We start from the raw sequence: 55,783 nt of genomic DNA on the forward strand, positions 1-55,783 counted from the left end.
CCCCTAACCCACCAACCCACCAACCCCAACCCACCAGCAACAGCAACCCACCAACAACAAGAGCAACCACGACAGCCCCCCCAACACACCACAGGCCGCGGCGCACGAGGGACGCCACGACCCACACCCCCACACCCACCAGCACCAGCCAGGAGCCGCCACACCCACACCGGCAACCACACCAACCAAGAACGCCCCCCCAACCACTGGCCCTCTACTCCTGCGAAAGTAAGAACTGACGCCGATCCCGTCAGAAGTAGTCGATGTCCAAGGCCTCGGCGGCCACAAGCCGTTCAGCCTGGCGCTTGCCCCAAACCGTGCCGCATCGGCGGTCGATCACCGCCCCGGCCCGGTCACAGTCGACGACACCATCGTCACCGTCACGTTCACCGTCCCCTCACCGCCCCACTAAACAGACAACAAAGCAACCGCACCCCAACCGCCAGAAAGCCCGCCCCGGCACGTACTCGACAAAGAGCCACACCCACCACCCAGCACCCAGCACCCAGCACCCAGCACCCAGCCAACGGCCAACGGCCAACGGCCAACGGCCCCAGCCGTCACCAAGTCACAGCAGGGCAAGTTCCTGCCGCGCCCCCTCTGCCCAGCGCAACACGCCATGGGAATCGGTGCTCCGCGCCAGCTCCGCCGCTTCCTCAAGCAGCGCGGTCGCCTCGCCCCGCCCTCCCCACTGGGCAGCGAGATAGGCCAGGCCGATCAGGTTGGCCGCGACTCCCGGCAGGAACCCCAGCTCGCGTCGCAGGCGGGTCGACTCTTCCAAGTGTGTGCGGGCACCGTCCAGGTTGCCGGCCATGTGGTCGGCAATGCCGAGGTGCCGCAGGGCGTAGGACATGGTCAGCCGGTCGTCCACCCGGGTGGCCAGGTCAAGGGCACGCCTGAATGCGGGCAGCGCGGTCTCGGTGTCGCCACGCACCACTTGGTGGAAGATGCCGATCCACAGCATCGCCTCGCCCTGACCCCGCGCCTCACCGAGCTGCTCGTAGAGATCCGCCGCACGCTGGAACAGCTCCAGTTCCCTCGTATCCTCGCTTCGATCCTCAAGGGACAGGAATCGGGCGTGGATCACCCGGCCACGCGCCAGAGCCAGATCGGCCTCGACCGCGTCGAGGCCACGGTCTGCGTCCCCGAGCCCCGCGCTGTCGCCGCCGAAGACGGCGCGTTCGTAAAGGAACTGAGCCCGTTCGATCCGCTCGTCCACAGTCATGCGGTGAGCGTATCGGCCCGCATGCTGCGCGTATCGGCCCCCGGTGTTGAGCGTGTTGGCACCCGATCCCTGTCAGCGAGCGTGCCAGCCCCTGCCGAGGACCCTTACGACCTGCCCTCAGCAGCAGCGGCCGGCCCCGAAGCGAAAAGTACATCGATCAGGTCACTGAGTGACATGACATCAGAACTGTTGCTCCATAGGGTGGTTGTGCCGCACGAACATCATTCTCTCGCCACGGAACCCAAGCGACCTCCAGTTTCCTCGGGAGCCTCCAGTGAGAAGTGCAAAAATCGCGCTGTGCGCTCTGCTCGTCACCGGAGCCGTCGGCCTCTCGCCAGCCACCGCTTCGTCGACCTCGTCGGCGCCATCGACACCCCGGAGCGCGTTCGCCCTGTCCAGCACCGCGTTCGCCAACGGTGGCGTCATCCCCAAGGTCCACGAGTGCACCAGCGGCGGAGGAAACGACCCCGCGAAGAGAAATGAGTCACCGCCCTTGGCCTGGTCGGGCGCACCGACCGCCGCCAAGAGCTACGCGATCGTCATGCGTGACCTCGACAACGCCAACCTCATCCACTGGGTCATCTACGACATCCCGGCGAGCACGGCCTCGCTTCCTCAGAACGTCGACCACCAGTACCGGCCCTCGGTGCCGGCGGGAGCCAGGCAGGTCTACTACCGTGGCAGCGCGAGCCTCTACGGCTATCAGGGGCCATGCTCGCCCTCGACGGTGAACACCTACGAGTTCGTCGTCCACGCGCTCAACCAGTCGTCACTGAGCAACCTGAACTCCAACTCGTCGACCCAGACCGCCGCCAGGGCGATCACCGCGGCGTCGATCGGCTCGGCCAGGATCACCGGCGAGTCATAACGTTGCCGTGCCGACATGCATGTCGACGGGCGTGTCGACACGCGTGCAGACGTGCGTGCCGACATACGTGCCGCCCTGCCGCTCCGCCTCCCCATCGATCGAACGCGGCAGGACGGCGCGCCACACAGCATCGAGCCTGCGCTCCTCCGGCAAGCAAGCCTCCCCCGATCGACTGCCCCCCGCCGCGGTTCACGCTCGTGCAGCGTGCTGATCGTCGAGGAATAGCCGTCGAGAAGTACGCGAGGAATACGCGAGCTATGCACCTCCGCTGCCATCGCACAGCGAATGGCTCATGCTCTGCAGGATCCGGAACGCCTCCGACTGCTCGGCCTCGCTCATACCGGCCAGCATTCCGACCTCGACCGACCGGACCGCCACGGACGCCTCCTCAAGGCTTCGTCGGCCCCGAGGCGTGAGCCGCGTGGGCAGGGTCCTTCCTACGGGCGCCTCCGCCGGTCTGGTCACGTGTCCCTCGCGTTCGAGGGTCTGGAGCAGCACGTTCATCGACTGTCGTGTCACGAACGCGCCGCGCGCGAGCTCGGAGTTCGACAAGCCCGGCCGTTGAGCCAACAACTCCAGGCAGGCATAGCGCGTCACGTTCATCCCGAGCGGCCGCAGCACCTCTTCCATGGCTGCGCGGAGGGCACTCGACGCCTCCTTCAGCAGGTAGCCCAGGGACTTCTCCAGGTCGACGCCGGCACCGCTTTGACTCATGTCAGGAATCTAACATAGGTTGGAGATGTGTCAGAGTCCTGACATCAAGAGGAGGAGCACCACCATGCCCGCAACCGGTCCCGACTTCATCTCGCTGCAAGCGCGTGACCTCGCCGCTTCACAGGCGTTCTACGAGCAGTACCTCGGCCTCGTCCGTTCGCAGGCCGGGCCTCCCCACGCCGTCGTCTTCGAGACGAAGCCGATCGCCTTCGCAGTCCGCGAGATCGTTCCCGGTACCGACCTCGCGTCCGTTGCCCAGCCCGGCATCGGTACCGCTATCTGGCTCCACGCCACGGACGTCCAGGCCATCCACGATGCTCTCGTCGCCGACAGGCACACCATCGTCTCCGCGCCGATCGACGGCCCCTTCGGCCGGACCTTCACCTTCGCCGATCCTGACGGCTACCAGATCACCCTCCACGACCGTGTCTGAGGCAGGCACCCTGGTTTTCGGGGCTACCGGGGCACTGGGTCGCCACTTCCTGGACGCGTTGGGCGCCCGGGACATCAAGCCCGACACGATCACCGCGGCCGGTCGGAATCAGCTGCGCCTCGGGGAACTCGCTTCCGCCGGGTTCCGTACGGCTGCCGTCGATCTGGCGGACTCGGCCGCCGTCGCAGAACTGGTTGCCCGACACTCGGACATCGTACTGATCTCGGGCAGGGACCCGGATCGCCTCGCTCAGCACGAGTCGGTCATCGAGGCTGCTGCGAAGAGCGCGAACGTCCGGCACGTCTACTACACCAGCGGAGTCCGAACAGACGACGACCGGTTCGCGATCAACGCGGATCACAGAGCGACGGAGGAAGCTCTCACCGCTTCCGGTGCGACGTACACGATCCTGCGGAACACCTGGTACATCGAGAACTACATCCAGGCACTGGCAGGTCCTCGCTTCACCGGCGTGCTGGCGGCGGCGACCGGTGACGCCGTCGTCGCGGCTGCCAGCCGGAAGGATCTGGCCGAGGCGCTGGCCGTCGTCGCCACGACAGACGGGCACGACAACGTCACTTACAGCCTCTCGGGCGACACGGACTTCACCTACGCCGACATAGCCGAGGCGATGTCGGTCGTGCTGGAGCGAGAGGTCACTTACCGTCCCGTCGCCCCCGAGGAACTGCAGGCGGCGCTCGTCAGTTCGGGGATGGACAGCGGGCTGGCCCGCTTCCTGGTGAGTCTCGACGAAACCATCGCTGCCGGGGTCTTCGCTCGCGTCGGAGACGATCTTTCCCGACTCCTCGGCAGGCCGACGACCGGTCTCGTCGAGGGACTGACGGCGGAGTGGTCGAGGGACTGACCACGGGGTTGTCGAGGGACTGACCGCGGAGTGACGGACGGGGTCGGCGCAGGCGGATCGGCACCCACAGCTCGCGCCGCCCCCTCCCCCCGATCTCGATCCCGATCCCGATCTCAATTCCCATCCGGCTCGATCTGGCTCGATCCGGCTCGATCCAGATCCGCGGATCTGGATCAACGCTGCCCCGACCGGACACCACTGCTCGGGTAAATGCCTCGACACGGGTGGCTATGATCAGGGACGCTTCGCGCGATGACCAGAATCAATGACACACCACCCGCGTGGGACGAGCGCACCCAGCTCACCACGTTTCTCGACTACACACGCGACACCGCACGCGCCAAGTGCGACGGGCTCTCCGAGGAGAACGCCCGCAAGGCGCTCCTGCCGGGCTCACCCTTGATGACCATGAGCGGCGTGATCAACCATCTCCGCTGGGTCGAGTACTACTGGTTCCAGGTGGTCTTCCTCGGCGAGGAGGACCAGGCTCCCATGACGGATGAGGATCCCGACCGCGAGATGCGGATCGCCGTCGACTTTCCGCTCGCTCAGTTGCTCGACGAGTACACCGAGCAGAGCACCCGCTACCGCGAGCTGGTCGCCGTAAACGACCTGGACAAGCAGGCCCAGCGAGCCATCCGCAGCGGCCTCCACGTCGACCTGCGCTGGATCCTGCACCACCTCATCGAGGAGACAGCCCGCCACAACGGCCACCTGGACATCCTGCGCGAGATGCTCGACGGCACAACCGGCAACTAGATTCAGTCGGCGGCCAACAGGCCCAATCGGCAGCGAGGCCGCTCAGTCACCGGATCCGCTCAGCGGCCGGATCCGCTCAACAGCGAGGCAAATCTCGACTTTCAGGCCACGGCGGCCGCAGGAGCGTGCGTTCCTCTCACCCCGCAGCGACCCTGGGCCGCCCCGGCCACATGTCCTCGTACGCGGCGTCCATGAACTCCACCTGCGCTCCGCGCAGTACAGCCTCATCCGATGCCTCACCCCCAGCCGACTCAGCAAGACACCGCGCATACCGATAGGCCGCACCCCGCAAAGCCTCGCTTCCAGCTGCCAGATCGACCCCCGCCTGGGCAAGCCACAGTTCATGAAGAAGCTCACCAGGCACGCACGCGGCTACAGGCGCAGGCCCTGCCCCGGACACCGAGCCGTCGCCCCGCGAGTCCGGAAAAGCCACCTTCTCCACCCGCAACGCAACCGCCACAAACCCCAGAACCGCTTCCCTGAGCTGCGCCCGGTGCGCCGCCGATGCCTCCACCTCGAACTGCTGGGCACCCGCGCGCGAGACGAAGAGCTGGCCGAACAACGACCCGCCCACACCCAGCACGACGCCCGCCAGCGACAACAACGCCGGCCCCAGCACACCCCAAGATCCCATGGCTCAAGTCTCTCAACACCACTTCCCGGCGCCCGGCGCCCGCCGCCCACAGCCCAGTTGTGTACGCAGGACGCGAAGCGTAATCGGCAACACATGATCGGGCGCCGCCAGGGCGGAGGCCTGACCGTCGTGTGCTCTACGGCGGAATGAGGATCGCAGCCTTCCGCATACGTCGTACGCGGCCCTGTGCCAGAGTGACGGGTGTGGAGCCCTTAAGACGCCAGGACCCCAAGCGCCTGGGAGAATTCACGCTGCTCGCCAGGCTGGGCAGCGGTGGTATGGGGCGGGTGTATCTGGGGCGCTCGCCGGGCGGCATGCAGCTGGCGATCAAGGTGATTCGCGAGGATCTCGCGGAGGAAGCCGACGTCCTGACCCGCTTCCGGCGCGAGGTGGACACGGTGCGGGCGGTACGCAGTCCCTACACCGCTCGTCTCGTCAGCGCTCGCCTCGACTCGCCGCCGTACTGGCTCGCCACGGAGTTCGTACCGGGCCCGACCCTACTCAAGGCGTCACGTGGCGCCGCCCTCGAACCCGCGCTGTGCAGGGGGCTGTTCGCGGCCCTGGCCGAGGCACTGGCCGCAGTGCACGCGCATGGGGTGGTACATCGAGACGTGAAGCCGCACAACGTCATCCTGGCTCCGGGCGGACCGCAGTTGATCGACTTCGGTATCGCCCGTACCGCGGAGCACACCCAGCTCACACGCACCGGCCAGATGCCGGGCACTCCCGGCTATACCGCGCCCGAGGTGTTGCTGGGCAGCGAGGCGGGCCCAGCCGCGGACGTGTTCGCGCTCGGGGCGACGATCGCCGCCGCCGCGACCGGTCGGCCCCCGTACGGTGGCGGGGAGTGGCCGGCCGTCATCTACCGGGTGGTCCACGGCGAGATCGATCTCGATGGTGTGGAGCCCGCTCTCGCGGAACTCATACGGCAGTGCGTTGCCCGGGAACCAGCGCAAAGGCCTGATCCGCCCGAGATCGTCCGGCGGTGCGGGACCACCTACGCGCTTGCGCAGTTCCCGCCGTACCAGCGACTGGGCGAGGCAACGCCGACGCTCGCACCACCGCAGCGCCGCCGCATCCCCTGGGCGGCCACGGCTGCCCTGACCGTCGCCGGGGTCGCCCTCGGCACCCTGGGATGGACGCTGTCGCGCGAAGACGACGGCGCGACCGCGGACGACTCACCGGCCCAGCCCACGTCCAGTACCCCGACCGCGTCCAGTACCCCGACCACGTCGGGCCCCGGCAGCCAGAAGAAGCGGAAAAGCCTGACCATCGGCGTCGTGGGCGACCGGCCGGGCATGGGTACACGCACCCAGGACGGGACCTACCAGGGGTTCGACATCGACGTCGCCCGCTACGTCGCCGGCCGACTCGGCGTCAAGAAGGAGGACATCACGTGGCGTGAGGCGCCCGCGGCCGAGCGCACGAGCCTTCTGCGACGCGGTGAGGTCGATTTCGTCGTCGCCACCTTTGCGATCACCGCGGCGCGCAAAGCAGAGGTCGACTTCACCAAGCCCTACCTCTCGGCCCGCCAGGACCTCCTGCTCCGCACCGCCGCCCCCGCCCCGGACATGACCGCCCTCGATGGCAAGAAGCTGTGCTCGGTCCTCGGTACCACCTCGACGCAGGTCATGAGGGAGAAGGCGCCGGGAGCGTCACTCGTGGAGTATCCGTCGTACGCGAGATGCCTCGACGCTCTGGACGACGGCCAGGTCGACGCCGTCACCGCCGACGACTCCCTCCTCGCCGGATACGCCGCCCAGCGCGGAAAGCCCGGGGACTACCAACTGGCCGGGCTCGAGCTCGGCGGAGACAGCCTGTACGGCGTCGGCGTACCCAAAGGCCAGAAGGAACTCCGCGACGACATCGACACCGCCATCGACCAGATGATCGCGGACGGCTCCTGGGCGAAGTCCGCCACCGCCCATCTGGGAGGCGTCATCAATTACGACGCCCAACCTCCCGCACGGACCACGACGACGTCGACCACCGGCTGACCACCGACCGGGTGAGTCACATACGGACTGGGCGGCAGGCTGCGGGACATCCCGGCACCACTGGCGGAAGCGGGAGTCGGTGGCGGCTGACCGCGGCACGGCGACACCGCGGCACGGCGACACCGCCACACCGCGACACCGCGACACCGCGACAGCCGAACGGCCCTCGGCTGAACCGAGGGCCGCTGACTGCACCGTACGGGATGACATCGTTGTCGGATCGGCGACCCGCACGATCACAGCACTAAACGACGCCGCGGTACGCCCCCAGAGAGCACCGCACGCCAGGGCACGCTCGCGCTGTCGCCTTACGGTCTATAGCTGGCGCCTTACGGTTTACAGCTGTCGCCTTACGACTTGCAGTTGGCGCCTTACGGCTTGTAGACGGCGTCACTGCCGTACAGCTCCCTGGTGAAGGCAGAGATCTCGGCGCTGCGGTCGGCGCCGTTGAGGTTGTACGTCAGGTAGACGCCGTATCCCTCACTGACAGTGCGGCGGGCGAGGGACGCGGTCGTGCTCTGCGAGGTCCGGCCGATCTCGACGGCCGCCGGCGAGAGCTTCGACTTGGGCAGTGCGATGCCGGGGACCTGCCAGGTGCCGTAGTACGGGTTCCAGGCGTAGTCGAACTTGGACGAGATGTTGACGCCGCCGTAGGAGAGGCGCGACGCGGCCGGGCCGATGTTGTAGAGGCTGATGATCTTGTTGGGCATGTTCGCGCGCAGCGCCGTCACCAGGTGGACGAACGAACTGGCGTTGGGCTGGCCGGTTCCGTTGTTGCCGTACTCGGCGTACTCGTCGTCGAAGTCGATGCCGTCGAGGCCGTACTTGGTGACGGTGTCCGACAGTTGCTTCGCGAACGCGGAAGCCGCCTGCTGGTTGGGGAAGTTGGCGAAGCCCGCGCCCTGGTGGTTGCCGAGCACCGAGAGGACGACCTTGATGCCCTTCTGCTGCAAGGGCCGTATCTGTGTGACAGCGTTGTCGAGGACGCGCTGCACGTTCTCGTTGAAGTGCAGATACGCCGCCTTCTTGGACGTGTCGTAGTTGATGTTCGCCGCGAAGATCACGGCGACGTCGAAGACGTTGCCGCCGCCCTTGGCGAGGGTGTACTTGCCGACGTTCAGCATGCTGTTGTTGTTGACCTCGACGTACGCCACCGAGGTCGGTCCCTGCTTCACCGGGGCGTCGGCCGCTGCTGCCGCGCCCGTCGGGGCGGTGGCGCCGAAGGCGAGGGCCGCGACTGCCGAGAGCGCGAGTGCGGCCGTCCGCACTCTGCTCCGCACCAGAGTGAACATCGTTGATCGGTCTCCCATCGCGTGATTCGGCGCCCGACCTGTTCGAAGGCGCCGAGTGAGCGCTCCGAGTTTTCCGTTCTTGTGACCGAACCCCAAGAAGCGCACGCAATCTCTTCACGACTCCTCCGCACGTCACGCCACATTGCGCACACTCGGTCAGGCGGGGGCAGTTGGTGGGCACGTACGCTCGACTCACGAGGACCTGACCGACCGATACGGGGTCGCACCGATCGCCGCGCAGGGCGGGTGCCTGAGCTTGCCGCCGACCTCGAACGCCTTGCCCCCAGCGGGTGGCGCGTCGCGCCCACCGAGACCCAAGCCCGAGACCCGAGACCCCCGCCCCGACCTCCCCCGGCTTGTCATATTCCGATATCGGCATATGATTGTTGCCATGGCACGAGCAGCAACGACGTCCGACGTCTTCAACGCGATCGCCGAGCCGCAACGCCGGCAGATCCTGGTGCTGCTGCGGGCGGGCGAGCGGCCGGTGACCGAGGTGGCCCAGGAGCTGGGGATGACGCAGCCGGGCGCGTCCAAGCACCTGCGGGTGCTCCGGGAGGTCGGTCTCGTCAGGGTCCGGGGGGCGGGGAAGCAGCGCCTGTACGGCCTGGACGCCCGTGGGCTGCGGCCGGTTCATGAGTGGACCGGCGGGTTCGAACAGTTCTGGAACGAGAGCTTCGACCGGCTGGACGCGTACGTGCAGGAACTCAAGCAGGCACAGCAAGAGGAGTAGCCGATGAACGCGACGGAACGAGGAACGATGGCGCAGCGCGCGATGGAACGAGGAACGACGGCACAGCCCGCGACGGAACGAGCAGCGCCGGCGCAGTCCGAGACGGCCGACCGGGAGGTGGTGATCTCCCGAGTCATCGACGCCCCGCAGAAGTTGGTGTTCGAGGCGTTCACCGAGGTGCGGCACCTGTCGCAGTGGTGGGGACCGGAGGGGTTCTCCACCACCACGCGGTCCTTCGAGTTCCGCGTCGGCGGGGTGTGGGACTTCGTCCTGCACGGGCCGGACGGGACCGACTACCAGGAGTGGATCACCTGGACCGAGATCGCGGCGCCGCAGCGCATCGCGCTGCTGCACGGTGAGACCCGCGACGACCCGAACGCCATCGAGTCGGTCCTTGCCTTCGCGCCGGACGGCGCGGCGACCCGGATCGAGATGCGCACGGTGTTCCGCACCAAGGAGCTGCGTGACGAGGCCGTCGAGAAGTACCACGCGGTCGAGGGCGGCCGGCAGACCCTGAACAGCCTCGCTGCGTACGTGACGGACCTCGTACGGAAGGGAGCGAAGGGCTGATGGCCGGGAAGGTGTTCTTCAGCGTGACGATGTCCCTGGACGGTTTCATCGCGCCCGGTCCGCCCGAGAGACTGATGGGGCAGCGATGGATGGAGCTCCAGCAGTGGGTGTTCCCGCTGCGGTTCTTCCGGGAGAACCTGAAGCTGGGCGAGGGCGGTGAGGAGGGCCGCGACAACGACATCGCGCGGGAGACGTTCGAGCGCACCGGGGCGAGCATCATGGGCAAGCGCATGTTCGACGCCGGCGAGAAGATGTGGCCGGAGGAGGCGCCCTTCCACACTCCGGTCCACGTCGTGACGCACACCGAACGCGCCCCGTGGGAGCGGCCCGGCGGTACTACGTTCCACTTCGTCAACGACGGCGTCGAGACCGCGCTCGCGGCGGCCCGTGAGGCCGCCGGTGACCGCGACGTCCGTATCGCGGGCGGCGGCGCGACGATCCTGGAGTACCTGAACGCCGGCCTGGTCGACGAGTTCTCGATCACGCTGTCGCCTGTGCTTCTCGGCTCCGGCATCCGCCTGTTCGACGGTGTGGACGCCTCCAGGGTCGCGTTGGAGCCGATCCGTTCGGAGTCGTCGGCGCGGGTTACACACTTGACCTACGCGGTGTGCCGACGATGACGGGGCGTCGACGGTAGCGGGGCGCCGACGGTCGTCGCGTTCCGGCGATCATCCGGCCAAGTCAAGCCACTCCCCCACGGGCAGCACGCGTCCCCGCCGCCCGGTGTGCGTGCGGAACTCCTTCTCCGGGTCGGCGACCTCGGCATAGCCCGCGATCTTGTCGGGCTGCTCGGGCTCGTAGTGCATCGGTATCGCGTACCGGGCATCGAGGATCTCGGCGGCCGTCGCGGACTGCCGCGGGTCCATGGCGGCGGGTTCCGGGCTCGGCGGTTGCAGGTGCGGCGCGTCGACGACCGCGCCGTTGGCGGGCAGGAACACCGCGTCGACGGGGCTGAACCAGCGGGCGATGAGCCACCAGTAGCCGTGGAACATGGTGTCGCCGCCGTGGAAGATCCGCTGCCCGTCGGCCTCCACCAGCCAGTTCAGTTGCGGGTCCCCCAGCCCGTCGACGGCAGGGAGCGCGGTGACGTGGAACGGTCCGATGTCGCGGGTGGACCAGATGTCCACGACCTCGGCGGCCAGGTGGTGTTCGGCCAGCTCGCGCTCGGCCAGCAGTGTCGTGACGTTGTCGATGTCGTCGCCGTGACCGGGCGCCGGGCGCAGCACCGGCGCTCCGGGCATGAGCGTCTCCGCGAGCGCGGACGCGTCGGTGTGGTCCCGGTGCAGGTGGGTGACCAGGGCGGCAGTCGCCTTGCCGCTCGGTGCGGCCAGTCCCTTGTCGGACTTCCACCCCGTGAACAGGGGTGAGAGGTCTCGTACGAAGTCGATCAACAGCAGACGGCCGTCCGCCTCGATCTCCAGTCCGGCCCAGCCCAGTCGTCGTACCCGCATCCCGTGCTCCTCGGCGTCGATGATCGGTGGTGCCGCCGAACTTAGCGTACGAGCGTTCTCTAAATCAATAGCGAACGCTCGTACGCTATCCTCGCCGTATGTCACCACGACGCTCAGCGGCCGAAGCGCAGGCCACCAAGGGCCGGATCCTGGACCGTGCCGCCGAGATCGCCTCCGAGGAAGGCCTCGACGGCATCACCATCGGCCGGCTCGCCGAGGAGCTCCAGATGAGCAAGTCCGGGGTGCACAAACACTTCGGCACCAAGGAAACGCTGCAGATCTCCACCCTCGACAAGGCGTTCGTGGACTTCTGGCACCGTGTGGTCGAGCCCGCGCTGGCCCGGCCGCCGGGCCTGCGGCGGCTGCGCGTGGTGTGCGCCAACTCCGTGGACTACCTGGAGACGCCACTGCTGCCAGGCGGCTGCCTGATGACCGCGGCGCTGACCGAGTACGACGGACGCCCTGGCCCCGTGCGCGACGCCGTGGCCGAGGTGTGGTCACGCTGGCGCCGGCAGTTGCGGGCGGATCTCGCCGCCGCGGTGGAGAGCGGCGAGCTGCCCGCGGACTTCGACGTCGATCAGGCCCTGTTCGAGATCGTCGCTGCCGGTCTGGCACTCAACGCCGCCATGCAGCTCCAGCACGACCCCACGGCCGCCGGCCGGGCCCGCCGCGCGATCGAACGGGCCATGGACCAGTCGTGACCGAGCGCCGGACCGGGCACCGGCCGGGCGCGTCACGTCTCAGACGCAGCTGACCACGGCGGCGCACAGGTTAGAGACGGCAGCTGATCTCCATTCCGTCCTCCACGGGGAAGGTGACGCTCTGGTAGCCGTTCCGGGGGTCGCGGACGTAGTCGAGGTACGGCGCGAGGTCCGGCAGGTCGACGTCGTCGGCGACGACGAGGGTGCCGGGTGCGAGGCGCGGTTCGAGGAGGCGCAGGACGGGCAGGCACAGGTCCTTCCAGCCGTCGAGGAGGACGAAGCCCGCGGCGCCGGAGACCGTGGCGAGGGTTTCGCGGGCATCCCCTTCGAGGACGGTGATCAGGTCGTCGAGACCCGTCTCGGCGAACGTCCGGCGGGCGGCCGCGGCCTTGGCGGCGCTCAGTTCCGTACTGATCACTTCCCCCGTCCCGTTGTCGCGCACCGCGGCGGCGAGATGGAGCGTGGAGATACCGAAGGACGTGCCGAACTCGACGACCGTGGCGGGGCGGGCGGCCCGGATCAGGTTGTAGAGGAGGCGGCCGCCCTGAGCGGAGATCGGCATGTACACCTCGGCCTTGGCGTCAGCCTGCTCCTGCGGTCCGAGGGGCTCGGCGCCCTCGGGCCGTGCCGCCCGGATCCGGCTGCTGGTCGCGTCGTCCTGCTCGGCACAGCGGAACATCCGGTCGAGGGCGGAGGCGACGCGGGGGTCTTCGAGAGTGCTGGTGGGTGACATGACCCTAGACTAGACGCACCGTTGCGTAGCGTCTAGAGATCCTGGCCTACTCTGACCCCGGGAGGCAGACATGGGACGAGGAAGCACGGCCGCTGCGGCGGCCGGGCCGGAACCGGCGGCACGCCATCACGGCAACAGGCACGGCCGCAGCGAACAGGCCCGGCAGGCAGTGCTGGAGGCTGCCGACGACCTCTTGGTCGAGAAGGGCTTCACCGGCGTCACCATCGAGGGCATCGCCGCTCGTGCGGGTGTCGCCAAGCAGACCGTCTACCGCTGGTGGAAGACCAAGACCGATGTCCTTCTGGACGCCTTCCTCCAAGACGCGGCCGAAGCCCTGACCCCGCCGGACCACGGCGACCTGGGGCAGGACCTGCGCGCTCACCTGCGCCGACTGGCCCTGTTCCTCACCCGGTCCGACGCGGGCGCCGTCTTCAAGGCCCTCATCGGGCACGCCCAGCACGATCCCGCGTTCGCCGCCGCGCTGCGGGCCGGGTACCTCGACGAGCAGCGCCGACGCGACCGGCTCCCGCTGGAACGCGCGGTCGAACGCGGCCGGCTCCCCGCCGGACTCGACATAGCGGCGGAGATCGACCAACTCGTGGGCCCCGTCTACCATCGCGTCCTGGTCACGGCGGAGCCCGTCGACGAGGCGTTCACCGACCGGCTCGTCGAGGCGTTCCTGCGCCGCTTGGGCGTCGCGGACCTCACGGATGTAGCGGACCCGATCGATGCAGCCGACGTAGGCGATGGAGCCGACACAGGCGATGCAGCCGACACAGGAAAGATGGGAAGCAGATGACTCTTGAGGCGGGCCAGCGGGTGGTGCTGGCAGCGGATACCCCGCTGACCGATTCGGCCGAGGTGTCGGGGGCCGTCGTCGGGTTCCTGTCCCTGGCGGCGGGTACCGGCGGGGTCGTCGAGCAGGTGGTCGGCCGTCAGGAGGAGAGCGACGACGTGCGCGAGTACGAGCGGCTCAAGTCGCTGCTCGACACCTTCGGAAGCCAGATGCCCACGGAGAGCAGGAGGCAGCTCGAGGAGAAGGTCGGCTCGCTGGAACCGGCGTGGACCGCCTTCCAGGAACGGGCACCTCGCGTGAGCGTGCGGGTCCGCTTCGACAACGGGTTCATCCTCGACGGTGCGCACGAGGACGTCTTCGTCCCTGCCTGACGAGGGCAGTGGTGCGACGACGGGTGGAGGGGATGTGGCGTCGTGAGGAGGGCGTCTGCGGGCGCCGGTGAGGACCGTGTGGGCGGTTTTTGAGACGCCGACGATAGGTACCCGCTCGTAATATCGAGGCATGCGTGTGATGACCGCCAGCTACGACGTCGCCGTCCTCGAACGCGACGTCGTCCCCGGCCCCTGCGGTGGCGAGATCGCCGGACGCGTCGTCCGGCCTCCGGCCCGGGTACAGCCGCAGACCGGACACGGGGGCGGGAACCATGGATAGAGCGCCTGGACTGAGTGTCCGCCTCAAGCTCACGCTCAGCTACGCGGGTTTCCTCATGCTCGCCGGCACCTTGCTGCTCGCCGCCATCGGGGTGTTCCTGCTGCGCGAGGGCTGGTTGCAAACCAACGAAGAGGGCGCTTGGAGAGCGACTCCGGGCACCACCTTCGTACGCGGTTTCGCACCGCTGGCACTCACAGTCATCGGGTTTCTGTTGGTGTTCGGCCTCCTGGGAGGATGGATCCTCGCGGGCCGCATGCTCGCCCCTCTGGCTCACATCACCAGCGCCACCCGCACGGCCACCACCGGATCGCTCTCGCACCGGATCCGGTTGCCGGGCCGCCAGGACGAGTTTCGTGAACTCGCCGACGCCTTCGACGCGATGCTCGAACGGCTCGAAGCGCACGTCGCCGAGCAGCAGAGATTCGCAGCCAACGCCTCGCACGAGCTGCGCACCCCGCTGGCGATCTCGAAGTCGCTTCTGGACGTGGCCCGCACCGACCCCGCACGCGACACCGGCGAGGTCCTCGGCCGACTCCAGGCCGTCAATACCCGGGCGATCGACCTCACCGAGGCATTGCTCCTGCTCAGCCGAGCCGGCCAGCGGTCCTTCACCCCGGAACAGGTCGACCTGTCCCTCATGGCGGAGGAAGCCACCGAAACGCTGCTGCCCCTCGCGGAGAAGAACGGCGTCATCCTCGAAACCCACGGCGACATCACGCCAACGAGCGGATCACCGGCGCTCCTGCTGCAACTGACCATGAACCTCGTGCACAACGCGATCGTCCACAACCTGCCCCGACACGGCATGGTGTGGGTCACCACCAGCACCCACCCCGGCACCGTGATGCTCACGGTCGAGAACACCGGCGAGAGACTGACGCCACACTTGGTCTCGACGCTCACCGAACCCTTCCAGCGGGGCACCGAGCGCGTCCACGCCGACCAGACGGGCGTCGGGCTCGGCCTGGCCATCGTCACCACCATCACCCGTGCGCACGACGGCACCCTCACCCTCACCCCGCGCGACACCGGCGGCCTGCGCATCACGGTGCAGCTGCCCGCGCGTACCTAACCCGCGTACTCGACCACGGTCCTGGCAGGGGTGCGCAAGCGGGCCTCCGCGGCGGTCAGCCCGCCGTATCGGCGACATATCAAAAACCTCATACGCACCGGCAACAGCCTCTTTCCTTGAATGGAGGCATGACCTACAGCGAACCAGTGGGAATCACCGCTTTCGGATGCGAGCGGGACGAGGCCGCACGGTTCCGGGAGTTGGCACCCCGACGCGGAGTGACGCCGACGATCACAGAATCCGCGGTGTCGGAGGACACCGCTCGCCTCGCATCCGGAAACCGGTGCATCAGCGTCGGACACAAGACCCGGATCACCCCGGCGACACTTCGTGCGCTGAGCCGAGTCGGCGTCTCCTACATTTCCACCAGGAGCATCGGGTACGACCACATCGACGTGGATTACGCGGATCGCGTCGGCATTTCCGTCGGGAACGTCCGCTACTCCCCCGACAGTGTCGCCGACTACACGGTGATGATGCTGCTGATGGCGGTACGCCACGCCAAGTCCACCGTCCGCCGCGCGGATAGCCACGACTACCGGCTGCACGACGTACGAGGGAAAGAGCTGCGCGACCTGACCGTCGGCGTGGTCGGAACGGGGCGTATCGGCACGGCCGTCATGGAGCGGCTGCACGCCTTCGGATGCCGGATATTGGCGTACCGGAGTCGTGCCGACACGTTCGGCCGCCCCGGCGACGAGGACGAGGTGTCGCTCGACGAATTGCTGAGGTCGAGCGATGTCGTCACACTCCACGCGCCGCTCAACGCCGGGACCCACCATCTCCTCGACCGTGAGCGCATCCGGCGGATGAGACCCGGCGCGTTCGTGGTCAACACCGGGCGCGGTGGCCTCATCGACACGACCGCGCTGGTCGCGGCACTGGAGGACGGACACCTGGGCGGTGTCGCCCTCGACGTCGTCGAGGGCGAGGAAGGCGTTTTCTACGCCGACCGACGCAACGCACCCATCGACAGCAAGGCTCTGCTGCGGTTGCAGGAAATGCCGAACGCGCTCATCAGTCCGCACACCGCGTACTACACGGATCGTGCCCTGAGCGACACGGTCGAGAACTCGATCATCAATTGCCTCGAATTCGAAAGCAGGAATCAGCATGTCTAAGACCAAGCTCCAGGTCGGGATCCTCTTCGGAGGCTGCTCGGAGGAGCACCCCATTTCCCTCAAGTCCGCGCAGGAGATCGCGCGGAACCTCGACGCGGACACGTACGAGCCGCATTTCATCGGGATCACGCGCGACGGTGCCTGGAAACTCTGCGAGGGCCCCGCCACGGACTGGGAGCAGCACGCACACCGTCCTGCCGTGCTGTCCCCGGACCGCGGCGTGCGCGGACTGCTCGTCCTCGATGAGGGGAAGTACGAGACGATCAGCCTGGATGTGGTGCTGCCCGTCCTGCACGGCAGGCTCGGCGAGGACGGTGCGATCCAGGGCCTGCTCGAACTGTCCGGAATTCCGTATGTGGGCTGCGACGTGCAGAGTTCCGCGCTGGGCATGGACAAGTCCCTCGCCTATCTCGTGGCCGCGAGCGCCGGTGTCGCCACACCGGAATTCCGGACGGTCGCGGCGGGCGAGGCCATGGACACCCGCCGGCTCACCTATCCCGTCTTCGTGAAGCCGGCCCGCTCGGGCTCGTCCTTCGGGGTCAGCAAGGTGGCGAACGCGGAAGAACTGGCGGCCGCACTGGATGTCGCCCGGCGGTACGACACGAAAGTCCTGGTCGAGGAGGCGGTCGTCGGCAGCGAGGTGGGATGCGCCGTCCTGGGCGCCGGAACGGACCTGACCGTGGGAGAAGTCGACCGTATCGCCCTCTCCCACGGATTCTTCCGGATCCATCAGGAGGACACCCCCGAGGCCGGCTCCGACAATTCGACACCCATCGTCCCCGCCGACATAGCGCCGGAGTCCCGGGCCCGCGTCCAGGAGGCGGCCAAGGCCGTCTACCGCGCCCTGGGTTGCAGCGGACTCGCCCGCGTGGACCTGTTCCTCAAGGACGACGGACAGATCGTCCTCAACGAGATCAACACCTTCCCCGGCATGACCTCCTACAGCCGTTATCCGAGGATGATGGCCGCCGCCGGGATTCCGCTGTCCGAAGTGATCGACCGCCTGGTGACCGGAGCGCTCGCCCGGTCGCTGACTTCGACGGAGCACGCCGATGCGTAACGACTTCGTCTTCGTGGACGAGTACATGCCGGGGGTCCGCTGGGACGCCAAGTACGCCACGTGGGACAACTTCACCGGCAAGCCGGTCGCCGGATATCTGGCCAATCGCATCGTCGGCACCCGCGCCCTGTGTGCGGCCCTGCAGAGCGCACGCGAAGAGGCGGCCTCGTACGGATTCGGCCTGCTTCTCTGGGACGGCTACCGCCCGCAGCGCGCCGTGGACTCCTTCCGGCACTGGTCGCAGCAGCCGGAGGACGGCCGTACCAAGCAACGCCACTATCCCCGCATCGACCGGCCCGACATGTTCGAGCACGGATATGTGGCCGCCAAGTCGGGCCACAGCCGCGGCAGCACCGTAGACCTGACGCTGTATCACCTGGAGAGCGGTGAGCTCGCCGACATGGGCGGCGACCACGATCTGATGGACTCGGTCTCGCACCACGGCGCGGAAGCAATCTCGCGGACCTCGGCGGACAACCGCGGACATCTTCGCCGCATCATGGAGAGCAGCGGATTCAGCTCCTACGCCTGCGAATGGTGGCACTACACGCTCAAGGACGAGCCCTATCCGGACACCTACTTCGACTTTCCCATCACCCAGGTGAGTCTGGGGTGAGGACGGACACGGGCCTGGGGTGAGGACAGACATGGGCCTGGGGTGAGGACGGCGGGGTTCCGGCGGCCGGTCCGGGCCGAACCCGGACCGGCCCGGACCGGCCCTGTCACTCGGCGTCCGGAGCCTCGGCCCGGCACCGGGTCCCGCGCGGCAAGGACAGCCACCCACCGTGGCCCACCGGTATCGCCGACGTATGAAGAACCGCATACGGGCGGGCAACGCGTCGCCGCGTTGACTGAAGCCATGACTCAGAGCCAGCCGCCCCTCACCTCGCTCCCCCGCCAACTCACCTCGCTACCCCGGCACCTCGCCTCGCTCCCCCTCCCGCACCCCCTGTCCCTCGCCGAGATCGCCGCGCTCGTCGGCGGCCGGGTCGCGGGCGACGCCCGTGTAAGTGTGAGTGCGCCGGCCGTTCTCGACAGTCGGCACGGCGAACCGGGCGGTCTTTTCGTCGCCATGGCCGGTGAGCATGTCGACGGCCACGACTACGCCGACCGCACCCGTGCGACCGCCGTGCTCGGCTCACGGGCGACGGCGCTCCCCACCGTGGTCGTCGACGATGTACCGGCCGCTCTCCAGACACTCGCCGCCCACTCCGTGGCCCGGCTGCGCGAGCGGTTGACCGTCCTCGCGGTGACGGGCTCGCAGGGCAAGACCAGCACCAAGGACCTGCTGTCCGCGGTCCTTTCGAGCGCCGGGGCGACCGTGGCCACGCACGGTTCGTACAACAACGAGCTCGGCGTGCCCCTGACCATGCTGCGTGCCGACCCGCGCACCCGCTTCCTCGCCCTCGAAATGGGCGCCCGTCACATCGGCGACATCGCGCACCTCACCGGCCTGGTCGCACCCGACGTCGCGATCGTGCTCAACGTCGGGCAGGCCCACATCGGGGAGTTCGGCTCCCGCGCGGCCATCGCACGGACCAAGGGCGAACTCGTCCAAGGCCTCGCACCCGGCGGCACGGCGATCCTCAACGCCGACGACCCCCGCGTCGTAGCGATGCGCGCGCTGACCGACGGCCCGGTCCTCACCTTCGGTCGCGCCCGACATGCCGACGTGCGTGTCCAGGACCTGGTCCTCGACCGCCTGGGCCGGGCGACCTTCACCCTGCGCGCCACCGGCGCATCGGCCCGCGTCGCGCTGCCCGTGGCAGGCGCCCACCAGGCACTCAACGCGGCAGCCGCCGCCGCGGCGGGGCTCGCGGCCGGCGTTCCGCTGCTCACCTCGGCAGTGGCTCTCAGCACCGCCTCACTGTCCAGGTGGCGCATGGAGCTCCGCACCCTGCCCTGCGGCGCGACCCTGCTCGACGACACCTACAACGCCAACCCCGACTCCACCCGCGCCGCCCTGGACGCCCTCGCAGCCGTCGCGGGCCGCCGCCGTATCGCCGTACTCGGCTCCATGCTGGAGCTCGGCGCCGACAGCGAGGCCGAGCACCGAGCGGTGGGCGCGTACGCGGCCGCGCGCGCCGACCTGGTGGCCGTCATCGGTGAAACCGCCCGCCCCGCCGCCGACGCGGCGGGAGACCGGGCGGTCGCGTTCACCGACAACCGAGCGGCGGTCGCCTGGCTGCGCGGGATCGTCACCGGCGGCGACATCGTCCTCGTCAAGGCGTCGCGCGGCGCCCGCCTCGACGAGGTGGCCGCCGCGCTCGGGTGACCGTGCGGCGCCGGACTCGGCGCCCGCACCGCCGTGTGTGCGGTCAGCGCCCGCACCGACGTGTGTTGCGGTCAGCGCCCGCGCCGCCGCATGTACAGGTCGAAGGCGCGGTAGACCAGCGGCCGCAGCGGCAGGTCCCACTCCCCCACGTACCGCACCGCCCTGCCGCCGGTGCCGACCTTGAACCGGATCAGGCCCACCTGCGGATCGGCGGCGTCGAGTGTCGGCGTGATGCCCCTCAGGTCGTACACGTCGCAGCCCGCCGCCAGGGAGTCGCGGATCATGGCCCACTGGCACGCGTTGGAGCCGCGCACCTCGCGCTTGGCGGTCGAGGAGGCGCCGTACACGTACCAGGCGTGCGTGCCCACCCGCACCAGGATCGTGGCGGCCACCAAATCGCCCTCGTGGCGCGCCAGATAGAGCACGATCCGCCCGGGGTCCTCGGCGCTCAGCTCCGCGAACATTGTCTCGAAGTACGCAGGCGGTCGCGGTGTGAACCCGTCACGGGCGGCGGTGTGCACATAGAGCTCGTGGAACGCAGCGAGGTCCGACGCGGCACCGACCGTCACCTCCACCCCCGCCTTCGCCGCTTTCTTGATGTTGCGCCGCCACTGCTGGTTCATGGCCTTCAGGACGTCGTCCTCGGACCTTCCCGCGAGGGGCACCTCGTACGTGAACTGCGGCTGCCCGGCGCCGAACCCGTCCTCAGGGCTCTGCGGGACCCACCCCGCCGCCCGGAGCCGTCGGCTCACCTCGATACCGACGGGTTCGACGTGACCCCCGGGAAGTCCGGTGAGCCGCCGCACGCCCGGATCGGCCACGCCGTCCTTGACCTGCGCCGCGTCCCAGGTGTGCGTCCGCACCGGCGGGCACAGCCGGATCGCGAACGCGCCGCGGGCCTTCAGATGGGCCGCGAGCGGGTCGAGCCACGCACCGATGTTCCCGGACCATCCGGACCAGTCGATGTCGGGCCCCCACGGCAGATACGCGAGCGTGAACCGCGCAAGCCCCGGCACCGGCCGGTGCAGGACCAGTCCCGCCCCCACCAGCCGCCCTCCGGCGAACCATCCGAGCGACTCACTGCCCCACTCCGTCTTCACCCGCCCCCACGCCGGGGTCTGCGCGAAGTTCACCGACCGCCGCTCCCGTACGAAGGCCAGATGCTCGGCGTCGCTGATCGGCGCGACGGTCGGTGTCGCGGGCAGGGACGTGGGTGCGAGTTCGTGGTAGGACATGGCGCCAGCCAAGTCGGCGCTGTGTTGCCGACGCGTATCCGCTTTTCGATACGTCGGGCATACGCGCCGCCGCGCGCCGCTCGGGTGCGCGGCGGCGCGCGCGCACGAAGCCGTGCCCGTCGGTCTACAGCGAGTCGATGTCGATCGCCTCGGCCAGCGCGCGGTAGCCGGCATCGCTCAGGTGCAGGTGGTCCCCGCTGTCGTACGCCGGGACGAGCCGGTCCGGGTCGGCGGGGTCGGCCAGCGCCCGGTCCAGGTCGACGACCCGGTCGTACGCGCCGGAGGTGCGTATCCACTCGTTGAGCGCGTCCCGCTTGACCTCGCCGCGCTCGCTGAAGTACATGGCGCCCCTGAAGGGGGTGAGGGTCGCGCCGACGACCTTGAGGCCCTTCGCGCGGGCCTGCCGGACGATGTCGCGGTGGGCGGCGACGAGTTGCTCGACGGACACGTCCGGCACCTGGCTGCCCGGGATCTCGCTCAGGCCGACGTCGTTGACGCCCTCCAGCACGACGACGGTGCTCACGCCCGCCTCGGTGAGCACGTCCTTCTTGAAACGGTCGACGCCGCTCTCGCCCGTGCCCACCGTACCGAAGGTGATCATGTTGCCGCTGATCCCGTGGTTGAGGACGCTCCGCGGCCGTCCCTCACGGGCGTACCGCTCCGCCAATTCGTCCGGATAGCGATTGTCGGCGTCGACGGTGGAGGCGAGTCCGTCGGTGATCGAGTCCCCGAACGTCACCACCCCGTCCCTGCGTCCCACCGGGCCGCCCCTCACCTCGACGCCCGCGACGTAGTACCAGGACACGGAGGTGTCGGTGAACGCCTCGCCGCTCTCGTCGGACCGCAGGTCGCCCGCCGCCCGGTAACTCGTGGCCGAGGCCGACATGTGGTAGGTAGCCGGGCCGGTCGGCTCGGCCAGGTACAGCGTGAGGGTCAGCGACTCCAGCGGCTTGACCCGCATCCGCAGGGCGTCGCTGAACACGTCGGCACCGGCCAGGATGGTCACCGCCTTCTCCTCGCCGAAGGTCAGGGCCCGGCTGGTGCCCTTGCGCACCGCCGCGCCCTTGGCCGTCCGCCCGACCGTGGCCCCGGCCACGCGCAACGGGGTGGAGCCGTAGCGGTTGGAGAGCTTGAAGCGGGCGGCCGTGCCCCCGATGCTCACCCGTACGACCTGACGCAACGACTGCTGCTTGAAGCCCTCCCGGGACCAGTTGGGGAAGAGGGTCAGGCTCGGTGGCTGCACGGACGCCGCCCAGGTGCCCCGCCACCCCTTGCTGTCGCGCTCTCTGTCGTGACCGCTTTGCGCTGCGTCGCGCCGCTGTTCGGCGGTGGCCGGTGCCCTGCCGGTGTCCGGCGTCCCGCCGACATTCGCTGCCGTGCCGACATTCGCCGCCGTCCCGACGACGGTTGTCCCGCTTTTGGTGGTCGCCTTCGTGGCCGGTGCGTCGGCGTGGGCGGCCGGTAGCGGTAACAGGGGTGCGGCGAGCAATGCCGCCGCGGCCACGAACATCGTCAACGGGCGGGCCGCCGTCCGGGGCCTCCGGTGCGCCGGGCTGGTCCGCCGCCACCTGGGCAGATCCTTCCCGCTGTGTGGTGCGCCGGGGGCCGCGGGCCCCGTGTCCCGGTTCGGCGACGTGCTGTGTGTCCGGTCGCTCATCGGTCGTCCCTTCGCCTTGTCGTCGGCTGCGCGTTGGTTCGTAGCGGTGGTGTCTCTCGCTCTCTCAGGTGGGCGCTCGTTCTCTCGTCGCCCGGTCCGTGCACGTCGTGCGGCGGGTGCCGTGCTGGTGCGGCTCGCGCCGTGCACCGCCGGACGTGCGACGTGCGACGTGCTGTATGCGACGTGCGACGTGCTGTATGCGACGTGCGACGTGCGACGTGCTGTATGCGACGTGCGACGTGCTGTATGCGACGTGCTGCGTTCGACGTGCTACGCGTGCTGCGTGCTGCGTGTCGGGCCTGATCCCACGCGTCGCACACGCACCAGGTCCCGCACGCGGCCCCATGAGCCGTGTGATCGACTCAGGCTCCTCCCTTCGTTGCCGCCCCGGTCCCCTCATGAACCGAACGCCGCACCGGGAGTGCCCACGTACTACGTCACCACCTTCCGTACCGGCACGTCCATGTGGCCGACGCGGGGGCGAGTCGGTAATCGGCCACTGCGGACGGCGGCAGGTGCTCGCCTCCCCATCGGCGACCGCGTCCGCCGCACCAACTGCTCCGCGTCCGCCGTGCGGTCCCGGATTTCGACCCAGTGCGTACGGGGCGCGTCGTCCGGTGTCTGCGGTGCTGGTTCCGCGCGACCTGCGCCAGGTCCCGCGCGTGGCATGGCGGGACCTGGCTGTCTCGCGCCCCGGGGCTCCGGTTCAGCTCGGGGTCTTGGTGACCGTCTGGAAGGCGCGTCGGGAGAAGACCATGGGGTCGGCACCGGGGCGTTGGACGCGGGCGTCCGTCACCGTGCCGATGACCAAGGTGTGATCGGCCACGGTGACTCGCCGTTGCAGGTGGCAGTCGAGTACGGCGAGGCTCTGGGTGAGGACCGGGGTGCCGGTCACCGGCGACGGCCGCCACGGCGCCTGGAGGAAGGGATCCTCATCGGGGTGCGAGCGGGCGAACAGCAGGGCGAGTTCTGTCTGGTCGGCGGCGAGGATGTTGACGGTGAAGGCCGTGGCGGCCCGCAGAAGTCCGTGCGTGACGGTGTCACGGTGGACGGCGGCGAGAGCCGTGGGTGGGTGCAGCGAGACCGACATGACCGCGTTCGCGGTCATCCCGTGCGGGCCCGCGGGACCGGTCGTGGTCAGGACGGTGACACCGGTCGGGAAGTGACGCATGACGTCGCGGAAGCCCTCCCCCGAGGCGTGCCGCACCGGCGGGGCGATGCCGCACCCGGCGGGCCCTGCGGACCCGGTCACCACGCGGGTGCCTGCGGCTCGGGGCCCGCGAGAGCCGGGAAGTGCGGGGCGACCTCCTCGATGAGTTGGGCGACCGCCTCGGCTGCGGGACGGCGGCCGTGCTGGACGCCCAGGGCGGCGTGGTTGATGCCGCGCTCCTGCCACCGGTGCAGTTGCTCGATCAGTGCCTCGGTGCCGATCCGCAGGACGAAGCCGCCGCGCAGGGACCGCGGCGCGGTGCGCGGGTCCTCGGCCAGGTCGATCCACTCGTTGGTGGCCACCGGCTTGAACCGGCCTCCGGGGATCAGTTCCCGCCAGGCTGCGACCTTGCGTCCCAGTGCGTCGACGCCCGCGACGGAGTTCGGTGAGCCCGGGTAGACCAGCCAGCCGTCCGCCTGTTCGGCGATCCACTCCGGCTTCTGCTGCGAGGAGCCGGTGACCAGGAGCGGGATCCGGCCGGTGGCGGGTTTGGGCAGGACGTCGAGGCCGCCGCTCATGCTGCCGAGCGCGGAGGAGATGTGCGGGCCGGTGCTCTGTGTCAGCTGCCGGAACCAGTGAAAGGCCTCCCGGTAGCGTTCTCCGCGCTCGGAGCGGTCGATGCCGTAGGCGGGGAACTCCGAGCCCCGGTCGCCCGACGCGGCCCCCAGGACCAGGCGCCCGCCGCTGAGCTGGTCGATGGACGCGCTCTGTTTGGCCAGGTCGATGGGGTGGCGCAGGGTGAAGACCGCGCTGCCCGCCGCCAGCGAGAGGCGCCGGGTGTGCGCGGCCAGCCACGCGAGGTAGGTCCAGGGGTCGTAGACCTGGCCGACGTCGCCGAACCCCGGGTCGTACAGCGGGACATCGCGCACCCACAGCGCCGACAACGGCGAGGCGTCGGCGCTCCGGATCACCTCCGCCTGGCCGGCCATGGCCTTCATGTCCCCGCTGTAGGGCCACAACGGCAGGAAGAGGCCGAGCGTCAGCCGCTCGGGGGTGAACATGCGCGCGAACCCAGGGTGGGTCACGTACGCGGACACGTCGTTCATCACACCTCCGCTAGATCGATCGATCTAGCGGAGCCTAGCAGACTGGATCGATCGATCTATTCGGTAATCTGGTGTCATGAATCCCGCAGTTCCCACGAAGCGGACGCCGACCGGACGGGCGGAGCCCGGCGACACGCGTACCCGGCTCGTCATGGCCACGGCCACGCTGCTGCAGCGCCAGGGGTACGAGGGCACCAGCATCAAGCAGATCCTCAAAGAGGCAGCGGCCACCTACGGCTCCCTGTACCACCACTTCCCGCAGGGCAAGGAGGAACTGGCCGCCGAAGCGCTGCGCTTCGGCGCCGCGGAGTTCACCGAACTGCTGCGCCAGGGCCTGTCCAGCTCCGACGACCCCGCCGAGGGCGTCGCCAACTGCGCGCACCTGATGGCCGACTCCCTGCGCGACTCGGACTGGACCGACGGGTGTCCCGTCGCGGCGACCGCACTTGAGATCATCGGCCGTTCCCCGCTCATCCAGCGCACCTCGGACGAAGCACTGCGGGAATGGCGGGGGTTGATCGCGGACACGCTGCACCGGGGTGGCCACTCGGAGGTCCACGCCGCCGCACTGGCCTGCACCGTCCTGTCGGCGCTGGAGGGTGCCGAGCTGCTCAGCCGCGTCTCCAGCGACGACGCTCCGCTGCGCCTCGCGGCGGAGCACCTCGCCGTCCTGACGCGCGCCGGACTGTGACCTGACGCGCGCCGGACTGTGAGGGGCGGGCGGCACCGGCGCCGCGCGTACTTCCCGCGGGTCCACCCGGCGGGCAGGCGATCTCCACCCACGGTTCCACCCCTGGGTCCAGGTGCTCCGAGCGGGGTCGCAGCAGTCTGGAGGGCATGACAGCAACTGAGTGGATCACTGACATCGCCCTCGTCCTGATCGTCCTCCGGCAGGTGCGGGAAGACCGTCTCGACCACAAGACCTTCCTGCTCCCGCTGGGGATCGTGGCCTTCGTGGCGTACTCGTACCTGGACTCCGTTCCCACCGCGGGCAACGACCTCGTCCTGATCGCGGCCCTGATGGCCTTGGGCGCCGCACTGGGCGTCGCAGGGGGCGTCTACACCCGGATCCGTGCCCTCGACGGGCACCTCATGATCAAGGCGGGTGCGGTGTCGGCGATCCTGTGGATCGTGGGCATGGGTGCGCGGATGGGCTTCCAGGTGTGGGTGGAGCACGGTGGCGGCGCGGACGACGTCGCCCGGTTCAGCCTCGCGCACCACATCACGAGCCAGGAGGCGTGGGTCACGGCATTCGTGCTGATGGCTCTCACCGAGGTCGTCACCCGGGTGGCCACGATCCTCGTACGCGGCCGGGCGCTCAGGGCGACCCGCCCCGTGACCGTCCTCGACCGTACGGTGTGACCGTGCAGTATGTTCGGCCCGTGCCCGCAGACCACAGTGCCCCGCCTCCCAGGACAGACACCGGTGTGGGGGCGGGACCGCGTCCCGGTACGGACATCGGCCCGGGGGCGGGACCACGTCCCGGGGCAGACATCACCCCGGGGACAGGGCCGAGTCCTGGGACGGGGGCAGGGCCTCGTCCTGTTCCCGGGCAGGATCCGCGCGTGCAGTGGGTGGTGACTCTCGCGGTCGTCGTCGTGGGAGCCCTGACGATCCGGCCCATGGGTTTCAGCGGCCGGGGATCGGCCGTCGCCGTCCTCTTCGTGATCAACGCGGTGGCGCTGCTGGCCCGGCGTCTGCCCGAGCACAAGGTGTCACCGCGCCTCGCCGTCGTCTGGCTCACGCTCGGCATCGTCGCGGCGGCCGCCCTGATCGGTGTCAGCAGCAGTGGGACCGGCTACCTCTTCGCCTTCTTCCTGGCCGGTCACATCGGATACCGGCTGGAGACCAGACCGGCCCTCGTGCTCGCCGGGAGCTGCAGCCTGCTGTGCGCCGCCGTCCTCTGCTTCCACCTCGGACCGGGGCACGAACAGCTGCCTTGGACGTTCGGACTCACGACCGGCACCCCGGTCCTGATCGGCATCGTCAACCGCACCCAGCGCCGGGCCGTTCGGGCGGCGATCGAGGCGGCCGAGTCGGCCGAGCGCGCCGCGCGGGCCGAGGCCCGCACCGCCGTACTGACCGAGCGCGGCCGGATCGCACGGGACGTGCACGACGTACTGGCGCACTCGCTGGCAGGGATCAACATGCAGTTGGAGCTGGCGGACGCGCTGATCGACACCGGTGACCTGGAGAAGGTCAAGGCAGCTCACGACAGGGCCCACAGCCTGGTCAAGGAAAGCCTGAAGCAGGCGCAGTGGACCGTGCACGCACTGCGCGAGGACGCGCTGCCGCTGCTGGAGAGCCTGACCGCGATGCTCGAATCGTCGGGGCATCGCGGCGTTCTCACCGTCAACGGGACCGTGCGCGAAGAGCCGCCCCAGGTGACCCAGAATCTGCTGCGGATCGCCCAGGAGGCCCTGACCAACGCGGGGCGGCACGCCCCCGGGGGAGTTGTCGCGGCGGAGCTGGCGTTCGCCGCCGCATCGACCACACTGAGGATCCGCAACAGCCCCGCCACCCGTGCGGTGACCGCGGGTGTCGGTAGCGGGATGGGACTGATCGGTATGCGTGAACGCGTCGCCCTCCTCGGCGGAACGGTCAGCGCGGGCCCGGTCACCGAAGGGCCGCACCAGGGCGGCTGGCAAGTGGAGGCAGTGATCCCCCGATGAGTGAAGCAGCCGAGGAGCAGCAGCAGTTGCGGGTGGTCGTCGCCGACGACCAGGCCGCCGTACGGGAACCCCTCGCCGCGGTGCTCGCCCTGGCCGACGACATCGACGTCGTGGCGGCCGCCGCGAACGGTGACGAGGTGCTGGCGGCTGTGGCCGCCGGGCGGGTGGACGTGGTCCTGATGGATCTGCGCATGCCCGTCATGGACGGTATCGAAGCGACTCGCCGACTGGCCGAGCAGCACCCGGAGGTGGCGGTGGTCGTGCTGACCACGTTCGCCGACGACGACTCGATCCTGGGCGCGCTGGGTGCGGGAGCCCGCGGGTATCTGACCAAGAACGCCGGCCGCCAGGACATCACCCGCGCGATCCGGGCCGCGGCCGCGGGCCAGTCCGTCCTCGACCGCGAGGTCCAGGACCGCCTGCTCGCCACCGCCAGGACCAGGGTGCCCGCGCCGGGGCAGCCCCTGCCCGATGACCTCACCCCTCGGGAACGCGAGGTGCTCACACTGATCGGCCAGGGCCTGCCCAACCGGGGCATCGCCGAGAAACTCTTCATCAGCGAGGCCACGGTCAAGACCCACATCAACAACCTGTTCGCAAAGGCGGGCATCCGCGACCGCGCCGACGCCGTCCGCCGCGCGATCGAGGCGGGTCTCGCCTGACCCACCTCATGAGCACCGCTCCCACGAAAGCGCCGGGGCCGCGCGACCAGCCAGATACCTACCGAAGATCTCCTGACTGTCAGGAGTGAAGGTCCACTGCTGCAGGACCCGCCGCAGCTCGGGCTCGGTCAGCCACGTGTGCCAGGCCACTTCACCTGGATCGCAGGCGCCGATCTCAGGGAGCACGGCGTCACACACCCCGAGCCAGTGCGGGCTGAGCCCGGCCCGGTTGAGGAACTTGAACCGAAAGCGCACGGCCGCCCGTACTCCCAACTCCTCGCTGAGCTCGCGGGCAGCCGCCTGCTCATAGGACTCGCCGACTCCCGCAGCGCCCCCGACACCCAGTTCGTAGTGCCCCGGGAAACGGGACAACTGCTCGGCACGCCGATGAACCAGGAAGCGACCTCGACGGTCTCGGCACACCACCACGCCGACCCGGTGCAGCCGGGCCTCTCGAACAGCGTCCCACCGGCTGACTACTCCCAGCACACGATCCTGCGCGTCAACGCATTCCACGAGTTCGTCCACGATGCACACGATCGCAGAACCCACTGACACCCGCCCGAGACGCCCGGAAAGGGGGGAACTGCGCTCACTCCCTCGCGAAGATCCCCAATGCGTCATAGGCAATCCAGGAACCACTGGTCTTGCGCAGCTTCAGGACGTTCTCCCCGGTCTTGAAGAGGCCCGCGGTCATCGGGAACTCGTAATAGGAGGGCTTGAGTGCGGTGCCCGCGCGGGTGGCGTCGCCCTCGACCGAGCCGCGGGTGGCGCCGCCGCGGAACTCGAGGGTGCGCACCGGGCTGTCGTTGAGGGTCATCTCGGCGGTGCCCGCGGCGGTCGCGTGCGAGTCGATGAGCCACAGCGCACAGGCCAGGTCGTCCTTCGGTGCCGTGCGCAGGTCGAAGCGGAGCGTGAAGGTGTGTTCCTTGCGGCCGGCCCAGGAGTCGGCGGGGCCCGGGTGGAGGTAGCACCAGTCGCGGCTCGGCGTGGAGGTGCCGTACCGGAAGTCGACGCCGGTGGGGAAGGCGGTCCGGTAGCCGGCGCTCCGGTCCGGCGACAGGGCGAACTCCAGGCCCTTGTGGTCGAACTCGCCGACCTGAGCCACCGCTCGGCCCGCCGCGACGGAACGGGCGTTGGCGGCGGACACGGGGCGGGTCGGCCGCGTCCGTGCGCCGGAGTCGACGACGGCGACGACGCTGTAGTGGCGGGTCCGCGGCTTCGGGCCGACCCGGTGGGTGAAGTGCGGGTAGAGGGTGCGCCCCAGGAGGGTCGCCGAGCCGCCGGCACGGCCTGCGCGCTCGGAGACGTACACCTCGTAGTGGTCGACGAGCTGCCCGTGCCGCGGCCGGTAGGAGCGCCAGGCCAGCTCGACGACGGCGAGTCCGCCCGTGGCGGTGAGTCCGGAGACGGTGCCGGGCACGTGCTGCCCGTACCCGCGTCCCGGGTGGGCCGCAGGCGCCGCGGACGCGGCCGGGAGAGTCGTGTCGGTCATGATCAGCTCACCTTCTGCATGCCGGTGCGGCCGTGTTCGACCCGGAACCGGTCGAGGGAGATGCCCTTGGCCTGGTTGTCGGCACGGACATAGGGGACGGCGCGGTACTCGGCGGTGATCGCGTCCGCGTCGGCGTAGCCCAGGACGTAGCCGCGACGGCCGTCGTAGAACTTCATCCAGGGGTGCTGCATCCAGTCCTTGGTGTAGTTGTCGGTCGGTGCGCCGTCGCCGTCGGAGGCGATCGAGGTGCCGAGGAACTCGCTGCTCACCACGGCGGATCCGGGATCGGCGAAGTCGGCGAGCAGGTCGCCGGCGATGGAGCGGTGGCAGTCGCCGGTGAAGACGACGGAAGGCGCGACGCCCCGCTCGCCGAGCACGTCGAGCAGGCGCTGCCGCGCCGCCGGGAAGCCGTCCCACTGGTCGACGCGGTTCTCGGTCACCTTGACCAGGCCGACCTGCTGGAGCAGCAGGTTCCACCGGGTGTCGGACGTCCGCAGACCGCGGTACAGCCACCGTTCCTGCCCGGCACCGAGCATCGTGCGGCCGGGCGCGTTCTGCTCCTCGGTGTTCGCGGGCTTGGCGTCGCGGTACTGGCGGCCGTCGAGCACGTGCAGGGTGGCGAGGCCGCCGTAGCGGAGTCGGCGGTGGAGCCGCGCGTCCGGGCCGTGGGCGAGAGCGAGCGGGGGCAGCGGGCAGTTCTCGTAGTACGCGCGGTACGCCACGGCCCGCCGCAGCAGGAAGTCCTCCTCGCTCAGGCCGTAGTAGGACGTCTCGTCGGCGTAGTCGTTCTGCACCTCGTGGTCGTCGGGGGTGAGGATCCAGGGCGCCGCCGCGTGTGCCGCTTGGAGGTCGGGGTCGGTCTTGAACAGGGAGTAGCGCACCCGGTAGTCGGCGAGGGTGTTGGTCTCCAGCTCGTGCCGGGCCCCGGGGAGCGGGGCGTCGCGCCACATGTTGGCCGCGGTGATGCCGTACTCGTAGAGGTAGTCGCCGAGGAAGAACACCACGTCGGGGTCCTTGGCCACCATGTCGCGGTACGCGGAGAAGTGGCCGTGGTACCAGGCCTGACAGGAGGCGGTGGCGAAGGTGAAGGAGGCGCGGGAACGGGAGTGGGGCGTGGTGCGGAACCGGCCAACGGGGCTGGTGTGGCCCTGGGCGCGGAACCGGTAGAAGTACTGGCGTCCCGGCCGCAGGCCGCGCACCTGCGGGTGCACGGAGTGTCCCAGCTCGGGCAGGGCCAGGGCGGCGCCGGAGCGTACGACACGGCGGAAGCGTTCGTCCTCGGCGACCTGCCACTGTACGCCGTAGCTCGCGCGGGGCATGCCGCCGTGCCCGTCCTCGGCCAGGGGGTTCGGCGCCAGCCTGGTCCACAGCACGCAGCCGTCCGCCGCCGGCTCGCCACTGGCCACGCCGAGGCGGAACGGTTCGTCACGCAGCCTCGGTGCACCGGACGTTGCCTCCGCCTGCCCGTCGAGGCCGGCGCCGGCGAGCAGTGCACCGACGCCGACGCCGGCCGCCTGGAGGAAGAGGCGCCGGTCCAGGCCGGAGGACGTGGGGAATGCAGGACTCATGTGTCTCTCCCGGGCGTTGTTCAGATCCGGAGAGATCGTTCGTGGTGCGGGTGGCCGCAGCGCGGCGGGCAGGTGAAGACCTGTCGGACAGTCGTGCACCACGACGCGCTCGGGCGACACGGACGCGGCGGTGTGGCGGTCCGGCAGGACGGTGTCGCTGCCGCGAGAGGTCACCTCCGGCTCGGCCGGTCATGTCCTGTCCATCAGGAAGGACCAGATGTTCACAAGGAGCAGACAGGATGCGCTGGTTGGTTGGGCAGGTAGACGGAGCGTTCCAGCGGGGTGAGGTCCCGGTGGATGAGGCGGCATATCTTGCGGATGGACGTGGCGGTGGTGGGCAGGTCCGGTTTCCACACTCGTACCGTGTTGTCCTCGCTGCTGGTGATCAGGGCGCTCGCGTCGGGGCTGAACGTGAGGCTGATGACGTGGCCGGTGTGGCCGGTGAAGGTGGTACGTGTTCTGCCGGTCTCCACGTCCCACAGCCGCACCGAGGTATCGGCGCCGGAGGTGACGGCCAGGAGCTGTTCCCCCGGGCCGAATGCCAGCGCGGAGCCCACGTCCGAGTGGCGGGCGACGGCCTTGCTGGCCTTGCCGGTGGTCACGTTCCACACTCGTACGGTGTTGTCCATGCTGCTGGTGGCCAGGGTGGCTCCGTCCGGGCTGAACACCATGGATTCCAGTGACGAGGTGTGGCCTCGGAGTGTGGTGCGTGTCTTGCCGGTGGCTGCGCTTCGCAGCCGGACCTCGTAGTCCCTGTCTGCGGTGGCCAGGGTTTTGCCGTCCGGGCTGAACGCGAGAGCCTCCGCCGACTCGCTCACAGTGGTGCGTATCCGGCCCGTGGCGGTGTTCCACAGCCAGGCCTTCTCGTAACCGGCCACCGCCAAGGTTTCCCCGTCCGGGCTGAATGCCGCGGCAGTGAGGTTTTCGGCGGGGAGCACGCGCAGGCTGTCGCCGGTTTTCACGTCCCACAGCCGTACCGTGTGGTCTCCGCCGCCGGTCGCCAGTGTCCGCCCGTCCGGACTGAACGCGATCGCTGTGACCGCGTCGGTATGACCCGTGAGGCTCAGCCGCAGTGTGTTCCGGTTCGTGTTCCTCAGGTGCACAGTGCCGCGCCGGTCGGCGGTGGCCAGGGTCCTTCGGTCGGGGCTCAGTGCCACCGTGAAGGTGTAGCCGGTGCGGTGGGTGCGTGTGGCCGGTGTCGTGCCTGCTGCCACGTCCCACAGTCGTACCGTCTTGTCGTCCCCGCCGGTGGCCAGCGTCCGGCCGTCCGGACTGAACCGCATCACGTTGGTCCTGTCGGTGTGTCCGGCGAGCGTGGCCCGCAGCTTGCCGGTTGGCGCATCCCATAGTTGCACCGCGCCGAAGCCTCCGGCGGCCAGTGTCCGGCCGTCCGGGCTGAACGTGAGCACCTCTGCTCCGCCAGGAAGAGAGCTGCGCGCTTTGCCGGTTGCGGTGTCCCACAACCACATCTTTCCGTCAGTGCCATTGGTCGCCAGGGTGCGCCCATCAGGGCTGAAAGCCATCGCATCGGCAGTCTCGTAGCGGCCGGTCAGCATGGTGCGCAGTTTGCCCGTGCCTACATCCCACAGCCCCACCCCGTTCTCGGTAGCGGCAGCCAGCGTCTTCCCGTCAGGGCTGAAGACGAGTTCGGAGACGTCCTTGGTGCGGCCGGTGAGCGTGATGCGGGGCTTGCCGTGGGCGACGTCCCACAGTCGTACTCCCTCGTCGTCGATTCTGGTGGCGAGTGTGCGCCCGTCCGGGCTGAACGCAAGCTCGTCGAAGCCGGACTGTGTGTGGAGGACATGCCGTACTCGCCCCGTCGCCACCTGTGAAAGTCGTAGCGTGCCGTCGTTGAGGCCCGCGACGGCCAGGGTGCGGGCGTCGGGAGTCAGCGTCATCCTGTACGTCTCGTCGCCGTAGTTGGAGACGACGGTGCGTCTGGTGCCGGTGGCCGTGTCCCACAGGTACGCGTCCCGGTCCTCGGCGGTGGAGACCAGGGTGCGCCCGTCGCGGCTGAACGCCAGGGCACGGAGTCCGCCGGTGTGGCCCACGAGGCGGTGCCGCAGAGGAAGGCCGTAGGCGGAGTAGAGGCTGCCGGCGGCCTCCGGCGTGGGAGCCGTGCGGTGCGCTTGGACGGCCAGCAGCGAGGCGAGGTCGGGATCCTCGTCGAGCAGGGCCGCGGACTGTGCGGCAAGTTGCCGGGACTGGGCGACGCGCTGTGCGTCCAGGGCACGATCGCGTTCCCGGCCGCTGCTGAGGCTCTGCTTCCAGGCGAGGAGTCCGGTGGTCAGGGCCAGGACGAGGAGGACGGACAGGGCCGCGGTGAATCGCCGCAGGCGGCGGGCGGTGCGGGCAGCGGTCAGCTGTTCCTCGTCCCGGGCCGCAGTACTGGCGGTGAGGAAGGCCCTTTCCACCTTGGTGAGTTCCCGTCGGCCGTGAGCGAGGGGGAAGTGTTCCTCCGCGGTGGCCAGCAGGGCGCCGCGGTACAAGGCACCGGAATCGTGTCCGATTTCTTGCCACCTGTGGGCGGCTTCGGTGAGCCGGCGGTGGCAGCGCAGGCGTTCGCGGCTCTGGTCGATCCAGGTGAGCAAGCGGGGCCAGGCGCTGATGAGGGCCTCGTGCGCGAGATCCACGGTGTGCTCGTCGAGGGTGATGAGGCGGGCGCGGGCCAGCCGGTCCAGGACCTCGTGGACGTCGCCGGAGTCCTCGCTCAGGTCGAGTTCGATGCGGTCGGCGGGACGCCGGGTGTCGGGTGCGCCCGCTCCAGGGGTGATGAGGCGGAGCAGCAGCAGTCGGGCGAGTTCGGCCTGGGCCTCGGTGAGCTGGGCATAGAGGGTTTCGGCGCTCTGGGCGATCGCGCCGTGCAGGCCGCCGGCTGCTTCGTACGCTTCCATCGTCAGGGACCGTCCCCGGCGTCGGCGGCAGGTTTCCAGCAGGGCGTGCGAGACCAGTGGCAGGCTGCCGGCCTGCCCGGCCGCGTCCTCGATCAGGCGTGCCGTCAGGGCCCGTTCCACGAGCAGGCCTGCGCCGGCCGCGGGCTTGACGATGGCTTCCCGCAGTTCGTCGCGGGTCATCGGGCCGACGGGCAGGCTCGCCTTGGCCAGCACCGAGGCCAGGTCCTCGTGTTCGAGACAGCGCGCGTAGAAGTCCGCGCGCACTCCCAGCACCACCCGCAGCCGGCTGTCGGCGGCCTGGGCCCGCAGCAGCAGACGGATGAACTGGGCCCGCTGCGCCGCATCCTGGCAGAGGGTGAAGACCTCCTCGAACTGGTCCACCACCAGCCAGGTGTCCCCCTCGCCCGCAGCCGGGTCGCATCGCCCGTGGTGATCCGCGAAGGGGTGCGCCCCGGGAGTGAGAATCCGGATCGCCGCCGGTCGCGCCGCCTCGTCGTCCAGTTGCCGCAGCCGCGGGACGAGTCCGGCGCGCAGAAGCGAGGACTTGCCGCTGCCGGACGGGCCGAGCACCATCGTGATCCGCTGCGCACAGGCCAACTCGACGAGCTCGTCCGTCAGGCGGCCGCGCCCGAAGAAGCGCTCCTGGTCCCCTGGCTCGAAACGCGCCAGCCCACGGTAGGGCGCCACCGAGGGATCGACCGGCTCCGCCGGGAGACGGGCCACCTCGCTCCTGACCTGGTGCCAGCGGCGCTCCCACTCCTCCTGATCCCCGCCGCACGTCGTCGCAAAGGCCAGCGTGACCTCCAGAGAAGGCAACTGCTCACCCGAGGCGGCCCGGGAGAACGCCGTAGCGGAATACGCCGCCTGCTGTGCCATCTCCCGGTACGTCGGGCTGCCTGCCCGCGCGCGCAGGACCCGCAGTGCCAGGGCAAATCGCGCGACGGGGCCGGCTGCCGGATCCAACGGCTTCTCGCGACGCCCCATGCACCCCCCATCCGTCGCAGCACCGAGCAACCCGCCTCACACGGGCACGCGGTATTCCAGCAGAACGGAGGCAACAGTGCGCAGTCCACCGTCGAACGTCAGCCAGCCCGTCATCAGGTCCGTCAGTCCGCCCGACAGCAAGCTCTGGTGCGGTGACCGTCCCGGCGCCCGAGGCCACGAGTACCCCTCCCTCGGCTCGGGGGTCACGACGGCACCATTTCCGATTCGGGGCCTGGGCCGACAGCCTCGCGGGTGATCAGTCACCGAGGAGTTGACCGCCTTCGGCCTCAAGGTGACCGGTCGCATTCCGCGTGACCTGGACGGCCGCTACCTGCGCAACGGCCCGAACGCCCTGGGTCTGGAGGACGTCCGCGCCCATCACTGGGTGCTCGGGGAGGCCTACCCGGGCCAAGTGCGACCGGACGACTTCGCGTGCAACACGCACGTGTGATCCCGTACAAGGGCCGCATCCTGGCGTTGCAGGAAGGCGGGCCGCTGCCGTAGAGGAGGCGGCGGGGCGGCTCAGCCCGCCCCGTACGCGGCGCGGACCAGCGCGTCGAACAGTCCCTGCTGGCCCGCGTCCTCCCCCGCGGTGTCCTCGGGATGCCACTGCACGGCGAGGAACCAACCGCCTGCGTCGGGCGCCTCCACGGCCTCGATCGTGCCGTCGGCGGCGCGCGCGGTGACGACCAGGCCGGTGCCGAGCCGGTCGACGTGTTGATGGTGGTAGCAGGACGCCTCGGTCTTGTCGGCGCCGACGAGGGCCGCGACGGTGGAGCCGGGGCTGAGGCATACCGGGTGTCGGACGTGCCGGTGTTCTCGGCCGGGGCCGCCCATGTCCTGGTGGAGGGTGCCGCCGAGGGCGGTGTTGACCACTTGCAGTCCGCGGCAGATCGCCAGCAGCGGCAGCTTCAGCGCCAGTGCCTGGCGGGCCGCTTCGAGGTCGAAGGCGTCCTGTTCGTCGTCCACGTCGTAGACGGCCTCGTGCGTCTGCCCTGCACCGTAGCGGTGCGGTGCGAGGTCTCCCCCGCCGGGGAGCAGGACGCCGTCGAAGCGGGCGAGGCGCGCGGCGGTCCCCCGCGGGTCGCAGCGGCCCGCGGGGGCGTGCGGGTGGATCGTCACGGGTTCGCCGCCCGCCCGCCAGACCGCTTCGACCAGGGCCCTGGCGTTGACCTCGGCCGCGTGGCGCAGCGCTGACGCGCCGGCGGAGAAGCGCGCCGGGATCGCGATGAGCGGGCGCGCGGAGCGGGTCATGGGTGGGTCCAGACGGTCTCGGGTCGCCGTTGGGTCCAGACGGTCTCCGGTCGCCGTTGGATCCAAGTGGTCTCGGGTCACAGTTGGATCCAGGTGGTCTTGAGTTCCGTGTACTTCTCCAGGGCGTGCGCGGACTTGTCGCGTCCGTTTCCCGACTGCTTCATGCCGCCGAAGGGGACCGTGAGGTCGCCCTCCTCGTAGCAGTTGACCCACACGGTACCGGCCCGCAGGGCGCGCGAGACCTGGTGGGCGGTGGACAGGTCGGAGGTCCACAGTCCGGCGGCGAGTCCGTAGTGGGTGGCGTTGGCGAGGGCCACCGCCTCGTCGAGGTCCTCGAAGGTGAGGACGGACAGAACAGGACCGAAGACCTCCTCGCGGGCGAGTGCCGAACGCGAGTCGACGTGGTCGAAGACGGTGGGCCGCAGGTACACGCCTCCTGTCTCGGCCAGTACGCGCTCTCCCCCGGTGCGCAGCCGCGCACCGTCGTCGACGGCGGTGTGGATGTGGTCGAGCACCCGGTCCAAGTGGTCCTGGCCGACCAGCGCGCCCATCTCGGTCGCCGGGTCGAGGGGGTCGCCGATCCGCAGCGCGCGGGCCCGTTCGACGACCGCTTCGGTGACACGCTCGGCGACGGAGGCGTGCACGAGCAGCCGGGAGGGCGCGGTGCACATCTCGCCCTGGTTGAAGAAGATGCCCCAGGCCGCGGTGGCGGCGGCCTGTTCCAGGTCGGGGGCGTCGGGCAGGATGATGTTCGGGGACTTGCCGCCCAGTTCGAGCCACACGCGCTTGAGGTTGGAGTCGGCGGCGTAGCGCAGGTAGTGGCGGCCCACAGCGGTGGATCCCGTGAAGGCGAGGACGTCGACGTCGGGGTGGAGGCCGAGCGCCCGTCCGGCGACCGAACCGTGACCCGCCACGACGTTGAGGACCCCGGGCGGCAGCCCGGCCTCGTCGGCGATCCGGGCGAGGAGCAGGGCGGACAGCGGCGAGTTCTCCGACGGCTTGAGGACGACCGTGCAGCCGGCGGCGAGCGCGGGGGCGATCTTCCAGCCCGCCAGGGTCAGGGGGAAGTTCCAGGGCACGACGGCTCCCACGACCCCCGCCGGTTCGCGGGTGACGAGGGCGAGGGTGTCGGGCGGGGTGTGCGGGGACTCGTCGGTGAGCTTGTCGGCCAGCTGCCCGTACCAGCGGAAGGTACCGATCAGGGCGCGCAGCTCTATGTCGTGTGCGTCGGTGATCGGTTTGCCCATCTCCAGGCTCACGGTGAGGGCGAGGTCGACCCGCCGCTCCTCGATCAGGTCCGCGAGCCGCAGCAGCGTCCGGCCGCGTTCGGCGGGCGCGAGCCGTGGCCAGGGCCCGTCGTCGAAGGCCCGGCGGGCCGCCGCTACGGCCAGGTCGACCTCCGCCGCCCCGGCGTCGGCGACCTCGGCCAGCGAATGGCCGTTCCGCGGGGAGACGATGGTGAACGCGCCGCCTCCGTCGTGTGCGCGGCCGTCGATGAGGTGCGAGCCGGTGAACCGGAGCGTCTCGGCCCGGCGTATCCAGCCGTCGTGGGTGACATCCACCGTGAATCCTCGTTTCGTTCGTGGTCCGGGCGGGTCTCGGCTGAGCCGGGTCCGGGGCGGACGATGTCGTCGGGTTACGGCCGTCTGCCCGGCCCGGCCCGGCCCGGCCTGAGCGAGGCGCGGGCAGCGGGCAGCGGGCAGCGGGCAGCGGGCAGCGGGCAGCGGGCAGCGGGCAGCGGGCAGCGGGCAGCGGGCAGCGGCTAACGAACGGGCGGGCGGGCGTGACACCCGCCAGGGCTCCACCCGCCAGGGCTCCAGCCGCCGACAACTCAGCCCCGGCAACAAACTCCCAGCAGCTCAGCCCCCGACCGAGCCCCCGCCCTCCCCCTCGACCACCAACCGCTCCAGCAACCCGCGGAGCTCCCACAGCGCCTCCTCGGTCACCTCCTGCTCGCCGAAGACGAGCTGGTGCAGCACCAGGCCCTCCAGTGCCGCGAAGACAAGGCGGGACAGCCCCCGGTCGACAGGCCGGGACAGGATGCGGGACAGGTCCCGCCGCGCGGTCTCGAAGTACTCGTCGTACAGGGCACGCAGATGGGGCATCAGTTCCGGCCTGCGCCGGGACTCCAGGAGCAGTTCGTACTGGAACGCCTGGAGGTCCGGTCCGGCCGCCACCATGTTCCCCAGGCCGACGGCGAAGTCCTCCGTGCGCTCGGCGCCGGTGTCGAGGGCGCTGACGTCGAGCGAGGAGCGGAAGGCGTGGTCCACGGCCTCCTCGATGAGGGCGTCGCGGGAGCCGAAGTGGTGCACGACGAGCCCGTGGGTGACGCCGGCCTCCTCGGCGACGGCCCGGTAGGTGAGACCGCGCAGTCCGCCCCGGGCCACCACGCGTACGGCGGCGTCGAGGAGGGCGGTGCGCCCCGACCCGTAGTTCGTCACGGGCTTGCGGGTGCCGCGGGCGGCGACGGGCTCGGCGGGGTCGGTCATGCCGTGGAGCCTACCTGCGGCACTTCGGTCAGCGCTTCGGCGGCCTGATGCCACGGAACTCCCAGTCGCCGCCGAGCGCGGTGGACAGCACCTCCTCCGACTCGGTCGGCTGGGCGCCGACGTCGGTGCGGATGGCGGTGGGTCCGGTGACGATGTGGTTGGTGAGCCTGCCGAGGCCCTCGACCTCGACCTCGACGACGTCGCCCGGGGCGACGGGACGGGAGTTGGCCGGGGTGCCGGACAGCAGGACGTCACCGGGGTGCAGGGTGATGGTGCGGGCGATGTCGGCGACGAGGTAGTGCATGTCCCAGGTCATCTCGTCGGTGGAACCGTCCTGGACGACCTCGCCGTTGACGTGGGTCCGCAGCCGCTTGCCGCGGAAGTCCCAGTCGGTGACCAGGCCGGGGCCCAGTGGGCACAGCGTGTCGGAGCCCTTGACCCGCAGCATGGACCCGGCGTCGGTGTCCCGGAAGTCGTGCAGGCCGTAGTCGTTGGCCACGGTGTAGCCGGCGATGTACTCCTCCGCGTCGGCCGGGGAGATGTTGCGGGCGGTCCTCCCGATGACGATCGCGACCTCGCCCTCGTAGTTGAGCCACTTGCAGCCCTCGGGGCGGACGACCGCTCCCCGGTGGGCGTTCAGTGCCGAGGTCGGCTTGTGGAAGTACGTGGGGGTGTCGGGCAGGCCGATCTGGAACTCGTCGACCCGGCTGCGGTGGTTGAGGTGGACCGCGATCACCTTGGAGGGCACGACGGGCGGCAGGTGGTGGGCGTCCTCGATGCGGACACGGCGACCGTCTCCGGCGACCAGTTCGTCGCCGTCGCGGACCGTCTCCACGGTTGCGCCGTCGAGCAGGACACGGCGGTACTCGGGCATGGTGGGGTACCTTTCTGGCTTCCTAGGCGTTGCTGCGGGACTCGGCCGCACCGGGCCGGACGGTGTCGGTCCAGCCCCCGGCGGGGCGGTCGAACCAGAGCAGGACCTGGCCGGTCCCGACGGAGTTCTCGTACTCGCCGTACTGGCGCCCCTTCGCTGTGCACGCCCGCTCGCCGAGGGCCCCGGCCATCATCAGATAGTGGAAGAACTTCGCCTCGGGCTTGTACGTCCAGAACTCGTCCATGGTGTCGAGGACCTGGTCGTGGCGGCCCTCCTTGAACCAGGCGATGCGCTGCTCGTCGGCCGCCCGCGCCTCGGGGGTGAAGATGTGGGACGGGTCGCTGGCCTCGTGGTCGCGGAGTTCGCGCAGCGGCCAGAAGGTGTGCGACAGGGCTCCGGAGGCGATCAGCAGGACGCGGCGGCCGGGGGTGGCGGCGATGCCGTCGGCCAGGGCACGGCCGAGGCGCAGGTGGTCCTCCATGTCGCCGGTCTGGCAGACGCCGATGGAGACCCAGCGCTTGTCGCGCAGCCCTTCGCCGAGGTGCTTCCACAGGTTGGTGGTGGCGTAGTAGACCGGCAGGTACGCGTCGTCGATCGGTGTGATCCAGGTGCCGTGCCGGTCGGCGAACGAGGCGATGTTGCGGGCGAGTTCGGGGTCGCCGGGGAAGTCGTACGGCATGCGGCACATGCCGCGCGGCAGTTCCTCGGAGGTGTACAGACCGGACCTGCGGTCCTGTGCGGTGACGACGAACTCGACGGTGGTCGCCCAGTGGGAGTCCAGGACGACCACAGTGTCGTAGTCGTCGCGCTCGAACACCTCTTGGCGGAGCTGCCCCAGGCCGGTGACGAGGCTGATCTCCTTGCCCTCGTTGAGTTCGAGGCGGGTCTCCTCGGGCAGCACGATGGTGGGCACGTGGGCCAGCAGGCCCGCCCCGACGATCTCACCCATGGTCCTGCCATCCCTTCGGTGCGGTGACGGTGTTCTTGAGGTCGCAGTAGAAGTCGAAGCTCCAGGTGTCGCCCTCCCGGCCGACGCCGGAGTGGCGGGAGCCGCCGAACGGCGCCCGGAGGTCGCGGACGAAGAAGCAGTTGACCCAGACGGTGCCCGCGACCAGTCGTGCGGTGATCCGTTCGGCACGTGCGGGGTCACCGGTGGCGACGGTGGCGGCGAGGCCGAAGCGGGTGTCGTTGGCCAGGCGTACGGCTTCGTCCTCGTCCGTGAACGTCTGGAGGGTGAGGACGGGACCGAAGACCTCTTCCTGGACGATCTCGGAGTCCTGCCGCACGTCGGTGAGGAGGGTCGGCGCGTAGTACTGTCCCTCGCCGCGGTGGCCGCCGACGACCGCGCGGGCGCCGTCGGCGAGCGCCCGCCGGACGAAGCCGTCGATCTTCTCCAGCTGGCGGGGGTGGATGTTGGGTCCGATGTCGGTGGCCTCGTCGCGCGGGTCGCCTTGCCGGAGCCGGGCCGCCTTGTCGGTGAACCTGCGGGTGAACTCCGCGGCGATGCTCTCCTCCACGAGGATGCGGGTGGCCGCCAGGCACACCTGCCCCGCGTTGTCGTACTGCTCGACGGCGAGGTCGACGGCCAGGTCGAGGTCGGCGTCGGCGAAGACGAGCAGCGGGGACTTGCCGCCGAGTTCGAGGCTGAGCGGGGTGAGGTTCGCGGCGGCCGACGCGGCGATGTGCCGCGCGGTGGGGACCGAGCCGGTGAAGCTGATGCGGCGCACGTCCGGGTGGGCGGTGAGGGCGTCGCCGATCTCCGGGCCCAAGCCCTGGACCACGTTGAGGACTCCGGCCGGCAGACCGGCACCGGCGGCGATGTCGGCGAGCAGTGAGGCGGTCAGCGGGGACCACTCGGCGGGTTTGAGGATCACCGTGTTGCCGGCCGCGAGCGCCGGGGCGACCTTCCAGGTGGCCAGCATCAGTGGCGCGTTCCACGGCGTGATCAGGACGCACGGTCCTGCCGGGTCCCAGGTGACGCGGTTGGTGTGTCCGCGAGTGGTGAAGTCCTCGTGGTCGAGGGTGAGCAGCCGGTCGGCGAAGAAGCGGAAGTTGTGGGCGACGCGGGGCATGACGCCCCGGCGGTGGGAGCGCAGGAGCGCGCCGTTGTCGTGGGTCTCGACGACGGCCAGCTCTTCGAGGCGCTTCTCGACGCCGTCGGCGATGGCGTGCAGGATGCGGGCGCGCTCGGCGCGGGGGGTGGCGGCCCAGCCGGGGAAGGCCGCCTTGGCCGCGGCGACCGCCGCCGCGGCCTCCATCGCGGTGCCCCGGGAGATCTTCCCGAGGGTGCTGCCGTCGATGGGTGAGATGTCGGTGAAGGTCTCGGTGGAGGCGACGCGCTCGCCGCCGATCCAGTGCCGGGTGTCGACGGCGACACCGGCGACGGTGGTGTGGTGGTGTTCGCTCATGCTGGCGGGGCTCCTGGGATGGTGGGAGGCGGGTTCACTCGGCGCCGGACGTGCCGGACTCGAGGAGCCGGCCTCCGTCCCAGACCACGCCGACCTGCCGGTAGTAGGCCGCGATCGGCTCGCGGATCTCCAGGCGCGCCAGCTCCTCGGTGGGCGCGTCGAACAGTTCGAGGTCGGCGTCGCCCACCCAGGCCTGGCCGCCCTCGAAGGAGGCGGCGCCGGACTCGATCAGCTCGTCGAGGGCGAGGCCCTTGCCCTTCTCGATGGCGGGCAGCCAGCGGTGGTGGGCCATGGGGTGGGCGTTGACGAAGCCGTTGGTCGCAGAGGGCTCGCGCAGGGTCACGACGGCCTGGGCCAGGCGCCGGTCGGCGGCGGCGAGGGTCGCGCCGAAGCGGGCACCGGCCTCGATGCGCGGGGCGGGCCCGTACGGGTGCGGGCGGGTCTGGTGGATGGAGCCGAGCTTCTTGGGGTAGCCCTGGTGCAGTCCGCGGGCGATCGCGAAGTCCTTGTCGACCCAGATGTGCACGCAGCGGGTGTAGGTCCGCCCCTGGTACTGGCAGCGCACGACCGCGAACGCCTCCTTGTACTGGGCGCGCACCGGGTCGAGCAGTTCGTCGCCCGAGGTGCCGCAGGACTGCCAGTCGGCCCAGATCAGGGCCACCGCGCCGGGGTCCTCGTCGGCGAGCTGGAGTGGTTCGGGCAGCAGTTCCCGTACGCGGGCGGGGTCGGTGCGGTACTCCACGGTGAGCAGATCGCCGGAGTAGCGCCAGGGTGGCGCGGGGATCAGCGACGAGGCGCCGGTCGCCGTCTTGGGGTGGAAGTATCCACGGACACTGGTCACTTCGGGTTCCTTATGCACAGAGGACGGGCCTGTTCGAGATGCGCGGAGGACAGGTGGTGCGAGCAGTTCGGCACGGTGGTCGGGCGGCAGTCGCCGCCACGGTCCGGTCACCGGGGGCGACGACACCGAAGGACTGGATCCGGAGGTCGTGCTGACCTCTCCGGAGGGGGCCGGGCTCCGGCCGGGGGCAATGCGGCGGGCGATGACACGACCCGCAAGTCATTTGATGTCAAACAAGATAGGAAGCCGGGAACCCGCGGTCAATACCTATCCGGATGGATAAGTTGATCGGTACGAAGTCTTGCGGGCACGTGCCAACCCTCCTTACCGTTTGGCTGCACAGGCGAACGGCCTCCCGCGTCCCGCGGTCCGAGGCCGCCCTTTCCTCGCTTCCCTCCCTTTCTCCCCCAGCACTCCGTGCCCCGGGAGGCGCCCCCTTCCTCAGAGGAGATTCCAGTGAGCGCATCCGACATCCCAGCCGTCCGCCGTCACCTGGAGCGGCTGGCCGCCGAGGGGATCGACGTGGTCCGGGTGACCTATCCCGACCTCATCGGCACCGAACGGGCCCGGGACGTCCTGCTGGACCACCTGCCCGCCGCCTGCGACCACGGACTCGCCTTCTGCCGCGCCGTCTACCACACGAGCCCCCAGGGAGACACAGTCGCGGTCTCCGGCGGCCTCGACGCCGGCCTGCCCGACATCTGCGTCGTCCCCGACCTCGACACACTGACCGCCCTGCCGTGGGAGCCCGGAGTCGCCACCTGCCTCGGCGACGCCGTCAACCCGGCCACCGGCCGGCCCGCGCCGGAGTCCCCCCGCGACCTGCTGCGCGCCGTCGTCACCCGGTACGGCGAACACGGTCTGCGGCCCGTGGTGGGCCCGGAGCTGGAGTACTTCCTGTGCGACGCGGCCCCGGAGGGACCGGAGGGATCCCGGGGCTGGCGCCGCTACAACACCACGCCGGGCGCCATCTACACCGCGGGCCTGCGCGCGGATCCCGACAACCATCTGCTGCGCACCCTGCGCCTGTTGCACGGCCTGGACATCGGCGTCAGCAGCGGCAACCACGAGTACGACGGCTCACAGTTCGAGATCAACCTGACCCACTCCGACGCCATGTCGGCCGCCGACCGCGCCTTCCGTTTCAAGGCGGCCGTCAAGGAACTGGCCCGTGGTGAGGGGCGCTTGGCCACGTTCATGGCAAAGCCCTTCAACGACGCGGGCGGATCGGGCTTCCATCTCCATCTGTCGTGCCTGGGCGACGGGGACGAGAACGTGTTCGCCGACCCGTCGGCCCCCTACGGCCTCTCCGCCACCGCACGGCACGCCATGGCCGGAGTCCTCGCCCACGCACCCGCGCTCGCCGCGCTGGCCAACCCCACGGTCAACTCCTACAAGCGCTTCGGGCCCGACACCCTCGCGCCCTGGCTGATCGACTGGGGCCTGGACAACCGCAGCGCCCTGGTCCGGATACCGCCGGAGCGCGGTCCGGGCTCCCGCTTCGAGATACGCCTGGGGGACGCCGGCGCCAACCCCTATCTGCTGATCGCCGCGACACTCGCTGCGGCGCTCCTCGGCATCCAGGCCGGAGAGGAACCCCCCGCCCCGCTGGAGGGGTACGGGTACGACGACACCAGGTCCGCGGTGCTGCCGACGACCCTGTCCGCCGCACTCGACGCACTGGAGGCGGACACCGCGCTGACCGAGGTGCTCGGCAAGGACTTCACCGCGTCCTACCTCGCGTACAAACGCGACGAGGTCGCACGCTTCCACCGGCACGTCACCGACTGGGAGTTCACCGAGTACGCCTACCACCTGTGAGCCGATGAGCCACGCCTCGACGAGAGCAGTTCACCCAACGCCCCTCGCCCCGCCGGTCGTACGGCGGGGCGAGGGGCGTCGCGCGACGTACGGGACGCCGGTCAGGCCGCGTCCCGGCGGAAGAACGTCTTGCCGGCGATCCGCCACTCCCCGTCCTCCCGTACCAGGGAGAAGTGGTTGGTGAAGTCGTGGCCCTGGTAGCCGCGCTCGTCGAGCACCGCGACCGCCACGTCGCCGCTCACCTCGACCGAGCGGACGGTGTACGTGTAGGCCGGGACCCACGCATCGGCGTCGGTGTCGGCCGCGACCACCTCGCAGAACGCCTCGATCGGGGCGGAGACCAGCTGGTCTCCGAGGTAGCCCCACATGTACGCGTCCGCGCGGAAGGCGGCCCTGACGGCCTCGGGGTCCGCGGCGCTCACCGCCGCCACATAGGCCTCCACTGCGGCTCTGACGCCGTCCTGCGGGTCGGTGCGGTCACTCATCTCGTTCTCCTCCAGGATGACGGGGTGGCCGGCCGTACGGTGGCCTGCCACGTGCTGTGCGGCCCTGCCGTGGTCAGCCATGGTGGATCCACACGCCTTTGGTCTCGGTGAACACGTCCAGGGCGTAGGAGCCCATCTCCCGTCCCCAGCCGCTGGCCCCGAACCCTCCCCAGGGCGCGGCGGGGTCGGGTATCGCCGGCATGTTGACGAACACGGCGCCCGCGCGGACACCGGCCGCGAGGCGGTGGGCGGTCGACAGGTCCCGGGTCCACACCGCGGCGGCCAGGCCGTACCGGGTGTCGTTGGCCCGCGCCGCCAGTTCGTCCTCGTCCTCGTACGTGAGCACGGGCAGTACGGGGCCGAAGACCTCCTGCCGGGCGATGGCCATGTCGTCACGCACTCCGGCGAAGACGGTGGGCCGGTAGAAGTTGCCTGCCTCCAGGGCGCCGTCGGCGCGGGCTCCGCCGGTGACCAGCTCTGCTCCCTCGGTGACGCCCTGCTGGACCAGGGTGTCCACCCGCCGTAGATGTTCGTCGGTCACCAAGGGGCCCAGCTGCGTGTCCGGGGACAGGCCGGGGCCGAGGCGCAGGGCGGCGACGGCGGCGGCGAGTTTGTCGGTGAACTCGTCCGCGCGGCGGCCGTCGACGTAGAAGCGTGAGTACGCGGCGCAGACCTGGCCGCTGTTGAGCAGCGCGCCTTGCACATTGCCCTGGACGGCGGCGTCGATGTCGGCGTCCCGGGCGATGATGCTGGGTGCCTTGCCGCCGAGTTCCAGGGTGACCCGCTTCAGGTCGTCCGCCGAGGCCCGGACGATCTCCTGTCCCACCTCGGTGGAGCCGGTGAAGGAGACCTTGTCCACGCGTGGGTGCTCCACCAGGGCCCGGCCTGTCCCGGGGCCGCCGGTGAGCAGGTTGACGACGCCCGGCGGGAAGCCGGCCTCCTCGCAGAGCCGCACCAGGTGCACGGTGGTCAGCGGGGTCTGCTCGGCCGGTTTGACGATCACGGTGTTGCCGCAGGCCAGAGCGGGCGCCAGTTTCCACGCCGCGATCATCAGCGGGAAGTTCCAGGGGGTGATGAGCGCGCACACCCCGACCGGTTCGCGGCGGGTGAAGTGCAGCGTGTCAGGGAATGAGACCGGGCTGACGGCGCCCTCGATCTTCGTGACCCAGCCCGCGTAGTAGCGGAAGTGCTCCGCGGCCCCCGCGACGCTGACCGCGCGGGCGACCTCCAGCGGCTGCCCCTGGTCGCGGGTCTCCAGTTCCGCGAGTTCCGCGGCGTCGCGCTCGATCAGTTCGGCGACCCGCCACAGCAGCCGGGCCCGCTCCGCCGCGGGCAGAGCGGCCCACGAGGGATCGCCGAGTGCCCGTCGTGCCGCGTCGACCGCGGCGTCGGCCTCCGCCTGCCCGGCCTGGGCACAGGTCCCGATGACCGCGCCGGAGGCGGGGTCGCGGGTGGTGAACTCCGCGCCGTCCGCTGCGGTGGTCCACTCACCTCCGATGAAAAGCCGGCCTTGCACATGCATGGCGGATCCTTCTCTCGAATCTTCGTCATGGCCCGGTACGGACATGGGTCACCGCACCCGGTACGGGCACGGCTCGCCCGCGTACGGGCACAGATCACCCGTCACGGGCACGGGTCGCCCGCGTACGGGCACGGGTCGAAGGGGCACGGCCGTCGAGGGCACGGCCCCGGGGCGCGGCCCGGCCCGCGGATCAGTCGTCGAGGTTGCGCATCAGCCGGTCGACGTAGGCGCGGTGCTCCGGGATCAGCGCGCCGTCCGGGAACATCAGCGCGGTGACGTTGGCCCCGATGGTCACGCCGATGACCTCCCCCGCGAGCTCGATCACCGCGGGTGCGTCGGCGGGCTCGCCCTTGCCGCGCGCGGCGGCGATCCGCTCCGCGAGCCGCCGACGCCAGTCCTGGAGGTGGGCGCGGTACAGCGCCGCGAGTTCGTCGTTGGAGACCGAGTGCTCCCACAGCGCGAGCAGCACCCGGGCGGAGTCGATGCGGTACTGGTCGAGGGGCAGCGTCGCCTCGACGTCGTGGCGCAGTGCCTCCCTCGGGTCGGGCGACGGCTCGTCCGACCCGATCTGCTCGTTCATCTCCGCGAGGACGCTCTGGAACGTCGCGGCCACGATGCTGTCCTTGTTGGGGAAGTAGCGCTTCAGCGCGCCATTGGCGAAACCCGCCTCGGCGACGATGCTGCGCATGGTCGCGGCCTCGAAACCACCCTGGATGATGAGCTTCTTCGCGACCGCGACAATCTCCCGCCGTCGCTGATCGTGGTCGATAATCTTCGGCATAGTCTTCCCTACGCTACTGGCGATGCGGCGGGTGCACGAAGCTGGAGCCAGCTCCGTCTGCGTTCGGCCTGCCGGACCGGGTCGGCGACCGGTGAGGCGAGGAGCAGCCGCTGGGTGTAGGGATGTTCGGGGTTCCGCGTGACCGTCTCGTTCGGGCCGGTCTCGACGCACTCTCCCTGGTACATCACCGAGACGCGGTGGCAGATCCGCCGTACCACCCCGAGGTCGTGGGAGACGAAGAGGTAGGAGACGCCGGTCTCGCGCTGGATGTCGATGAACAGGTCGATCACCGCCGCCTGCGTGGTCAGGTCGAGGGCGCTGACCGGTTCGTCGCAGACGATGAGCCGCGGGCGGCGCACCAGCGCGCGGGCGATGGCGACGCGCTGGCGCTGGCCACCGGAGAACTCGCTGGGGTAGCGCGTCACGGTGTCCGCGGGGAGGCGGACGTGGTCGAGCATCTCGGCCACCGTCGTCCGCGCGTCGGCCCGGCTGGTGCCCGTGGCGGTGAGGGGCTCGGCGAGGATCTGCCCGACGGTCATCGTCGGGTCGAGTGAACCGTAGGGGTCCTGGAAGACCACCTGGAGGTCGGCGGCAAGGCGGCGCCTGGCGGCCCCCTTGAGATGCGTGATGTCCTGGCCGGCGAAGCGGATGGTGCCGGACGTGACCTCGGCGAGCCCGAGGACGGCCTTGCCGAGCGTCGACTTGCCCGACCCGCTCTCACCGACGAGGCCCACGCACTCGCCCGCCCCGATGGTCATCGAGACGCCCTTGAGTGCGCGGAATGTGCTGCGTCCGCGGCGGTAGTCGACGACGACGTCGTCCACTTCGAGCAGCGGCGCGCCGTCCCGCGACGCCGACTTCATGGACTCACGCTCCGTCGTCATGGGCTCGCGCTCCGTCGTCATGGACTCGCGCTCCGTCGTCATGGGCGCCCTCTCCGTATTCATGGGCGCCCTCTTCGCCTCCATGGACGCCTTCTCCGTGTTCTCGGACGCGTCCTCGGCCTTCGCCGACACGCTCTCGGTCTGCTCGGACGCGCCCTCGGTCCTCATGTGTGCACCTTCCGTCCGGCCTCGGCCTCGGTCTCGTTCCACGCCGCGTCCAGGTCGTCGCGGCTCTCGGTGTCGTCCTGCGAGGCGCGGATGAGTTCCGCGGTGTACGGGTCGGCGGGCGCGGCGAAGATCCGCTCGACGGTGCCGGACTCGATGATGCGGCCGTCCTTCATGACCGCGACCCGGTCGCAGATGTCGGCGACCACGCCGAAGTTGTGGGTGACGATGACGAGCGCCATCCGGTACTCCTGCTGTAGTTCACGCAGCAGTTCGAGCACCTCGGCCTGGACCGTGACGTCCAGCGCCGTGGTGGGCTCGTCAGCGACAAGCAGGTCCGGTTTGCCCGCGACCGCGCCGGCGATGAGGACTCGCTGCGCCATGCCGCCGGAGACCTGGTGCGGGTAGGAGGCCAGCACCCGGTCGGGGTCGGTGATGCCGACCTGGAGGAGTACCTCGCGGGCCCGGTCCCGTGCCTGTGCCTTGGTCAGCCCGTGCACCGCCCGCAGGGGCTCGACGAGCTGGTGGCCGATGGTGTAGCAGGGGTCGAGGTTGCTCATCGGCTCCTGGGGGACGTAGCCGATCCGGGTGCCGAGCAGGGCGTGGCGCTTGGCCCGCGGCAGGTCGCCGACCGCCTGGCCGCCGACCCAGATGCCGTCGCAGGTCGCACGGCCGTCCGCCGGGAGCAGGTCGAGGGCGGAGAACATGGTCTGCGACTTGCCCGATCCCGACTCGCCGACGATGCCGAGCACTTCCCCGGGGGCGACGTCGAGGCAGACTCCGCGGACGACCTGCTTGTCGCCGTGCGCCGTGGCGTAGGCGACGCGGAGGTTCTCGATCCGCAGCACGCTCCGCTCCACGGTGTGGGCCAGCTCGCCGGTCCGCGCGGTCGTCTCGTCGGCCGGCCGGGCACCGCGCCGGCGCCGGGGTACCGGTTCGGTGCGTACGCTCACCAGGTCGGCGAGGGTGGATCCCATGAACGCGAGCGCGGCGATCGTGACGCCGAGGGCGACCGAGGGCCACAGCAGGATCAGCGGGTGGGTCCCCATGGTGCGGAACCCGTCGTTCATCATCTGCCCCCAGTCGGGGGTCGACGCGGTGCCCACGCCGAGGAACTGCAGGCCGGTCTGCATGCCCATCGCGATGCCCGCGGTGAGCGCGGACTGGATGATGACGGGTGCGCGCACGGCCCGGAACATGTGCGCGTGCAGGATCCTGGTGTGGGTGAGACCGGCGACGCGGGCCGCGTCGACGTAGGGCTCCTTGCGTACGGCGAGCGCCCTGGAGCGGGAGATGCGGTAGTAGCCCGGCGCCATGAACGCGCCGACCGTCACCATGAGGACCGTGAAGTCGGCGCCGGTGCCCGCGGCGACGATGAGGAGGACGATCATGCCGGGTACGGACTGCACACCGTCGCTGATCCACGAGCAGATCCGGTCGGTGATGCCGCCGAAGTATCCGGCGGCCACGCCCGCGGGCACGCCGAGCCCTACGCCCACCAGGCAGGCCACGGCGGCCCCGTAGACGGTCGTGCGCGCGCCGTACAGGAGCCTGCTGAAGATGTCGCGGCCGGCGGAGTCGCCGCCCATCCAGTGCTCGGAGCTGGGCGGGGCCTGGGTGAGGCCCAGGTCGACGAGGTTGGGGTCGTGCGGCGCGAGCAGCGGGGCGAAGAGTCCCACGAGGACCACGAAGAGGAACACCGCGAGGGCGGTCACGCCGAGCGGGCGGCGCAGAAAGCGCGACCAGAGTCGCCGCTGGGCCTGGACGGCGTCCCCCGGAGGGGGGAGTACGGCCTCTGTCATGACTCACGCACCTTCGGGTTGATCCACCCGAGCACGAGGTCGAGCAGGAAGTTGACGAGGACGACGAAGACGACCGTGACGGCGGTCAGGCCGAGCAGGATGGGGATGTCGCCGATCTGGGCGGCGGACTGGGTGAGACTGCCGATGCCCGGGAGGTTGAAGATGATCTCCACGACGATCGCGCCGCCGAGCAGTCCGACGAACATCACCGCGAGGACGGTGAGCGCGGCGGGCGAGGCGTTGCGCAGCACGTGCGTCGTGACGCGGCGGGAGGAGAGGCCGCGGGCGCGCAGGGTGCGGACGAAGTCCTGTTTGGTGACCTCCATGAAGCCGTTGCGGAGCTGTTCGGCGATCATCACGATCGCGGCGAGCGCCAAGGCGACCGACGGCAGGGTGATGGAGCTCAGCCACGCGGAGGGCGACTGGGTCAGGGGCACATAGCCCACCGCGGGGAACCACTTGAGCCGGACCGCGAACGTCATGACGAGCACGAGGCTGACCCAGAACCCGGGCAGGGCGAACAGGACGACCGAGGCGACCTTGAGGACGCGGGCCAGGATCCCGTCGGGGCGCAGCCCGGTGGCGATGCCGACGGCGAGCCCGACGACGGCCGCGAGGAGGGTGGCGGCGAGGACGACGGACAGGGTGACCGGGACGCGCAGGGCGATCTGGTCCGAGACGGGCTGGAAGTTGCGCCACGACGTGCCGAAGTCGCCGCGGACCGCGTGCGAGAACCAGTCCCAGAACTGGGTGATGAGCGGGCGGTCCAGGCCGAGCTGCTCGTGCAGTGCGGCCCGCTGGTCCGGGGTGGCGTTGTTTCCGAGCAGGCCGGCGGTGGGGTCGCCGATGGCCAGGTGGGCCAGGAAGAAGGTGGCGGAGGTGACGACGAGCAGGAGGACGACTCCTGACAGCAGTCGCCGAATCGTGAATCTGATCATGTAGGGACCCCTCTGAAGGCGGGGGCCGCCCGTGGACCGGGCGGGCCCCGCCGGAACAGGAACTAGCCGCGCTGGACGAACCGCAGGGTGGGGAACATCATCCCGGTGATCGGCGTGACCTTGATGCCCTTGTTGCTGAAGTAGGTGTTGTTCGCCTGGTACCAGACGTCCTGCCAGGCCTGGTCGGTGATCTCCTCGTTGAGCTCGCGGATCAGGGGGAGCTGCGCCTCGCCCGTCGCCGCCTCGACCTTGCCGACGAGGTCGTGGACCTTGGGGAAGTCCTTGGTCGAGGGGTTCGGGTTGAACCACTGCTGGGAGGTGATCCGGCCGTCGACCGAGGCCGCCGCGTTGGAGTCGAGGGCCAGGACCGCCACGAACATGGGGAAGGTGGCGGCGTTCTTCTGGTAGTCGGCCGGTGACAGGTTCTTCCACTTCACCTTGATGCCGAGCTTGCCGAGGGTCTGCTGCACGGAGGGCTGCCACGGCTGGAAGATCGACGACATGGGCATCGTCACCTTGAACCCGTCGGGGTAGCCGGCCTCGGCCATGAGCTTCTTGGCCTTGTCGAGGTCGAACGGGTACCGGCCGTTGAGCGCCTTGTCGTACACCGGGCGGCCCGCGGGGAACATCTGGTTGGTCGCGACCCCGGCGTTCTGGCCCACGGACTTGAGCATGGCCGCGCCGTCGAAGGCGTGGTTGATGGCCCGCCGCACCCGGATGTCCCCCAGGGGCTTGAACTGCTTGCCGGTGCGGTCGGTGAACTGGATGCCCACCCAGGTCGCGACGTCGGAGGCGACGTTCCAGCCGGCCCCCTTCGCCCGGGGGATGTCCGCAGCGTTGGCGTAGGCGACGTCGAGCTGGCCGGAGCGCATGGCGTTGAAGCTCGCGGTCGGGTCGGCGATCGGCTGCACGTGCACCGTGCCGAACGGGTAGGTCTTGTCGTCCCAGTGCCCGGACTTCTTGGCGAAGACGTACTCCGAGCCCGGCGCCGACTTGCCCTTGTCGTAGGTGTACGGGCCCGAGCCGACGGGCTGGGTGGCCAGCGACTTGGTCTTGATCGCGGCGGGTGAGGCCATCCAGCTGCGCCCCAGCCCCATGTAGTACAGGAGGGCGTCGTCCTTCTTCTTCAGGTGCAGGGAGACGGTGTCCGCGTCCACCTTCTTGATGTCGGTGACGTTGGCGTACGTCTGTCCCGACCGGACGCCGGCCTTGAGGTGCTGGAGGTTCTGCACCGCGGCCGCGGCGTCGAAGGGCTGACCGTCGCTGAACTTCACGCCGGTGCGGAGGTCCAGGGTGAGGGTCAGGCGGTCCGCGGAGTACTTCCAGGCCTTGGCGAGCCCGGGAACGGCCTTGGAGTCCTTGTCGAGGGAGATCAGCGGGTCGTAGACGGCCGACAGGTAGGGGCCGTCGAAGCCGATGTCGGCCTGGGCCGGGTCCCAGGACGTGATGTCGAGGAGCGTGCCTATCTTGATATCGTCGGTGGCGGTGCCGCCGGCGGGGGTGGTCGTGTTCGTACACGCGGCCACGGTGAACGCGGCGACCGCGACAACGGTGGCTCTCCAGATTCGCTTCATGGAGTCTTCTCTCGCGTAAGAGGGGCGCTGGTGCCGGATCGATCCGGGAGAGGAACCGCCCGACCTCTCGCCGTCACAGCGCGCGGCGCACAGATTGAGAGTGGGTGTGCGGGGGTGTTTGCCTGCCCGCCGCCTCACGTGTCGTGGCCGTTAGTCTACGGTCGTCGGCAAAAAAGGCAATGGCCCCACCACAGCCAATTGGCGAGCGATGGGGCCACTGTCAGGACCACGATGGGGCCACTGTCAGGACCATGGGCCAAAGGCCTGGTCAGACCGCTTCGGCGACGACGACCCGCGGACTTCCCGGCAGCGCGATCACCTCGCGCCGGCGCCAGCCCGACGCCTCCAGCCATGCCGTGACCTCGGACTCCGGGTAGACCACCGTACCGTCGATGACGAAGTACTCACCCGCGTGCAGGGCATCGATCGGACGCTGCCGGTCGTCGTCGTCGAGGAGGAAGTCGAGCAGCAGCAGGGTCGCTCCGGGGCGGGCGGCGGCTCGGGCGGCGGCGAGAATGGCGCGGTTCTGCTCGGCGGTGAAGCGGTGGACGACGTGGTTGACCATGACGAGGTCGTGGTCCCCGCCCGGCTGGGCGGTGTCGGTCGGCGCGGGATCGATCCGGACCCGGTCCGCGAGACCCGCCGCGCCGAGCGCCTCGGTGACGGACTCGGTGGAGGCCGGGTCGTAGACGAAGCGGGCCGACAGCTCGGGGTTGGCCCGCAGCGCGCCGATCGCGAAGTCCGGGGAGAGCCCGCCGAGGTCGAGCAGGTCCCGGTAGGGCCCGAAGTCGAAGGACCGGGCGAGCATGGCGGCGTGCAGCGCGTTGTAGCGCATGACACCGGCCATGAACGTCTTCCAGCGCTCCTCGTTCATGTCCAGCTCACCGGGCTTGGTGCTGTCGACGGTGGCGTCGAACTGCAGCCAGTGGCCGTAGCTGATCTCGTTCAGGAAGGCGAGGAAGGGGTGCAGGTCGAGGTCGCCCTCGCCCGTCAGATGGGCGGCGGCGTCCGGTGCGAGCCGGTAGCGGCCGTCACTGCGCTCGAGGAGGCCGAGGCCGTTCATGGCGTCGGCGAGTATGCGGGCCATCTGCTCGCTCAGCCCGGTCGCCGAGGCGAGCCCGGCCACGTCGCGCTCCTCTTCGGCGAGGGCGCGGAACACGCCGGTGCGCGCGGCGGCGAAGAGCTGCTTCGCCCCCATGTAACCGATCGCTATGTCGACGATGCGGTCGGGCGTGGCGGGCGTACTGGGTGCGGTCATGAGGTCCTCCTGAGATGTTGTCGTACGACTGTCGGGTGCAGCGGCGGGCGTCGGCGCGGGGCCGCCCATGTCACCAGGTGCCGTCGGCGGCGACGTCGCGGTCGAGCCACAGGTCCGCCACCGCCTGGCGCAGGGCCGGGGCCCCCACCCGTTCGAGGAGCGCGATGGCGCCCACGTTGTCCTCGAGCTGCGCCTGCTTGGAGACTCCGACCAGCACGTTCGCGGTCGCGGGGTTGGCCAGGCAGAAGGCGATGCCCAGCTGTGCCGGGGACGCGTCGAAGGCGTCGGCGAGACGGCGCACCTCGCCGTAGGACTCGGCGACCCGCTCGCGGATACCTCCCACGTCGGCGCCGATCTTGCGGTCCGGGCGCAGGTTGCCGACCAGGATGCCGCCCTCGAAGACGTCGGACGCCTGCAGGGCGAGTTCCCCGGCCTCGAACAGCGGGGCGTAGTAGCGTCCCTCGGCCATCGACCTGCGGACCAGACCGTACTTGAGCTGGGCGAACGAGGGCGGCACCAGACCGCGCTCACGTGCGATGTCGAGCGCCGCCCGCAGATCGGGGTAGCGCCAGTTGTTCACGCCCCAGGTGGTGAACCGGCCCGCGTCGATCTGCTCGGCGACGTCGGCGACGACCCGCTCGACGTCGAGATCACCGAAGTAGTCACCGACGACGACCATGTCGGCCCGCTCGACGCCGACACGCTCCAGTGACGTCTTCATCTGCTGGGTGAAGCCGGTGCCGGGATAGTCCCAGAGCCAGAGCTTGCCGCAGAACTGCCAGTCGGCGCGTGCGAGACCTGCCTCCCGTACGGCGCGGCCGAAGATCAGGTCGGTGCGGGCGTTCTCCGCGTGTGGGCCCATGTTGTAGTGCGCGACGTCGAAGAAGGCACAGCCGAGCTCGGCGGCCCGTGCGACCAGTGACACCGCGTCGTCGAAATCCATCCGGTCCCAGGTGTTCCAGGACCCCAGGGAAAGGACCGGTACGTCGGGGCCATCGGGCCCCAACCCGCGTCGGGGAAAGGACTGTTCAGCGCTCAAAGCTCCTCCCGAAGCCTCGGCCTTTTTCGTCTACGCTTGTATACTATAAAGCGGACGCCGTGACAAAGGTCTCGGCGCGAGGGGAGTAAAGATGCAGCGCACACGTACCGTGCTCGTCACCGGTGGAGCGGGGGGCATCGGCCGGGGGGTGGCCGCCGCGTTCTCGGCGGCGGGCGACACCGTGGTGATCGCCGACCGGGACGCGGAGGGCGTCACGCGGACAGCGAAGGAACTCGGCGTCCACGGCCTGGCCCTCGACATCACCGACACGGCCG

54 protein-coding genes and 1 pseudogene (1 of these 55 cut by a window edge) are annotated in these 55,783 nt (G+C 70.1%); 24 read left to right on the top strand and 31 right to left on the bottom strand.

The annotated features are described in order from the left end of the window. Positions 1-568: 568 nt before the first annotated feature. Positions 569-1,225, bottom strand: a complete 657-nt coding sequence (locus GPA10_RS38540; protein WP_157169493.1) for a tetratricopeptide repeat protein — start codon at positions 1,223-1,225, stop codon at positions 569-571. A 274-nt stretch (positions 1,226-1,499) separates the two neighbouring features. On the opposite strand from GPA10_RS38540, the gene GPA10_RS38545 reads away from it, so the two are divergent. Beyond that, the gene (locus GPA10_RS38545) at positions 1,500-2,093 is read left to right on the top strand and encodes a YbhB/YbcL family Raf kinase inhibitor-like protein (RefSeq protein ID WP_343041802.1); all 594 of its coding nucleotides are present in this window, start codon (positions 1,500-1,502) and stop codon (positions 2,091-2,093) included. Here the strand turns inward: GPA10_RS38545 and GPA10_RS38550 are convergent. After that, entirely contained in the window at positions 2,088-2,246 is a 159-nt protein-coding gene (locus GPA10_RS38550; protein WP_157169494.1) for a hypothetical protein, read from the bottom strand. The genes GPA10_RS38545 and GPA10_RS38550 overlap by 6 nt on opposite strands. A gap of 102 nt (positions 2,247-2,348) precedes the next feature. Further along, positions 2,349-2,807, bottom strand: a complete 459-nt coding sequence (locus tag GPA10_RS38555; RefSeq protein WP_157169495.1) for a MarR family winged helix-turn-helix transcriptional regulator — start codon at positions 2,805-2,807, stop codon at positions 2,349-2,351. Between the two features lie 64 nt (positions 2,808-2,871). Between GPA10_RS38555 and GPA10_RS38560 the strand changes: the two genes are divergently transcribed. The 3 genes from GPA10_RS38560 (at position 2,872) to GPA10_RS38570 (ending at position 4,864) form a co-directional block, all read left to right on the top strand. After that, positions 2,872-3,240, top strand: coding sequence for a VOC family protein (locus GPA10_RS38560; protein WP_157169496.1), 369 nt, complete (start codon positions 2,872-2,874; stop codon positions 3,238-3,240). After that, complete coding sequence (locus GPA10_RS38565; RefSeq protein ID WP_157169497.1) at positions 3,233-4,105, top strand: NAD(P)H-binding protein; 873 nt, start codon at positions 3,233-3,235, stop codon at positions 4,103-4,105. Before GPA10_RS38560 ends, GPA10_RS38565 begins: the two co-directional genes overlap by 8 nt. A 252-nt stretch (positions 4,106-4,357) precedes the next feature. After that, positions 4,358-4,864, top strand: a complete 507-nt coding sequence (locus tag GPA10_RS38570) for a DinB family protein (protein WP_157169498.1) — start codon at positions 4,358-4,360, stop codon at positions 4,862-4,864. Between the two features lie 136 nt (positions 4,865-5,000). Here the strand turns inward: GPA10_RS38570 and GPA10_RS38575 are convergent, their stop codons facing one another. Continuing rightward, positions 5,001-5,498: a hypothetical protein gene (locus GPA10_RS38575; protein ID WP_157169499.1), complete on the bottom strand. Its 498-nt coding sequence runs from the start codon at positions 5,496-5,498 to the stop codon at positions 5,001-5,003. Between the two features lie 203 nt (positions 5,499-5,701). On the opposite strand from GPA10_RS38575, the gene GPA10_RS38580 reads away from it, so the two are divergent. Then, the gene (locus GPA10_RS38580; RefSeq protein WP_343041803.1) at positions 5,702-7,495 is read left to right on the top strand and encodes a bifunctional serine/threonine-protein kinase/glutamate ABC transporter substrate-binding protein; all 1,794 of its coding nucleotides are present in this window, start codon (positions 5,702-5,704) and stop codon (positions 7,493-7,495) included. 371 nt (positions 7,496-7,866) lie between these two features. Here GPA10_RS38580 and GPA10_RS38585 read toward each other — a convergent pair whose 3' ends face one another. Continuing rightward, positions 7,867-8,787 (bottom strand): endo-beta-N-acetylglucosaminidase H, encoded by a 921-nt coding sequence (locus GPA10_RS38585; protein WP_058852542.1) that lies wholly within the window; start codon positions 8,785-8,787, stop codon positions 7,867-7,869. Between the two features lie 391 nt (positions 8,788-9,178). On the opposite strand from GPA10_RS38585, the gene GPA10_RS38590 reads away from it, so the two are divergent. The 3 genes from GPA10_RS38590 to GPA10_RS38600 are packed head-to-tail and all read left to right on the top strand — an operon-like array spanning position 9,179 to position 10,710. Next, on the top strand, positions 9,179-9,520 hold the full coding sequence (locus tag GPA10_RS38590) for an ArsR/SmtB family transcription factor (RefSeq protein ID WP_157169501.1): 342 nt from the start codon (positions 9,179-9,181) through the stop codon (positions 9,518-9,520). Positions 9,521-9,562: 42 nt separating this feature from the next. Then, the gene (locus GPA10_RS38595) at positions 9,563-10,090 is read left to right on the top strand and encodes an SRPBCC family protein (RefSeq protein WP_157169557.1); all 528 of its coding nucleotides are present in this window, start codon (positions 9,563-9,565) and stop codon (positions 10,088-10,090) included. Then, positions 10,090-10,710: a dihydrofolate reductase family protein gene (locus GPA10_RS38600; RefSeq protein ID WP_157169502.1), complete on the top strand. Its 621-nt coding sequence runs from the start codon at positions 10,090-10,092 to the stop codon at positions 10,708-10,710. The genes GPA10_RS38595 and GPA10_RS38600 overlap by 1 nt, the downstream gene beginning before the upstream one ends. Before the next feature lie 48 nt (positions 10,711-10,758). Here GPA10_RS38600 and GPA10_RS38605 read toward each other — a convergent pair whose 3' ends face one another. Continuing rightward, positions 10,759-11,541 (bottom strand): MBL fold metallo-hydrolase, encoded by a 783-nt coding sequence (locus GPA10_RS38605; RefSeq protein ID WP_157169503.1) that lies wholly within the window; start codon positions 11,539-11,541, stop codon positions 10,759-10,761. A 98-nt stretch (positions 11,542-11,639) separates the two neighbouring features. On the opposite strand from GPA10_RS38605, the gene GPA10_RS38610 reads away from it, so the two are divergent. Beyond that, the gene (locus GPA10_RS38610; RefSeq protein ID WP_058852538.1) at positions 11,640-12,242 is read left to right on the top strand and encodes a TetR/AcrR family transcriptional regulator; all 603 of its coding nucleotides are present in this window, start codon (positions 11,640-11,642) and stop codon (positions 12,240-12,242) included. 70 nt (positions 12,243-12,312) lie between these two features. On the opposite strand, the gene GPA10_RS38615 is transcribed toward GPA10_RS38610, so the two are convergent. After that, positions 12,313-12,975 carry an O-methyltransferase gene (locus GPA10_RS38615; protein ID WP_157169504.1) on the bottom strand — a complete coding sequence of 221 codons (663 nt, stop codon included), beginning with the start codon at positions 12,973-12,975 and terminating at the stop codon, positions 12,313-12,315. 70 nt (positions 12,976-13,045) lie between these two features. On the opposite strand from GPA10_RS38615, the gene GPA10_RS38620 reads away from it, so the two are divergent. The 8 genes from GPA10_RS38620 (at position 13,046) to GPA10_RS38655 (ending at position 19,950) form a co-directional block, all read left to right on the top strand. Continuing rightward, entirely contained in the window at positions 13,046-13,774 is a 729-nt protein-coding gene (locus GPA10_RS38620; RefSeq protein WP_157169505.1) for a TetR/AcrR family transcriptional regulator, read from the top strand. Next, the gene (locus GPA10_RS38625; RefSeq protein ID WP_157169506.1) at positions 13,771-14,142 is read left to right on the top strand and encodes a hypothetical protein; all 372 of its coding nucleotides are present in this window, start codon (positions 13,771-13,773) and stop codon (positions 14,140-14,142) included. Before GPA10_RS38620 ends, GPA10_RS38625 begins: the two co-directional genes overlap by 4 nt. 130 nt (positions 14,143-14,272) lie before the next feature. Further along, positions 14,273-14,422: a hypothetical protein gene (locus GPA10_RS38630; protein WP_157169507.1), complete on the top strand. Its 150-nt coding sequence runs from the start codon at positions 14,273-14,275 to the stop codon at positions 14,420-14,422. Further along, positions 14,415-15,494, top strand: coding sequence for a sensor histidine kinase (locus tag GPA10_RS38635; RefSeq protein WP_157169508.1), 1,080 nt, complete (start codon positions 14,415-14,417; stop codon positions 15,492-15,494). The genes GPA10_RS38630 and GPA10_RS38635 overlap by 8 nt, the downstream gene beginning before the upstream one ends. Before the next feature lie 128 nt (positions 15,495-15,622). Continuing rightward, a complete protein-coding gene (locus GPA10_RS38640) occupies positions 15,623-16,615 on the top strand; it encodes a D-isomer specific 2-hydroxyacid dehydrogenase family protein (protein ID WP_198351835.1) in 993 nt (330 codons plus the stop codon). Further along, entirely contained in the window at positions 16,608-17,675 is a 1,068-nt protein-coding gene (gene vanA, locus GPA10_RS38645) for a D-alanine--(R)-lactate ligase (RefSeq protein ID WP_157169509.1), read from the top strand. The genes GPA10_RS38640 and vanA overlap by 8 nt, the downstream gene beginning before the upstream one ends. Next, positions 17,668-18,291, top strand: a complete 624-nt coding sequence (gene vanX, locus GPA10_RS38650) for a D-Ala-D-Ala dipeptidase VanX (RefSeq protein ID WP_157169510.1) — start codon at positions 17,668-17,670, stop codon at positions 18,289-18,291. The genes vanA and vanX overlap by 8 nt, the downstream gene beginning before the upstream one ends. Before the next feature lie 243 nt (positions 18,292-18,534). Continuing rightward, positions 18,535-19,950 carry a UDP-N-acetylmuramoyl-tripeptide--D-alanyl-D-alanine ligase gene (locus GPA10_RS38655; RefSeq protein WP_157169511.1) on the top strand — a complete coding sequence of 472 codons (1,416 nt, stop codon included), beginning with the start codon at positions 18,535-18,537 and terminating at the stop codon, positions 19,948-19,950. 71 nt (positions 19,951-20,021) lie between these two features. Here the strand turns inward: GPA10_RS38655 and GPA10_RS38660 are convergent, their stop codons facing one another. The 4 genes from GPA10_RS38660 to GPA10_RS38675 form a co-directional block, all read right to left on the bottom strand. Then, positions 20,022-21,185, bottom strand: coding sequence for a lipid II:glycine glycyltransferase FemX (locus tag GPA10_RS38660; RefSeq protein ID WP_157169512.1), 1,164 nt, complete (start codon positions 21,183-21,185; stop codon positions 20,022-20,024). Between the two features lie 124 nt (positions 21,186-21,309). Beyond that, positions 21,310-22,428, bottom strand: a complete 1,119-nt coding sequence (locus GPA10_RS38665) for an SGNH/GDSL hydrolase family protein (RefSeq protein ID WP_343041806.1) — start codon at positions 22,426-22,428, stop codon at positions 21,310-21,312. Between the two features lie 1,120 nt (positions 22,429-23,548). Continuing rightward, a complete protein-coding gene (locus GPA10_RS38670) occupies positions 23,549-24,094 on the bottom strand; it encodes a flavin reductase family protein (protein WP_157169513.1) in 546 nt (181 codons plus the stop codon). Continuing rightward, positions 24,091-25,098, bottom strand: coding sequence for an LLM class oxidoreductase (locus GPA10_RS38675; protein ID WP_157169514.1), 1,008 nt, complete (start codon positions 25,096-25,098; stop codon positions 24,091-24,093). Before GPA10_RS38675 ends, GPA10_RS38670 begins: the two co-directional genes overlap by 4 nt. A gap of 76 nt (positions 25,099-25,174) precedes the next feature. Here GPA10_RS38675 and GPA10_RS38680 point away from each other — a divergent pair, with 76 nt between their 5' ends. The 4 genes from GPA10_RS38680 (at position 25,175) to GPA10_RS38695 (ending at position 28,432) form a co-directional block, all read left to right on the top strand. Next, entirely contained in the window at positions 25,175-25,789 is a 615-nt protein-coding gene (locus tag GPA10_RS38680; protein ID WP_157169515.1) for a TetR/AcrR family transcriptional regulator, read from the top strand. A 146-nt stretch (positions 25,790-25,935) separates the two neighbouring features. Then, positions 25,936-26,460, top strand: coding sequence for a hypothetical protein (locus tag GPA10_RS38685; RefSeq protein WP_157169516.1), 525 nt, complete (start codon positions 25,936-25,938; stop codon positions 26,458-26,460). A gap of 203 nt (positions 26,461-26,663) precedes the next feature. After that, a complete protein-coding gene (locus GPA10_RS38690) occupies positions 26,664-27,770 on the top strand; it encodes a sensor histidine kinase (protein WP_343041807.1) in 1,107 nt (368 codons plus the stop codon). Further along, positions 27,767-28,432, top strand: coding sequence for a response regulator transcription factor (locus GPA10_RS38695; protein WP_157169517.1), 666 nt, complete (start codon positions 27,767-27,769; stop codon positions 28,430-28,432). Before GPA10_RS38690 ends, GPA10_RS38695 begins: the two co-directional genes overlap by 4 nt. 6 nt (positions 28,433-28,438) lie before the next feature. Here the strand turns inward: GPA10_RS38695 and GPA10_RS38700 are convergent, their stop codons facing one another. From GPA10_RS38700 to GPA10_RS38715, 4 genes are all read right to left on the bottom strand, one after another. After that, complete coding sequence (locus GPA10_RS38700) at positions 28,439-28,960, bottom strand: NUDIX domain-containing protein (RefSeq protein ID WP_343041808.1); 522 nt, start codon at positions 28,958-28,960, stop codon at positions 28,439-28,441. A gap of 64 nt (positions 28,961-29,024) precedes the next feature. Further along, complete coding sequence (locus tag GPA10_RS38705) at positions 29,025-29,927, bottom strand: polysaccharide lyase family protein (RefSeq protein WP_157169519.1); 903 nt, start codon at positions 29,925-29,927, stop codon at positions 29,025-29,027. 2 nt (positions 29,928-29,929) lie between these two features. Further along, a complete protein-coding gene (locus GPA10_RS38710; protein ID WP_157169520.1) occupies positions 29,930-31,495 on the bottom strand; it encodes an alkaline phosphatase D family protein in 1,566 nt (521 codons plus the stop codon). Between the two features lie 221 nt (positions 31,496-31,716). Then, positions 31,717-35,373: an nSTAND1 domain-containing NTPase gene (locus tag GPA10_RS38715; RefSeq protein WP_157169521.1), complete on the bottom strand. Its 3,657-nt coding sequence runs from the start codon at positions 35,371-35,373 to the stop codon at positions 31,717-31,719. A 259-nt stretch (positions 35,374-35,632) separates the two neighbouring features. Here GPA10_RS38715 and GPA10_RS43545 point away from each other — a divergent pair. Beyond that, positions 35,633-35,874 (top strand): annotated as a pseudogene (locus GPA10_RS43545) (carotenoid oxygenase family protein); the annotation flags it as partial. A gap of 21 nt (positions 35,875-35,895) precedes the next feature. Here the strand turns inward: GPA10_RS43545 and GPA10_RS38725 are convergent. From GPA10_RS38725 to GPA10_RS38755, 7 genes are all read right to left on the bottom strand, one after another. Next, positions 35,896-36,627 (bottom strand): gamma-glutamyl-gamma-aminobutyrate hydrolase family protein, encoded by a 732-nt coding sequence (locus tag GPA10_RS38725; RefSeq protein WP_157169522.1) that lies wholly within the window; start codon positions 36,625-36,627, stop codon positions 35,896-35,898. 77 nt (positions 36,628-36,704) lie between these two features. Next, the gene (locus GPA10_RS38730; protein WP_343041809.1) at positions 36,705-38,189 is read right to left on the bottom strand and encodes an aldehyde dehydrogenase; all 1,485 of its coding nucleotides are present in this window, start codon (positions 38,187-38,189) and stop codon (positions 36,705-36,707) included. 297 nt (positions 38,190-38,486) lie between these two features. Continuing rightward, complete coding sequence (locus tag GPA10_RS38735) at positions 38,487-39,116, bottom strand: TetR/AcrR family transcriptional regulator (RefSeq protein WP_157169523.1); 630 nt, start codon at positions 39,114-39,116, stop codon at positions 38,487-38,489. A gap of 28 nt (positions 39,117-39,144) precedes the next feature. After that, positions 39,145-39,990, bottom strand: coding sequence for a fumarylacetoacetate hydrolase family protein (locus tag GPA10_RS38740; RefSeq protein ID WP_058852520.1), 846 nt, complete (start codon positions 39,988-39,990; stop codon positions 39,145-39,147). 22 nt (positions 39,991-40,012) lie between these two features. Then, a complete protein-coding gene (locus GPA10_RS38745; RefSeq protein ID WP_058852519.1) occupies positions 40,013-40,939 on the bottom strand; it encodes a 3,4-dihydroxyphenylacetate 2,3-dioxygenase in 927 nt (308 codons plus the stop codon). Further along, positions 40,932-42,398: an aldehyde dehydrogenase gene (locus tag GPA10_RS38750; protein WP_157169524.1), complete on the bottom strand. Its 1,467-nt coding sequence runs from the start codon at positions 42,396-42,398 to the stop codon at positions 40,932-40,934. Before GPA10_RS38750 ends, GPA10_RS38745 begins: the two co-directional genes overlap by 8 nt. A 34-nt stretch (positions 42,399-42,432) precedes the next feature. Further along, positions 42,433-43,239 carry an acetoacetate decarboxylase family protein gene (locus GPA10_RS38755; protein WP_343041811.1) on the bottom strand — a complete coding sequence of 269 codons (807 nt, stop codon included), beginning with the start codon at positions 43,237-43,239 and terminating at the stop codon, positions 42,433-42,435. A gap of 456 nt (positions 43,240-43,695) precedes the next feature. On the opposite strand from GPA10_RS38755, the gene GPA10_RS38760 reads away from it, so the two are divergent. Beyond that, on the top strand, positions 43,696-45,060 hold the full coding sequence (locus tag GPA10_RS38760; protein ID WP_343041812.1) for a glutamine synthetase family protein: 1,365 nt from the start codon (positions 43,696-43,698) through the stop codon (positions 45,058-45,060). Between the two features lie 101 nt (positions 45,061-45,161). Here GPA10_RS38760 and GPA10_RS38765 read toward each other — a convergent pair whose 3' ends face one another. The 9 genes from GPA10_RS38765 to GPA10_RS38805 all read right to left on the bottom strand — a co-directional run bounded on the left by GPA10_RS38765 (position 45,162) and on the right by GPA10_RS38805 (position 55,508). Beyond that, positions 45,162-45,626 carry a nuclear transport factor 2 family protein gene (locus GPA10_RS38765; RefSeq protein ID WP_157169525.1) on the bottom strand — a complete coding sequence of 155 codons (465 nt, stop codon included), beginning with the start codon at positions 45,624-45,626 and terminating at the stop codon, positions 45,162-45,164. Beyond that, positions 45,619-47,067, bottom strand: coding sequence for an aldehyde dehydrogenase family protein (locus GPA10_RS38770; protein ID WP_157169526.1), 1,449 nt, complete (start codon positions 47,065-47,067; stop codon positions 45,619-45,621). Before GPA10_RS38770 ends, GPA10_RS38765 begins: the two co-directional genes overlap by 8 nt. Positions 47,068-47,257: 190 nt before the next feature. Then, the gene (locus GPA10_RS38775; RefSeq protein WP_058852513.1) at positions 47,258-47,848 is read right to left on the bottom strand and encodes a TetR/AcrR family transcriptional regulator; all 591 of its coding nucleotides are present in this window, start codon (positions 47,846-47,848) and stop codon (positions 47,258-47,260) included. An 8-nt stretch (positions 47,849-47,856) separates the two neighbouring features. Continuing rightward, on the bottom strand, positions 47,857-48,732 hold the full coding sequence (locus GPA10_RS38780) for an ATP-binding cassette domain-containing protein (protein ID WP_425505888.1): 876 nt from the start codon (positions 48,730-48,732) through the stop codon (positions 47,857-47,859). 164 nt (positions 48,733-48,896) lie between these two features. Then, entirely contained in the window at positions 48,897-50,699 is a 1,803-nt protein-coding gene (locus GPA10_RS38785) for a dipeptide/oligopeptide/nickel ABC transporter permease/ATP-binding protein (protein WP_157169527.1), read from the bottom strand. After that, on the bottom strand, positions 50,696-51,637 hold the full coding sequence (locus tag GPA10_RS38790; protein ID WP_058852511.1) for an ABC transporter permease: 942 nt from the start codon (positions 51,635-51,637) through the stop codon (positions 50,696-50,698). Before GPA10_RS38790 ends, GPA10_RS38785 begins: the two co-directional genes overlap by 4 nt. 62 nt (positions 51,638-51,699) lie before the next feature. Further along, on the bottom strand, positions 51,700-53,211 hold the full coding sequence (locus GPA10_RS38795) for an ABC transporter substrate-binding protein (RefSeq protein WP_157169528.1): 1,512 nt from the start codon (positions 53,209-53,211) through the stop codon (positions 51,700-51,702). A 268-nt stretch (positions 53,212-53,479) separates the two neighbouring features. Beyond that, the gene (locus GPA10_RS38800; protein WP_157169529.1) at positions 53,480-54,469 is read right to left on the bottom strand and encodes a methyltransferase; all 990 of its coding nucleotides are present in this window, start codon (positions 54,467-54,469) and stop codon (positions 53,480-53,482) included. Positions 54,470-54,539: 70 nt separating this feature from the next. Next, complete coding sequence (locus tag GPA10_RS38805; RefSeq protein WP_157169530.1) at positions 54,540-55,508, bottom strand: aldo/keto reductase; 969 nt, start codon at positions 55,506-55,508, stop codon at positions 54,540-54,542. A 91-nt stretch (positions 55,509-55,599) separates the two neighbouring features. On the opposite strand from GPA10_RS38805, the gene GPA10_RS38810 reads away from it, so the two are divergent. Beyond that, positions 55,600-55,783 carry the beginning of an SDR family NAD(P)-dependent oxidoreductase gene (locus GPA10_RS38810; protein ID WP_157169531.1) on the top strand. 557 nt of this gene lie beyond the right edge of the window, so 184 of the gene's 741 nt are visible here — the first part of the coding sequence; the start codon lies at positions 55,600-55,602; the stop codon falls past the right edge of the window.

Origin of the sequence: Streptomyces typhae (genome assembly GCF_009755605.1) — a bacterium.
In the GTDB taxonomy this organism is placed as follows: Bacteria; Actinomycetota; Actinomycetes; order Streptomycetales; family Streptomycetaceae; genus Streptomyces; species Streptomyces typhae.

Excerpts from the sequence above, each read along its gene's own strand:
- GPA10_RS38540 (WP_157169493.1), bottom strand. The coding sequence starts at position 1,225 with ATGACTGTGGACGAGCGGATCGAACGGGCTCAGTTCCTTTACGAACGC.
- GPA10_RS38555 (WP_157169495.1), bottom strand. The coding sequence starts at position 2,807 with ATGAGTCAAAGCGGTGCCGGCGTCGACCTGGAGAAGTCCCTGGGCTAC.
- GPA10_RS38560 (WP_157169496.1), top strand. The coding sequence starts at position 2,872 with ATGCCCGCAACCGGTCCCGACTTCATCTCGCTGCAAGCGCGTGACCTC.
- GPA10_RS38570 (WP_157169498.1), top strand. The coding sequence starts at position 4,358 with ATGACCAGAATCAATGACACACCACCCGCGTGGGACGAGCGCACCCAG.
- GPA10_RS38575 (WP_157169499.1), bottom strand. The coding sequence starts at position 5,498 with ATGGGATCTTGGGGTGTGCTGGGGCCGGCGTTGTTGTCGCTGGCGGGC.
- GPA10_RS38585 (WP_058852542.1), bottom strand. The coding sequence starts at position 8,787 with ATGTTCACTCTGGTGCGGAGCAGAGTGCGGACGGCCGCACTCGCGCTC.
- GPA10_RS38590 (WP_157169501.1), top strand. The coding sequence starts at position 9,179 with ATGGCACGAGCAGCAACGACGTCCGACGTCTTCAACGCGATCGCCGAG.
- GPA10_RS38595 (WP_157169557.1), top strand. The coding sequence starts at position 9,563 with ATGGAACGAGGAACGACGGCACAGCCCGCGACGGAACGAGCAGCGCCG.
- GPA10_RS38600 (WP_157169502.1), top strand. The coding sequence starts at position 10,090 with ATGGCCGGGAAGGTGTTCTTCAGCGTGACGATGTCCCTGGACGGTTTC.
- GPA10_RS38605 (WP_157169503.1), bottom strand. The coding sequence starts at position 11,541 with ATGCGGGTACGACGACTGGGCTGGGCCGGACTGGAGATCGAGGCGGAC.
- GPA10_RS38610 (WP_058852538.1), top strand. The coding sequence starts at position 11,640 with ATGTCACCACGACGCTCAGCGGCCGAAGCGCAGGCCACCAAGGGCCGG.
- GPA10_RS38615 (WP_157169504.1), bottom strand. The coding sequence starts at position 12,975 with ATGTCACCCACCAGCACTCTCGAAGACCCCCGCGTCGCCTCCGCCCTC.
- GPA10_RS38620 (WP_157169505.1), top strand. The coding sequence starts at position 13,046 with ATGGGACGAGGAAGCACGGCCGCTGCGGCGGCCGGGCCGGAACCGGCG.
- GPA10_RS38625 (WP_157169506.1), top strand. The coding sequence starts at position 13,771 with ATGACTCTTGAGGCGGGCCAGCGGGTGGTGCTGGCAGCGGATACCCCG.
- GPA10_RS38630 (WP_157169507.1), top strand. The coding sequence starts at position 14,273 with ATGCGTGTGATGACCGCCAGCTACGACGTCGCCGTCCTCGAACGCGAC.
- GPA10_RS38635 (WP_157169508.1), top strand. The coding sequence starts at position 14,415 with ATGGATAGAGCGCCTGGACTGAGTGTCCGCCTCAAGCTCACGCTCAGC.
- GPA10_RS38640 (WP_198351835.1), top strand. The coding sequence starts at position 15,623 with ATGACCTACAGCGAACCAGTGGGAATCACCGCTTTCGGATGCGAGCGG.
- vanA (WP_157169509.1), top strand. The coding sequence starts at position 16,608 with ATGTCTAAGACCAAGCTCCAGGTCGGGATCCTCTTCGGAGGCTGCTCG.
- vanX (WP_157169510.1), top strand. The coding sequence starts at position 17,668 with ATGCGTAACGACTTCGTCTTCGTGGACGAGTACATGCCGGGGGTCCGC.
- GPA10_RS38655 (WP_157169511.1), top strand. The coding sequence starts at position 18,535 with ATGACTCAGAGCCAGCCGCCCCTCACCTCGCTCCCCCGCCAACTCACC.
- GPA10_RS38660 (WP_157169512.1), bottom strand. The coding sequence starts at position 21,185 with ATGTCCTACCACGAACTCGCACCCACGTCCCTGCCCGCGACACCGACC.
- GPA10_RS38675 (WP_157169514.1), bottom strand. The coding sequence starts at position 25,098 with ATGAACGACGTGTCCGCGTACGTGACCCACCCTGGGTTCGCGCGCATG.
- GPA10_RS38680 (WP_157169515.1), top strand. The coding sequence starts at position 25,175 with ATGAATCCCGCAGTTCCCACGAAGCGGACGCCGACCGGACGGGCGGAG.
- GPA10_RS38685 (WP_157169516.1), top strand. The coding sequence starts at position 25,936 with ATGACAGCAACTGAGTGGATCACTGACATCGCCCTCGTCCTGATCGTC.
- GPA10_RS38695 (WP_157169517.1), top strand. The coding sequence starts at position 27,767 with ATGAGTGAAGCAGCCGAGGAGCAGCAGCAGTTGCGGGTGGTCGTCGCC.
- GPA10_RS38705 (WP_157169519.1), bottom strand. The coding sequence starts at position 29,927 with ATGACCGACACGACTCTCCCGGCCGCGTCCGCGGCGCCTGCGGCCCAC.
- GPA10_RS38710 (WP_157169520.1), bottom strand. The coding sequence starts at position 31,495 with ATGAGTCCTGCATTCCCCACGTCCTCCGGCCTGGACCGGCGCCTCTTC.
- GPA10_RS38715 (WP_157169521.1), bottom strand. The coding sequence starts at position 35,373 with ATGGGGCGTCGCGAGAAGCCGTTGGATCCGGCAGCCGGCCCCGTCGCG.
- GPA10_RS38725 (WP_157169522.1), bottom strand. The coding sequence starts at position 36,627 with ATGACCCGCTCCGCGCGCCCGCTCATCGCGATCCCGGCGCGCTTCTCC.
- GPA10_RS38735 (WP_157169523.1), bottom strand. The coding sequence starts at position 39,116 with ATGACCGACCCCGCCGAGCCCGTCGCCGCCCGCGGCACCCGCAAGCCC.
- GPA10_RS38740 (WP_058852520.1), bottom strand. The coding sequence starts at position 39,990 with ATGCCCGAGTACCGCCGTGTCCTGCTCGACGGCGCAACCGTGGAGACG.
- GPA10_RS38745 (WP_058852519.1), bottom strand. The coding sequence starts at position 40,939 with ATGGGTGAGATCGTCGGGGCGGGCCTGCTGGCCCACGTGCCCACCATC.
- GPA10_RS38750 (WP_157169524.1), bottom strand. The coding sequence starts at position 42,398 with ATGAGCGAACACCACCACACCACCGTCGCCGGTGTCGCCGTCGACACC.
- GPA10_RS38765 (WP_157169525.1), bottom strand. The coding sequence starts at position 45,626 with ATGGCTGACCACGGCAGGGCCGCACAGCACGTGGCAGGCCACCGTACG.
- GPA10_RS38770 (WP_157169526.1), bottom strand. The coding sequence starts at position 47,067 with ATGCATGTGCAAGGCCGGCTTTTCATCGGAGGTGAGTGGACCACCGCA.
- GPA10_RS38775 (WP_058852513.1), bottom strand. The coding sequence starts at position 47,848 with ATGCCGAAGATTATCGACCACGATCAGCGACGGCGGGAGATTGTCGCG.
- GPA10_RS38780 (WP_425505888.1), bottom strand. The coding sequence starts at position 48,732 with ATGACGACGGAGCGTGAGTCCATGAAGTCGGCGTCGCGGGACGGCGCG.
- GPA10_RS38785 (WP_157169527.1), bottom strand. The coding sequence starts at position 50,699 with ATGACAGAGGCCGTACTCCCCCCTCCGGGGGACGCCGTCCAGGCCCAG.
- GPA10_RS38790 (WP_058852511.1), bottom strand. The coding sequence starts at position 51,637 with ATGATCAGATTCACGATTCGGCGACTGCTGTCAGGAGTCGTCCTCCTG.
- GPA10_RS38795 (WP_157169528.1), bottom strand. The coding sequence starts at position 53,211 with ATGAAGCGAATCTGGAGAGCCACCGTTGTCGCGGTCGCCGCGTTCACC.
- GPA10_RS38800 (WP_157169529.1), bottom strand. The coding sequence starts at position 54,469 with ATGACCGCACCCAGTACGCCCGCCACGCCCGACCGCATCGTCGACATA.